Origin of the sequence: Pseudomonas sp. LA5 (assembly GCF_028640825.1) — a bacterium.
In the GTDB taxonomy this organism is placed as follows: domain Bacteria; phylum Pseudomonadota; class Gammaproteobacteria; order Pseudomonadales; family Pseudomonadaceae; genus Chryseomonas; species Chryseomonas aestiva.
Map to the genome: position 1 here is coordinate 71,700 of NZ_JAQYZY010000030.1, position 54,103 is coordinate 125,802.

55 protein-coding genes, 1 tRNA gene and 1 pseudogene (2 of these 57 only partly in view) are annotated in these 54,103 nt (G+C 65.3%); 26 read left to right on the forward strand and 31 right to left on the reverse strand.

Annotation, left to right across the window (positions count from 1 at the left end):
• On the forward strand, positions 1-290 hold the final stretch of the coding sequence (locus PVZ72_RS08775) for a LysR family transcriptional regulator (RefSeq protein WP_273861714.1). Its footprint begins 604 nt before the window's first position; only the last 290 of its 894 coding nucleotides appear in the window; its start codon lies beyond the left edge, outside the window; it ends in the stop codon at positions 288-290.
• Positions 291-338: 48 nt separating this feature from the next.
• Here PVZ72_RS08775 and acnA read toward each other — a convergent pair whose 3' ends face one another.
• Positions 339-3,038: an aconitate hydratase AcnA gene (acnA, locus tag PVZ72_RS08780; RefSeq protein ID WP_273861715.1), complete on the reverse strand. Its 2,700-nt coding sequence runs from the start codon at positions 3,036-3,038 to the stop codon at positions 339-341.
• A 197-nt stretch (positions 3,039-3,235) separates the two neighbouring features.
• Between acnA and rlmM the strand changes: the two genes are divergently transcribed.
• Positions 3,236-4,297 carry a 23S rRNA (cytidine(2498)-2'-O)-methyltransferase RlmM gene (gene rlmM / locus PVZ72_RS08785; RefSeq protein ID WP_273861716.1) on the forward strand — a complete coding sequence of 354 codons (1,062 nt, stop codon included), beginning with the start codon at positions 3,236-3,238 and terminating at the stop codon, positions 4,295-4,297.
• 56 nt (positions 4,298-4,353) lie between these two features.
• Positions 4,354-4,593, forward strand: coding sequence for a sulfurtransferase TusA (tusA, locus tag PVZ72_RS08790; protein WP_273861717.1), 240 nt, complete (start codon positions 4,354-4,356; stop codon positions 4,591-4,593).
• A gap of 267 nt (positions 4,594-4,860) precedes the next feature.
• On the opposite strand, the gene PVZ72_RS08795 is transcribed toward tusA, so the two are convergent.
• From PVZ72_RS08795 to PVZ72_RS08805, 3 genes are all read right to left on the reverse strand, one after another.
• A complete protein-coding gene (locus PVZ72_RS08795; RefSeq protein WP_273861718.1) occupies positions 4,861-5,511 on the reverse strand; it encodes an SGNH/GDSL hydrolase family protein in 651 nt (216 codons plus the stop codon).
• Positions 5,512-5,596: 85 nt separating this feature from the next.
• Complete coding sequence (locus PVZ72_RS08800) at positions 5,597-7,750, reverse strand: mechanosensitive ion channel family protein (RefSeq protein WP_273861719.1); 2,154 nt, start codon at positions 7,748-7,750, stop codon at positions 5,597-5,599.
• Between the two features lie 70 nt (positions 7,751-7,820).
• Positions 7,821-9,197, reverse strand: coding sequence for an MATE family efflux transporter (locus PVZ72_RS08805; protein WP_273861720.1), 1,377 nt, complete (start codon positions 9,195-9,197; stop codon positions 7,821-7,823).
• A 130-nt stretch (positions 9,198-9,327) separates the two neighbouring features.
• On the opposite strand from PVZ72_RS08805, the gene pdxB reads away from it, so the two are divergent.
• On the forward strand, positions 9,328-10,491 hold the full coding sequence (pdxB, locus tag PVZ72_RS08810) for a 4-phosphoerythronate dehydrogenase PdxB (RefSeq protein ID WP_187979134.1): 1,164 nt from the start codon (positions 9,328-9,330) through the stop codon (positions 10,489-10,491).
• 108 nt (positions 10,492-10,599) lie between these two features.
• Here the strand turns inward: pdxB and ppnP are convergent, their stop codons facing one another.
• Entirely contained in the window at positions 10,600-10,881 is a 282-nt protein-coding gene (ppnP, locus tag PVZ72_RS08815; RefSeq protein ID WP_027597776.1) for a pyrimidine/purine nucleoside phosphorylase, read from the reverse strand.
• An 81-nt stretch (positions 10,882-10,962) separates the two neighbouring features.
• On the reverse strand, positions 10,963-11,514 hold the full coding sequence (locus tag PVZ72_RS08820; RefSeq protein ID WP_273861721.1) for an exonuclease domain-containing protein: 552 nt from the start codon (positions 11,512-11,514) through the stop codon (positions 10,963-10,965).
• Between the two features lie 186 nt (positions 11,515-11,700).
• Here PVZ72_RS08820 and PVZ72_RS08825 point away from each other — a divergent pair, with 186 nt between their 5' ends.
• A complete protein-coding gene (locus PVZ72_RS08825) occupies positions 11,701-11,955 on the forward strand; it encodes a YkgJ family cysteine cluster protein (protein ID WP_027597778.1) in 255 nt (84 codons plus the stop codon).
• 50 nt (positions 11,956-12,005) lie between these two features.
• Positions 12,006-12,605: an START domain-containing protein gene (locus PVZ72_RS08830; protein ID WP_007162268.1), complete on the forward strand. Its 600-nt coding sequence runs from the start codon at positions 12,006-12,008 to the stop codon at positions 12,603-12,605.
• 165 nt (positions 12,606-12,770) lie between these two features.
• Here the strand turns inward: PVZ72_RS08830 and msrQ are convergent, their stop codons facing one another.
• Both msrQ and msrP read right to left on the reverse strand, forming a co-directional pair.
• The gene (msrQ, locus tag PVZ72_RS08835; RefSeq protein WP_273861722.1) at positions 12,771-13,382 is read right to left on the reverse strand and encodes a protein-methionine-sulfoxide reductase heme-binding subunit MsrQ; all 612 of its coding nucleotides are present in this window, start codon (positions 13,380-13,382) and stop codon (positions 12,771-12,773) included.
• Positions 13,382-14,392, reverse strand: a complete 1,011-nt coding sequence (gene msrP / locus PVZ72_RS08840; protein ID WP_183630263.1) for a protein-methionine-sulfoxide reductase catalytic subunit MsrP — start codon at positions 14,390-14,392, stop codon at positions 13,382-13,384. Before msrP ends, msrQ begins: the two co-directional genes overlap by 1 nt.
• A gap of 213 nt (positions 14,393-14,605) precedes the next feature.
• Between msrP and PVZ72_RS08845 the strand changes: the two genes are divergently transcribed.
• From PVZ72_RS08845 to PVZ72_RS08860, 5 genes and pseudogenes are all read left to right on the forward strand, one after another.
• On the forward strand, positions 14,606-16,303 hold the full coding sequence (locus PVZ72_RS08845) for a dihydroxyacetone kinase family protein (RefSeq protein ID WP_273861723.1): 1,698 nt from the start codon (positions 14,606-14,608) through the stop codon (positions 16,301-16,303).
• A gap of 349 nt (positions 16,304-16,652) precedes the next feature.
• Positions 16,653-16,982, forward strand: a pseudogene (locus PVZ72_RS24185) (PAS domain-containing protein); the annotation flags it as partial.
• 93 nt (positions 16,983-17,075) lie between these two features.
• Positions 17,076-18,218 carry a methyl-accepting chemotaxis protein gene (locus tag PVZ72_RS08850; protein ID WP_405046469.1) on the forward strand — a complete coding sequence of 381 codons (1,143 nt, stop codon included), beginning with the start codon at positions 17,076-17,078 and terminating at the stop codon, positions 18,216-18,218.
• Positions 18,219-18,278: 60 nt separating this feature from the next.
• A complete protein-coding gene (locus PVZ72_RS08855) occupies positions 18,279-18,890 on the forward strand; it encodes a tRNA-uridine aminocarboxypropyltransferase (RefSeq protein ID WP_187979139.1) in 612 nt (203 codons plus the stop codon).
• Between the two features lie 57 nt (positions 18,891-18,947).
• Entirely contained in the window at positions 18,948-19,124 is a 177-nt protein-coding gene (locus PVZ72_RS08860; RefSeq protein ID WP_187979140.1) for a hypothetical protein, read from the forward strand.
• Between the two features lie 67 nt (positions 19,125-19,191).
• Here PVZ72_RS08860 and PVZ72_RS08865 read toward each other — a convergent pair whose 3' ends face one another.
• Positions 19,192-19,590 carry a YbaN family protein gene (locus tag PVZ72_RS08865; RefSeq protein ID WP_133859233.1) on the reverse strand — a complete coding sequence of 133 codons (399 nt, stop codon included), beginning with the start codon at positions 19,588-19,590 and terminating at the stop codon, positions 19,192-19,194.
• A gap of 3 nt (positions 19,591-19,593) precedes the next feature.
• The gene (locus tag PVZ72_RS08870; protein ID WP_133859232.1) at positions 19,594-20,178 is read right to left on the reverse strand and encodes a UPF0149 family protein; all 585 of its coding nucleotides are present in this window, start codon (positions 20,176-20,178) and stop codon (positions 19,594-19,596) included.
• Positions 20,179-20,340: 162 nt separating this feature from the next.
• Here PVZ72_RS08870 and recQ point away from each other — a divergent pair, with 162 nt between their 5' ends.
• The 3 genes from recQ to PVZ72_RS08885 all read left to right on the forward strand — a co-directional run bounded on the left by recQ (position 20,341) and on the right by PVZ72_RS08885 (position 25,420).
• Positions 20,341-22,479: a DNA helicase RecQ gene (gene recQ, locus PVZ72_RS08875; protein ID WP_273861725.1), complete on the forward strand. Its 2,139-nt coding sequence runs from the start codon at positions 20,341-20,343 to the stop codon at positions 22,477-22,479.
• A 73-nt stretch (positions 22,480-22,552) separates the two neighbouring features.
• Positions 22,553-22,990: a MarR family transcriptional regulator gene (locus tag PVZ72_RS08880; protein WP_007162293.1), complete on the forward strand. Its 438-nt coding sequence runs from the start codon at positions 22,553-22,555 to the stop codon at positions 22,988-22,990.
• A 240-nt stretch (positions 22,991-23,230) separates the two neighbouring features.
• Positions 23,231-25,420: a FimV/HubP family polar landmark protein gene (locus PVZ72_RS08885; protein WP_273861726.1), complete on the forward strand. Its 2,190-nt coding sequence runs from the start codon at positions 23,231-23,233 to the stop codon at positions 25,418-25,420.
• On the opposite strand, the gene PVZ72_RS08890 is transcribed toward PVZ72_RS08885, so the two are convergent.
• A complete protein-coding gene (locus PVZ72_RS08890; RefSeq protein WP_273861727.1) occupies positions 25,421-27,619 on the reverse strand; it encodes a patatin-like phospholipase family protein in 2,199 nt (732 codons plus the stop codon).
• Between the two features lie 71 nt (positions 27,620-27,690).
• Here PVZ72_RS08890 and PVZ72_RS08895 point away from each other — a divergent pair, with 71 nt between their 5' ends.
• Complete coding sequence (locus PVZ72_RS08895; RefSeq protein ID WP_133859228.1) at positions 27,691-28,011, forward strand: SelT/SelW/SelH family protein; 321 nt, start codon at positions 27,691-27,693, stop codon at positions 28,009-28,011.
• Positions 28,012-28,013: 2 nt separating this feature from the next.
• Here the strand turns inward: PVZ72_RS08895 and cspD are convergent, their stop codons facing one another.
• Positions 28,014-28,289, reverse strand: a complete 276-nt coding sequence (gene cspD / locus PVZ72_RS08900) for a cold shock domain-containing protein CspD (protein WP_133859227.1) — start codon at positions 28,287-28,289, stop codon at positions 28,014-28,016.
• Between the two features lie 221 nt (positions 28,290-28,510).
• Between cspD and clpS the strand changes: the two genes are divergently transcribed.
• Positions 28,511-28,867 (forward strand): ATP-dependent Clp protease adapter ClpS, encoded by a 357-nt coding sequence (gene clpS / locus PVZ72_RS08905; RefSeq protein ID WP_007162298.1) that lies wholly within the window; start codon positions 28,511-28,513, stop codon positions 28,865-28,867.
• Between the two features lie 48 nt (positions 28,868-28,915).
• Complete coding sequence (gene clpA, locus PVZ72_RS08910; RefSeq protein WP_273861728.1) at positions 28,916-31,186, forward strand: ATP-dependent Clp protease ATP-binding subunit ClpA; 2,271 nt, start codon at positions 28,916-28,918, stop codon at positions 31,184-31,186.
• A gap of 71 nt (positions 31,187-31,257) precedes the next feature.
• Here clpA and infA read toward each other — a convergent pair whose 3' ends face one another.
• The 3 genes from infA to aat all read right to left on the reverse strand — a co-directional run bounded on the left by infA (position 31,258) and on the right by aat (position 33,003).
• Complete coding sequence (gene infA, locus PVZ72_RS08915; protein WP_002553999.1) at positions 31,258-31,476, reverse strand: translation initiation factor IF-1; 219 nt, start codon at positions 31,474-31,476, stop codon at positions 31,258-31,260.
• Between the two features lie 94 nt (positions 31,477-31,570).
• Positions 31,571-32,278, reverse strand: a complete 708-nt coding sequence (locus PVZ72_RS08920) for an arginyltransferase (RefSeq protein WP_133859225.1) — start codon at positions 32,276-32,278, stop codon at positions 31,571-31,573.
• A 35-nt stretch (positions 32,279-32,313) separates the two neighbouring features.
• Positions 32,314-33,003 (reverse strand): leucyl/phenylalanyl-tRNA--protein transferase, encoded by a 690-nt coding sequence (gene aat, locus PVZ72_RS08925; RefSeq protein ID WP_273861729.1) that lies wholly within the window; start codon positions 33,001-33,003, stop codon positions 32,314-32,316.
• Between the two features lie 256 nt (positions 33,004-33,259).
• On the opposite strand from aat, the gene PVZ72_RS08930 reads away from it, so the two are divergent.
• Genes PVZ72_RS08930 through cysG form a run of 5 tightly spaced genes read left to right on the forward strand, consistent with a single transcriptional unit; the run spans position 33,260 to position 40,438 of the window.
• Complete coding sequence (locus PVZ72_RS08930; protein ID WP_273861730.1) at positions 33,260-35,743, forward strand: DNA translocase FtsK; 2,484 nt, start codon at positions 33,260-33,262, stop codon at positions 35,741-35,743.
• 17 nt (positions 35,744-35,760) lie between these two features.
• Positions 35,761-36,381 carry an outer membrane lipoprotein chaperone LolA gene (lolA, locus tag PVZ72_RS08935; RefSeq protein ID WP_187979145.1) on the forward strand — a complete coding sequence of 207 codons (621 nt, stop codon included), beginning with the start codon at positions 35,761-35,763 and terminating at the stop codon, positions 36,379-36,381.
• 9 nt (positions 36,382-36,390) lie between these two features.
• Entirely contained in the window at positions 36,391-37,719 is a 1,329-nt protein-coding gene (locus tag PVZ72_RS08940) for a replication-associated recombination protein A (RefSeq protein ID WP_187979146.1), read from the forward strand.
• A 47-nt stretch (positions 37,720-37,766) separates the two neighbouring features.
• Positions 37,767-39,044: a serine--tRNA ligase gene (serS, locus tag PVZ72_RS08945; RefSeq protein ID WP_187979147.1), complete on the forward strand. Its 1,278-nt coding sequence runs from the start codon at positions 37,767-37,769 to the stop codon at positions 39,042-39,044.
• Positions 39,044-40,438 carry a siroheme synthase CysG gene (gene cysG, locus PVZ72_RS08950; RefSeq protein WP_273861731.1) on the forward strand — a complete coding sequence of 465 codons (1,395 nt, stop codon included), beginning with the start codon at positions 39,044-39,046 and terminating at the stop codon, positions 40,436-40,438. Before serS ends, cysG begins: the two co-directional genes overlap by 1 nt.
• A gap of 2 nt (positions 40,439-40,440) precedes the next feature.
• On the opposite strand, the gene PVZ72_RS08955 is transcribed toward cysG, so the two are convergent.
• The 7 genes from PVZ72_RS08955 to PVZ72_RS08985 all read right to left on the reverse strand — a co-directional run bounded on the left by PVZ72_RS08955 (position 40,441) and on the right by PVZ72_RS08985 (position 44,572).
• Positions 40,441-41,442 carry a glutathione S-transferase family protein gene (locus tag PVZ72_RS08955; protein WP_273861732.1) on the reverse strand — a complete coding sequence of 334 codons (1,002 nt, stop codon included), beginning with the start codon at positions 41,440-41,442 and terminating at the stop codon, positions 40,441-40,443.
• A 65-nt stretch (positions 41,443-41,507) separates the two neighbouring features.
• Complete coding sequence (locus PVZ72_RS08960; RefSeq protein ID WP_273861733.1) at positions 41,508-42,491, reverse strand: glycosyl transferase family protein; 984 nt, start codon at positions 42,489-42,491, stop codon at positions 41,508-41,510.
• Complete coding sequence (locus PVZ72_RS08965; RefSeq protein WP_133859216.1) at positions 42,488-42,802, reverse strand: TusE/DsrC/DsvC family sulfur relay protein; 315 nt, start codon at positions 42,800-42,802, stop codon at positions 42,488-42,490. Before PVZ72_RS08965 ends, PVZ72_RS08960 begins: the two co-directional genes overlap by 4 nt.
• Before the next feature lie 2 nt (positions 42,803-42,804).
• On the reverse strand, positions 42,805-43,104 hold the full coding sequence (gene tusB / locus PVZ72_RS08970; RefSeq protein ID WP_273861734.1) for a sulfurtransferase complex subunit TusB: 300 nt from the start codon (positions 43,102-43,104) through the stop codon (positions 42,805-42,807).
• Positions 43,101-43,457 carry a sulfurtransferase complex subunit TusC gene (gene tusC, locus PVZ72_RS08975; RefSeq protein WP_187979152.1) on the reverse strand — a complete coding sequence of 119 codons (357 nt, stop codon included), beginning with the start codon at positions 43,455-43,457 and terminating at the stop codon, positions 43,101-43,103. Before tusC ends, tusB begins: the two co-directional genes overlap by 4 nt.
• A 1-nt stretch (position 43,458) precedes the next feature.
• The gene (tusD, locus tag PVZ72_RS08980) at positions 43,459-43,854 is read right to left on the reverse strand and encodes a sulfurtransferase complex subunit TusD (protein ID WP_187979153.1); all 396 of its coding nucleotides are present in this window, start codon (positions 43,852-43,854) and stop codon (positions 43,459-43,461) included.
• A gap of 49 nt (positions 43,855-43,903) precedes the next feature.
• On the reverse strand, positions 43,904-44,572 hold the full coding sequence (locus PVZ72_RS08985; RefSeq protein ID WP_133859212.1) for a Bax inhibitor-1/YccA family protein: 669 nt from the start codon (positions 44,570-44,572) through the stop codon (positions 43,904-43,906).
• Between the two features lie 127 nt (positions 44,573-44,699).
• Between PVZ72_RS08985 and PVZ72_RS08990 the strand changes: the two genes are divergently transcribed.
• Positions 44,700-44,787, forward strand: a tRNA-Ser gene (locus PVZ72_RS08990).
• Between the two features lie 121 nt (positions 44,788-44,908).
• On the opposite strand, the gene PVZ72_RS08995 is transcribed toward PVZ72_RS08990, so the two are convergent.
• A complete protein-coding gene (locus PVZ72_RS08995; protein WP_273861735.1) occupies positions 44,909-45,976 on the reverse strand; it encodes a tyrosine-type recombinase/integrase in 1,068 nt (355 codons plus the stop codon).
• A 1-nt stretch (position 45,977) separates the two neighbouring features.
• Positions 45,978-46,214 (reverse strand): DUF4224 domain-containing protein, encoded by a 237-nt coding sequence (locus tag PVZ72_RS09000; protein ID WP_108582051.1) that lies wholly within the window; start codon positions 46,212-46,214, stop codon positions 45,978-45,980.
• 99 nt (positions 46,215-46,313) lie between these two features.
• On the opposite strand from PVZ72_RS09000, the gene PVZ72_RS09005 reads away from it, so the two are divergent.
• Positions 46,314-46,490 (forward strand): hypothetical protein, encoded by a 177-nt coding sequence (locus PVZ72_RS09005; RefSeq protein WP_273861736.1) that lies wholly within the window; start codon positions 46,314-46,316, stop codon positions 46,488-46,490.
• Here the strand turns inward: PVZ72_RS09005 and PVZ72_RS09010 are convergent.
• Together PVZ72_RS09010 and PVZ72_RS09015 are read right to left on the reverse strand one after the other, a co-directional pair.
• On the reverse strand, positions 46,487-46,765 hold the full coding sequence (locus tag PVZ72_RS09010) for a hypothetical protein (protein WP_273861737.1): 279 nt from the start codon (positions 46,763-46,765) through the stop codon (positions 46,487-46,489). The two genes, PVZ72_RS09005 and PVZ72_RS09010, sit on opposite strands and share 4 nt — an antisense overlap.
• A gap of 647 nt (positions 46,766-47,412) precedes the next feature.
• Positions 47,413-48,459: a DNA cytosine methyltransferase gene (locus PVZ72_RS09015; protein ID WP_273861738.1), complete on the reverse strand. Its 1,047-nt coding sequence runs from the start codon at positions 48,457-48,459 to the stop codon at positions 47,413-47,415.
• 81 nt (positions 48,460-48,540) lie between these two features.
• On the opposite strand from PVZ72_RS09015, the gene PVZ72_RS09020 reads away from it, so the two are divergent.
• Positions 48,541-48,738: a hypothetical protein gene (locus tag PVZ72_RS09020; protein WP_273861739.1), complete on the forward strand. Its 198-nt coding sequence runs from the start codon at positions 48,541-48,543 to the stop codon at positions 48,736-48,738.
• Positions 48,739-48,763: 25 nt separating this feature from the next.
• On the opposite strand, the gene PVZ72_RS09025 is transcribed toward PVZ72_RS09020, so the two are convergent.
• From PVZ72_RS09025 to PVZ72_RS09035, 3 genes are read right to left on the reverse strand one after another with little or no spacing between them, the layout of a single operon-like run.
• Positions 48,764-49,489 carry a hypothetical protein gene (locus PVZ72_RS09025; RefSeq protein WP_273861740.1) on the reverse strand — a complete coding sequence of 242 codons (726 nt, stop codon included), beginning with the start codon at positions 49,487-49,489 and terminating at the stop codon, positions 48,764-48,766.
• The gene (locus PVZ72_RS09030; protein WP_273861741.1) at positions 49,486-49,731 is read right to left on the reverse strand and encodes a hypothetical protein; all 246 of its coding nucleotides are present in this window, start codon (positions 49,729-49,731) and stop codon (positions 49,486-49,488) included. The genes PVZ72_RS09025 and PVZ72_RS09030 overlap by 4 nt, the downstream gene beginning before the upstream one ends.
• 8 nt (positions 49,732-49,739) lie before the next feature.
• Entirely contained in the window at positions 49,740-50,495 is a 756-nt protein-coding gene (locus tag PVZ72_RS09035; protein WP_273861742.1) for a hypothetical protein, read from the reverse strand.
• An 84-nt stretch (positions 50,496-50,579) separates the two neighbouring features.
• Between PVZ72_RS09035 and PVZ72_RS09040 the strand changes: the two genes are divergently transcribed.
• Positions 50,580-51,626 carry a hypothetical protein gene (locus PVZ72_RS09040; RefSeq protein ID WP_273861743.1) on the forward strand — a complete coding sequence of 349 codons (1,047 nt, stop codon included), beginning with the start codon at positions 50,580-50,582 and terminating at the stop codon, positions 51,624-51,626.
• A gap of 30 nt (positions 51,627-51,656) precedes the next feature.
• Here PVZ72_RS09040 and PVZ72_RS09045 read toward each other — a convergent pair whose 3' ends face one another.
• Positions 51,657-53,399, reverse strand: coding sequence for an AAA family ATPase (locus PVZ72_RS09045; protein WP_273861744.1), 1,743 nt, complete (start codon positions 53,397-53,399; stop codon positions 51,657-51,659).
• A gap of 5 nt (positions 53,400-53,404) precedes the next feature.
• Positions 53,405-54,103, reverse strand: partial view of a DNA translocase FtsK gene (locus tag PVZ72_RS09050; protein WP_273861745.1) — the 3' portion only. The gene runs 126 nt beyond the window's last position; the window shows 699 of its 825 coding nt (coding positions 127-825); the start codon falls outside the window, past its right edge; its stop codon occupies positions 53,405-53,407.

A 54,103-nucleotide genomic window follows, 5' to 3' on the forward strand; every position in this document is an offset into this window, starting at 1 on the left:
CCAGCCTGCAACGGACCCTGGCCGAGCAGGGCCAGGCGCTGCGCATCAACCTGGAGACCTATGGCACCGAACTCCAGCTCGGCCTGGTGGCGGACGGTCAGGGCCTCGGCCTGGTCCCGGCACCGCTGCTGGCCTGCAGCGCCCACCGCGAACGCCTGGCGGTGATCCCGCTGAAGGACTTCAAGCCGGAAATCCAGCTGTGGCTGATCCACCCGCGCTTTCTCGGACCCTTGCAGGAGGTGGTCAAGGGGTTTGGGCGGGAGGCGAGTCAGCTGTTGGCAGCCTCCTGACAGCAGAACGCCCGGCAGCCAGGCTGCCGGGCGTCCGTTGACGCTGGCTTAGGCCGCAGGCTTCGCCAGGAACTCCCGCAACACGTAGTGCAGGATGCCGCCGGCCTTGAAGTAGCTCACCTCGTTGAGCGTGTCGATGCGGCAGAGCACCTCGACGCTCTCCAGGCTGCCATCCTCGCGGGTGACTTCCAGGGTTAGCGGCATGTGCGGCCGCAACTCGACACCGTCGATGCCCAGCACGGCGATCTTTTCCTGGCCGGTCAGTCCCAGGGACTTGCGGTCCACGCCGTCCTTGAACTGCAGCGGCAGCACGCCCATGCCCACCAGGTTGGACCTGTGGATGCGCTCGAAGCTCTCGGCGACCACGGCCTTCACGCCCAGCAGATTGGTGCCCTTGGCCGCCCAGTCACGGGAGGAACCGGTGCCGTATTCCTTGCCGGCGATGATGACCAGCGGGGTGTTTTCCAGTTCGTACTTCATGGCGGCGTCATAGATCGACAGCTTTTCGCCCGTGGGGACGTGGAAGGTATTGCCGCCTTCCTCGCCACCGAGCATCTCGTTCCTGATGCGGATATTGGCGAAGGTGCCTCTCATCATGACTTCGTGGTTGCCACGGCGCGAGCCGTAGGAGTTGAAGTCGGCATAGTCGACGCCATGCTCGGCCAGGTAGCGGCCAGCGGGGCTGTCCTTCTTGATGTTGCCGGCAGGGGAGATGTGGTCGGTGGTGACCGAATCACCCAGCAGCGCCAGGATGCGGGCATCGTGGATGTCGGCGATGCGCGGCGGATCGCCGGCTATGGTCTCGAAGAAGGGCGGATTCTGGATGTAGGTGGAGTCGGCATCCCAGACATAGGTCTCGGCGTCTGGCACCTGGATCGCCTGCCACTTCTCGTCACCGTCGAATACGGCGCCGTATTGCTTGTGGAACATGGCGGTGTCGAGCTTCTGCACGGCGTCGGCCACCTCCTGCTGGGTGGGCCAGACGTCTTTCAGATAGACCGGCTGACCGTTATTGCCGGTGCCCAGTGGCTCCTGGGTCAGATCGACCTTGACGCTGCCGGCCAGCGCATAGGCCACCACCAGCGGCGGCGAGGCCAGCCAGTTGGTCTTGACCAGCGGATGCACCCGGCCTTCGAAGTTACGGTTGCCGGAGAGTACCGAGGCTACGGTGAGGTCGGCGTCCTGGATGGCCTTTTCGATGGGATCGAGCAACGGACCGGAGTTGCCGATGCAGGTGGTGCAGCCATAGCCGACCAGGTCGAAACCGAGGTCGTTGAGATAGGGGGTAAGGCCGGCGGCGTTGTAGTAGTCGGTCACCACCTTGGAGCCGGGGGCGAGGGACGACTTGACCCAGGGCTTGCGCATCAGCCCTTTTTCCGCAGCCTTCTTCGCCAGCAGACCAGCGGCCATCATCACGCTGGGGTTGGAGGTGTTGGTACAGGAGGTGATGGCGGCGATCACCACGGCACCGTCCTCCAGCTGGAAGGTCTGGCCGTCGAGCTGGACTTCCACGCCACTGCCAGCCTTGGGGGCCTCGGCTTTTTTCGGCGCCAGGGAAGTGAAATCGCCAAAGGTCTTGGCGACCTCGCCGAGCAGCACACGATCCTGCGGTCGCTTGGGTCCGGCCAGGCTGGACTGGACTTCGCCCATGTCCAGCTCCAGCACGTCGGTGAACACCGGCTCGTCGCCGGGATTGCGCCACAGGCCCTGGGCCTGGGTGTAGGCTTCCACCAGTTGCACGGTCTCCTCGGGGCGACCGGACAGGCGCAGGTAATCCAGGGTGATCTGGTCCACCGGGAAGAAACCGCAGGTGGCGCCGTACTCCGGCGCCATGTTGCCGATGGTGGCGCGGTCGGCCAGGGGCAGGGTGGCCAGGCCATCGCCGAAGAATTCGACGAACTTGCCCACCACGCCCTTCTTGCGCAGCATCTGGGTCACGGTCAGCACCAGATCGGTGGCGGTGATGCCCTCGCGCAGCTTGCCGGTGAGCTTGAAGCCCACTACCTCGGGGATCAGCATGGACACCGGCTGGCCGAGCATGGCTGCCTCGGCCTCGATGCCGCCCACGCCCCAGCCCAGCACGCCCAGGCCATTGATCATGGTGGTGTGGGAGTCGGTGCCGACCAGGGTGTCGGGGAAGGCATAGGTGCGGCCGTCCTCGTCCTTGGTCCAGACGGTGCGGCCCAGGTACTCCAGGTTGACCTGGTGGCAGATACCGGTGCCCGGCGGGACCACGCGGAAGTTGTCGAAGGCATTCTGGCCCCAGCGCAGGAAGGCATAGCGCTCGCCATTACGCTCCATCTCGATCTCGACGTTCTCGTGGTAGGCGTTTTCGCTGGCGTAGCGATCCACCATTACGGAGTGGTCGATCACCAGGTCGACGGGAGAAAGCGGATTGATCCGCTGCGGATCGCCACCGGCCTTGGCCACGGCTTCGCGCATGGCGGCCAGGTCGACCACTGCCGGTACGCCGGTGAAGTCCTGCATCAGCACCCGCGCCGGCCGGTACTGGATCTCGCGATTGGCGGAGCGGGTCTTGGTCCAGTCGGCCAGGGCCTGGAGGTCCTCGCCGGTAACGGTCTGGTTGTCTTCCCAGCGCAGCAGGTTCTCCAGCAGCACCTTGAGGGATTTGGGCAGCTTGTCGAGATTGCCCAGGGTCTGGGCGGCGTCGGGCAGGCTGTAATAGTGGTAGGTGCGCTCACCGACCTGCAGGGTCTTGAGGCTTTTGAGGCTGTCCAGGGCTGGCATCAGGGGTCTCCTTATCGACGCTTCGACGGTTGCCCGCTGGCCGTACGAGCCTCGAAACGTGAAGGAGACCCGTACCAGCGCTGGGCGGACTGATTTTTCTAGGTGTAGTACTGGACCGATAGGCGCCGCCGGCGTTCCCCAGCGGGCGCGCTGGGGTATAGTGCGCGCCCTGCGTGACCCCTTGAGGAAGCCCCGTCGTGAATACCCTGTTGCTGCTGTGCCGTACCGGATTCGAAGGCGAGGTCTGCGCCGAGCTCGGCGAGCGGGCGGCGCTGCTCGGCGTGGCCGGTTATGCCAAGGGCAAGCCGGGTGCGGCCTATGCCGAATTCGTCTGTGGCGACGCCGAGGGTGCCGCCCGGTTGATGCAGAACATCACCTTCGCCGAGCTGATCTTTCCCCGTCAGTGGTCCCGTGGCGCCTTTCTCAGCCTGCCCGAGCAGGACCGCATCGGCCCGCTGCTGGAGCTGCTGGCGGGCTATCCCGTCTGCGGCAGTCTGGCCCTGGAGATGCCCGACACCAACGATGGCAAGGCGCTCTCCACCTTCTGCAAGAAATTCGAGCGCCCCCTGACCCTGGCGCTGCGCAAGGCCGGCCGCCTGGTGGATGATGCCCGGGCGCCGCGGCTGCAGCTGACCTTTCTCAGCGGGCGCGAGGTTTTCGTCGGTCTGGTCGAACCGGGCAACGCCGCGCTCTGGCCCATGGGCATTCCGCGGCTGAGGTTTCCCCGCGAGGCCCCCAGTCGCTCGACCCTCAAGCTGGAAGAGGCCTGGCACCACTTCATCCCGCGTCCCGAATGGGAAACCCGCCTGTCCTCCGAGATGCGCGCCGTCGATCTGGGCGCCGCCCCGGGTGGCTGGACCTGGCAACTGGTGGCCCGCGAGATGCTGGTGACGGCGGTCGACAACGGTCCCATGAACGAGGCGCTGATGGATACCGGCCTCGTCGAGCACCTGCAGGTCGACGGCTATGCCTTCGTCCCCAAGCGCCCGGTGGACTGGATGGTCTGCGACATCGTCGAGAAGCCCGCGCGCACCGCGGCGCTGATCGAGCGCTGGATCGGCGAGGGCCACTGCCGCGAGGCGGTGGTCAATCTCAAGCTGCCGATGAAGCAGCGCTATCGCGAAGTGGCCGGCATCCTCGAACGCCTGCACGCCCATTTCGCCGATCGCGGTCAGCGGGTCGCCATCGACTGCAAGCAGCTCTACCACGACCGCGAGGAAGTGACCTGTCATCTGCGCCGCCTGGATCGGAAACCCTAGGCCGCCATCAGGCTCTGAATGCAGATCGCTGTAACCGTTCTATCCCTGGAGACCCCATGACCCTCGAAGCCGATGCCACCCTCGACGCCAGCGGGCTGAACTGCCCGGAGCCGGTGATGATGCTGCACAACAAGGTGCGCGACATCGCCCCCGGCGCCCTGCTCAAGGTCATCGCCACCGATCCCTCCACCCAGCGCGACATCCCCAAGTTCTGCGTCTTCCTCGGCCACGAACTGGTGGAAAAGAGCGAAGGGGAAGGGCGTTATCTGTACTGGATTCGCAAGAAGGGGGAGTGAGGGTACTCCGCCTGGGCCGAGAGGGTGCCATCGTCGAAGCCCAATGGTGCGATGCGGAGTGCGGTCTGTTGGGCTTCGCTTGCGCTCAGCCCAACCTACGATGCCCCACCGCGCGGGCCCGGCTCTCGTAGGTTGGGTTGAGACGGCTCCATCGTCGAAGCCCAACGGACCGATGCCAAGGGAGCCGTAGCGTGGAAAACCGCGCAGCGTTTTCCACTGCGTGGTCTCGCGTCCGCGGACAAGGCTGCGCCGTTGTCCACGCTACGCTCAGGCGCTTGCGGCTGCTCTGACCACCCCTACCAGATGCTCCCCCAGCCGCCGATGCTGGTCCGCCTCGAAATGCACGCCGTCCACCGGACTCACCTGGATGATCTCGCCCGCATCGACGAAGGCCGCGCCCTGGGCCTCGGCCACCTGGCGATAGCGCGCGGCCAATTGGCGGGACTTGGCCGCGCCGCCGGCGAAGATCTCGCCGAGAAAGCCCACTTCCTCGATGGGCGCCGGCGCCATGACAATCAGCCTGGGTGTGGCGCCGCCCGGGCCGGCATTGCAGCGCCTGATCTCTTCCAGCAGCACCTGCAACGCACTGGCGATGTCCGCGGGCGTCACCGACAGCCGCGCCTTGAGATCGTTGGTGCCGAGCATCAGCAGCAGGACGTCCACCGGCAGCTGACTCTCCAGGCAGGGTCGGAGATAGGTGAAGCCGTTCTTGTGGTGGCCGTCGATGGGATCGTCATGCACCGTGGTCCGTGCTGGCAGGCCTTCCTCGATCACCCGCCAATCGGCGCCCAGCCCGTGGGCCAGTACGCCGGGCCAGCGTTCGTCCCAGCCGAAGCGTTCGAGCACGCCGGGCTGGGTCAGGGGGCGGGTGCCATGAGTGTTGGAGTCGCCATAGCAGAGCAGGGTACGCAGGGGCATGTCGGGGACCTCGCCAGGACAGAGTAACGTCCACCCTAGAGGCTTTTCCGCAGCGCCGCGAGAACCGACGGTCGTGGCAGCGACTTCAGCCTTCGCTCGGCGCTTCGTTCCCCCGGGCCGCCTGATCCAGCGGCGAGCCGCCTACCTCGTAGCGCACGTTCATGCGCGGCGAGGCCAACTCGATGCCGGCGTCGTCCAGGTAGCGCTTGAGCCTGAGGTTGAAGGCCCGCGAGACCTCCCACTGCTTGATCGGCGCGGTCTTGAAGCGGAATCTCAGGATCGCCATGCCGGAATCGAAGCTCTCCACCCCCTGCAGCTCCAGCGGCGACCAGATGTCTCGGCCGATGAAGGGATCCTGGCGCAGTGTGCGACCCACTTCCTGGACCATCTCGATGGCCTTGTCCACCGACAGCGCCTGGGGAATCGGCAGGCGGAAGATGGCGTAGCCGAATTGCCGCGAGTAGTTCTGGATGCTCTTGATCTCGCTGAAGGGGATGGTGTGGACGATGCCATCGATATCCCTGAGTCGCACGGTGCGGATGGTCAGGCCCTCGACGGTGCCCAGGTGATTGCCGACGTCGACGTAGTCGCCGATGGCCAGGGAGTCCTCGATGATGATGAACAGCCCGGTGATGAGGTCGGCCACCAGGCTCTGGGCGCCGAAGCCCACCGCCAGGCCGATGACGCCGGCACCGGCCAGCAGCGGGGTGACGTTCACGCCCATGTTGGCCAGGGCGACGATCAGGGCGATGACGAAGATGGTCAGGAACAGCACGTTGCGGATCAGCGGCAACATGGTCTGGGCGCGGGCATTGTTCGGGCTGACGCGATGCAGATTGAGGCCGCGGTGGATGGCGGTGTCGGCCAGGATCCACACCAGCCAGGCCAGCAACAGGGTGCCACCCAGGCCAAAGAACTTGCTGGCGACCGCATGGCCGTCGCCCTGGCTGAATCTCAGCAGCGAGAGATTCCAGGCGCGCAGGGCCAGCTCGATCCCCACCAGCCAGATGACGATGCCCAGCACCAGCACGAAGAAGGCCCGCAGCCGTTCGGCATAGGCCTCCTGGATGCGGCCGTGCGGTCGCCGGCGCAGCAGCCGCGCCCGCACCAGGGCGTTGAGGCCCAGGGCGGCGCCCATGGTCACGGCGAACAGCAGCGCCCGGCGCAGGGCGTCGCTGGTATCGCCGGCGGAGACGAAGGTGGCCACCACCGAGACCGCCACCAGGATCAGCAGCGGCAGGTGCCAGAGGCGGGCGATCAGATGGCGCACGCCCTGCAGACCGTGCAGCGCCTGACGCTTGGCCAGCGGCTGATTGCGGATCAGGTGGGCGATGGGCCGGCGGAATCTCAGGGCGAACTGGGCGGTGAGCAGCGCCGCGCAGATGTTGGCGCCGATGGCGATGACCGCCGCCAGGTGTGGCCCCAGGGTCTCGGCCAGGTGCGGATCGCTGGCGGCGCCACCCAGGGCGGCCAGGCTGCCGATGATCCATAGCGGGCGAAAGGCGCGGCGGCGCAGGATCAACAGCGCCCGGCTGCGATGGGCGCCGCTGGGCAGGGAGCAGATCACCACCACCGTTGCCGCGAACAGCGGGCCGATGACGGCGGCATAGGCCAGGGTGACGGCCACCGTCTTGCCCAGGGAGTCCGGCATCCACAGGGATACCAGCAGGGTGATGACGAACGCCAGCAGCCAGGGTGCCAGCTTGCGCAGGGCGAAACGCACCAGGTCCAGGGTCCGCGGTCTGAGCGGAAGCTCCTCGGAGAGCCTGAACCTGATGCGCAGCCGATGACTGATGCTTTTCAGGCCCAGGGCGCAACCGGCCCAGAAGGCCAGGGTGATGACGAAACCCGAAAGCAGGTTGAGGCGCTGCTCGGGCGCCGGCGCCAGGGCGGCCAGCTCGGCGCCCGCCTGGTCCAGCTGGTACTGCCAGCGCTCGCGCAGGTTGTCACGCTGCAGCTGTTGCTCGACCACCGTCATGGTGTCGGTGATCAACCCGATCACGCCCTGGGAGGCGCTGGGTTCGGCCTTGGCCTGGGCCGCCTGCAGCTTCTTGAGATCCGCCAGCAGACGATTGCGCTGCTGCTCGCTTTCCAGGGTCTTGATCACTTGGTCTAGGGACGGGCCGAATTGCGGATCGACCTGATCCTTCTGGGCGCCCGGCAGCCCGGGGAGGGCAGCCTGGACCGGGCCGATGAGCAGGAAGCAGAGGCAAAACAGCTGTAGCAGGCGAAAGATCATCGAAGCCGCACGCTCGCGAAAGGGGGAAACGCCCGTCCTGAACGGCCTGGGGCCGTCCGACGAGAGGGGGTCAGTGTAGCAAGGGCTTGGCGCTGTGGATGCGTCGCCGGGCACTGCGCGCCAGCCGCACCGACAGCAGGATGGCCGCGCAGGTCAGTCCCAGTACCAGACCCTGCCAGAGGCCGGCCGGACCCCGCGGTGCCCCGAACCAGTCGCTCAGCCCCAGCGCCCAGCCCACCGGCAGGCCCACGCCCCAGTAGGCCAGCAGGGTGATGACCATGGTCGCGCGGGTGTCCTGGTAACCACGCAGGGCGCCCGCGGCGGTCACCTGGATGGCATCGGAGAACTGGAAGATGCCGGCAAACACCAGCAGCGAGGCCGCCAGCTGGATCACCGCCTGGTCCTGGGAATAGAGGCCGGCGATAGCCGTGCGCGCGGTCAGCATCAGGGTGCAGGAAACGCAGGCGCAGAGCAGCCCGGCGGCCATGCCGACCCCGGCGGAAAAGCGCGCCTCGCGCGGCTCGCCGCGCCCCAGCGCCTGGCCAACCCGCACTGTCACCGCCATGCCCAGGGCCAGGGGCACCATGAACACCAGACCGGAGAAGTTGAGCGCCACCTGGTGCCCGGCGACCACGGTCGGACCCAGCTCGCCGATCAGCAGGGCCACCACGGAAAAGATGCTGGATTCGGCGAACACCGCGATGCCGATGGGCACGCCGATGGCCAGCAGGGCGCGCAGCGTTGGTCCGTGCGGTCGCTCGAAGCGGGCGAAAATGGCGCAGGCGCGATATCGCTCGGTGCGGATGATCGCCAGCATGGCCAGCAGCATCGCCCACATCACCGTGCCCGAGGCGAAGCCGCACCCGGCGCCGCCCAGGGCTGGCAGGCCCAGGTGCCCATGGATGAAGATCCAGTTCAGCGGCACGTTCAGTGCCAGCCCGGCAAGGCCCACCAGCATCGCCGGCCGGGTACGCCCGAGGCCGTCGCTGAAGCAGCGCAGCACATAGTAGAAGGCCGTGGCGGGCAGGCCCAGGGCGATGCCCTTGAGATAGAGCAGGGTCGGGCCGATCAGCTGGGCGTCGACATGCATCGCCACCAGCAGCGGTCGGGCATTGAGCAGCAGCAGGCTGGCGATGAGGCCACACCCCAGGGCCAGCCAGAGCGCCTGGCGCACCAGCGGACCGATCTCCTGGCTGCGCCCGCCGCCGTGGCGCTCGGCCACCTTGGGCGTGGTCGCCAGCAGGATGCCGGTCATCAGCAGGAACACCGGAATCCACACGGAGTTGCCCAGGGCGACGGCGGCGAGGTCCAGCGGGCCGACACGGCCGGCCATGACGGCGTCGACGAAGCCCATGGCCGAATGGGAGAGCTGGGCGATGACGATGGGCGCGGCCAGGGAGAGCAGGGCGCCGAATTCACGTCTGATGCGGGGCAGGGAGGCGGTCACTTGATCGTTCGGTCAGCTTCGGGGCCGATAGTCTAGTCCTCATGGCCCGGGTGGCAACCCTCGCGGCGACCGTTGCCGGCTGCCGCTGGCCTGCTAAAGTGCCGGTCCCCGCCCTTGCGAGTGCCCAGGCATGCACATTCTCGCCGACGAAAACATACCGCTGCTGGACGCCTTCTTCGGCCCCCACGCCACCCTCGAACGCCTTCCCGGTCGCGCCTTCGACCGCGCCGCCGTGAGTCGCGCCGATGCGCTGCTGGTGCGCTCCATCACCCGCGTCGACGAGACGCTGCTGGCCGGATCTCGGGTCGGCTTCGTCGGCACCTGCACCATAGGTACCGATCATCTGGACCTCGGCTATCTGGATCAGGCGGGTATCCGCTGGAGCAATGCGCCTGGCTGCAATGCCCGCGGCGTGGTGGACTGGGTGCTCGGCGCCTTGCTGGCGCTGGCCGATGGCGCTGGCGCCGACCTGGCCCGGCGCACCTATGGCATCGTCGGCGCCGGCCAGGTCGGGGGCCGCCTGGCCGAGGCGCTGCGCGGACTGGGCTGGACGGTGCTGGTCTGCGATCCACCACGTCAGGCGACCGAGCAGGGCGACTTCCACAGCCTGGACGAGTTACTGGAGCGCTGCGACGTGCTCTGTCTGCACACCCCGCTGATCCGTGACGGCGAGCAGCGCACCCTGCACCTGTTCGAGGCGACGCGCCTGGCGAGGTTGCGTCCGGGCAGCTGGCTGCTCAATGCCTGCCGGGGCGAGGTAGTCGACAACGCCGCGCTGTGTGCCCATCTGGCTGGTGGCGCCGAGCTGGCGGTGGCCCTGGATGTCTGGGAAGGCGAGCCGGGTATCGATCCTGAATTGGCCCGTCTCTGTCAGCTGGTGACGCCCCATATCGCCGGGCACAGCCTGGAAGGCAAGTGGCGCGGCACGGCGCAGATCTACGCGGCCTTCTGCGCCTGGACCGGGGAAACACCGCGGCTGGGTCTGAGCGACCTGTTGCCGCCGCAGCAGCTGGAGCGCCTGGTGTTTGGTGCGGATACGCCCGAGGCGACGGCCTTCAGGCGCGTCTGTCGTGCGGTCTATGACCCGCGCGACGACGATGCGGCGCTACGCGCGACCCTCGCCTTGCCGGCCCAGGCGCGGGCTCAGGCGTTCGACGCCCTGCGCAAGGGCTATCCCGTGCGTCGGGAGATTCCGGGGCTGGTGCTCGAAGGGACGGGCGTGGCTCGGCTGGCGAGGGCCCTGGGCTGCGACTGGCGACATGGCGACGACTCCGAAAGCGGCGGTGTCGCTTAGGACCGAGGCGAAGCGGAAGCGTTCAGGCGGGACAACGGACTCCCGCCACCCGGCCCGCGCGGCCGAATGACGGAGCCCAAGACGAGGGAGCCGTACGGCTCCCCGAGCTTAGTGGTATTCGCAGAGATAGGCGGTGTCTTCCGCGACCTTGAGCTGGAACTTCGCATTGGCCGGCACGGTGAACTGGCTGCCCGCGGCGAAGGTTTCCCAGGTCTCGCTGCCCGGCAGCTTGACGGTCAGGGCGCCGGCCACCACGTGCATGACTTCCAGCTGGCTGGTGCCGAATTCGTATTCGCCGGGGGCCATGACGCCCAGGGTGGCAGGCTTGGACTTGAGGCTGAAGGCGATGGATTTGACGGTGCCGTCGAAGTATTCGTTGACCTTGAACATCGGATTTCCTTGTGCGAGAGCGGTTGGGACCGTCGCGAGTATGCCCAAGGCCGAGGCCCACTGTCACCGCTTCAGACGAGGCTAGCGCGCGAGGGCCGGCAGGCTGGCGGGTATCAGCTTGGCGGTGTTGCGCGCGTCGGTCTCGGCGCGGTGCAGTACCCCGGTAAAGGCCAGTCCCGCCGATTCCAGGGCGGCGGTGAGGCCCAGCGGACGCGCCAGACCACGGGCCTTGGCGAAGGCCTGCTTGAGATTGCGATGCGGGACCCGGGCGAGGTGGGTGTGCAGATCGTATTCGCGCCAGGCCCGCTCCAGCAGACGGCGGTCGAAATCGCCCCAGCTGCACCAGCCGGCGAGGGTGGTCTCATAGGCGCCCAGCCAGGCCTCGAAGGTCGGCCAGGTGCTTTCCAGAGGCTCTGCGCCATCGACATCGGCCTGGCTGATATGGGTGAGGTCGCGGCAGAAGGGCGTCAGCAGCGGCAGCCGCCGGGGCTGGACGAAACTCTGATAGCGATCGAGCTCCTGGCCCGCCGCATCCACCATCACCGCGCCGATCTCGATGATCTCCATCAACTCCAGTGGCCAGCCGCCTTCGTCGGTGGTCGCTTCCAGGTCCAGCACCAGCCAATGCTTCATCGTCACGCCCTCGGGCCAGCCGCCTCGCTCATCGCAGATAAGACGGTGGAAAGGCCGCGGGGTTGCGTGGCGAGGTGCGAATGAATGTTACATTCATGACTCGATGGCAGCATCTGGTCACGATTCGCTTGTGAGGCCCCGGCCTTGCTCTTAAGCTTGAAGCCTCTTTATCTGCGAGTTTCACCCATGGAGTGCCGTCCGGGTTGTGGCGCCTGTTGCATCGCGCCCTCGATCTCCTCACCGCTGCCACGCATGCCCCAGGGCAAGCCCTCCGGGGTGCGCTGCGCCCATCTGGACAGCACCAACCGCTGCGACCTGTTCGGCTCGCCGCTGCGCCCGGCGGTGTGCGGCGGCTTCCAGGCCGAGCTGGCGTTCTGCGGCACCAGCAGTGCCGAGGCCATGGCCATCCTGCTGCGCCTCGAAGGTGAAACCGCCGCCTGATCCGGTTTTGAATTGCGCTCTCCGACAACCACAACAACAAGGGACGTCCCATGCACAAGCCGCTTCGCTCCATCCTCGCCCTGACCCTGCTCGCAGCCACCGGCCTGGCCCAGGCCGAGGACTGGCAACTCGCCAAGCAGGAAGATGGCATCCAGGTCTATACCCGCGCCGTCGCCGGCTCCAAGTACAAGGCCTACCGCGGCGTGGTCCAGATCAAGGCCGATCCGGCCACCATCGCCAAGCTGCAGGACGACCCCGTGGGTTCCTGCAAATGGATCTTCCGCTGCCAGTCGCTGCAGGTGCTCAAGCGTCAGGACAACCAGGCCTGGACCTACATGCGCATCGACATGCCCTGGCCGGTGACCGCCCGTGACGTGGTGCTGCACATCACCGAGCAGAAGACTCCCGATGGCGGCTTCACCCGCACCCTCGAAGGCCAGCCGGACTATCGTCCCGCTGCCGACGGTTACGTACGGGTCGCGAGCTTCCAGGGCCAGTGGCGCGTGGTGCCGAAGAACGGCGGCTCGGAAGTGACCTACGAGGCCCAGAGCGAGCCGGGTGGCAGCGTGCCGTCCTGGCTGGCCAACAGCTTCGTGGTGGATGCCCCGCTCAACACCCTGAAGGGCTTGCGCCAGGCCGCGCAGCGCTGATGGACCGCCCTCGGGCAGCGGCCTGGCCCACTGGCGCCAGGCCCGTTCAATACCACCCCTTTGCCAAACCGTGGCGGTCCATCCGCATACCTCAACAGCTGTTTTTAATACCACCCCTTTAGATTCGAGGCATGGAGGGTCAACCCTCTGCCTGGGCGGTGGTAATCAGCGAGCAGGGACGGCCGCTGCCCGACTTCGCCTTTTACGGCGCCAGCCATCTACCAGGCGGAAGGCCAGCAGGGCGGCGCCGATAGCGGCGTAGAGCGCCCACTCTTCCAGGTCCGAGCGTACGATCCAGAGGTAGTGCAGCAGCCCAAGGCCCAGCACCAAGTAGGCCAGCCGGTGCAGCTCCTTCCAGCGCTTGCCCAGGCGGCGCATGGCGGGGCGGTTGGAAGTGACGGCCAGAGCCAGCAGGATCAGCAGCGCCGCGGCACCCACGATGATGTAGGGCCGGCGCTGCAACTCCACGCCCAGTTGCGACAGGTCGAAGCCCAGCACGAACGCCAGGTAGCCGAGGAAGTGCAGCAGGGCATAGGTGAAGGTCCAGAGGCCGAGCTGGCGGCGGATCACCGGCCAGAGCTTCCAGCGGGTGAGGCGCGACAGCGGCGTCAGACTCAGCGTCAGCAGCAGCAGCACCAGGGCGCCGGTCCCCAGCTTGTCCACCAGCGCCTTGCCCGGGTCCGGACCTAGGGCGAAGATCCAGGCCTGGTACAGCCACCACAGCGGCGGGCAGAGTGCGGCGACAAACACCGCGACCCGCCAGAGCAGCAATCCCATCAGTAGTTTCTCCGCAGATCCATGCCGCTGTAGAGCGAAGCCACTTCCTCGCCATAGCCGTTGAACATCAGCGTCGGCCGCACGTTGGGGCTGAACAGGCCGCTGGGCAGGCGCCGTTCGCGGGCCTGACTCCAGCGCGGGTGGTCCACTTCCGGATTGACGTTGGCATAGAAGCCGTACTCGTTGGGCGCCATGCCCTGCCAGGTGGTGCGTGGCTGCTCGGCCACCAGGCTGATGCGGACGATGGACTTGATGCCCTTGAAGCCGTACTTCCAGGGCACGATCAGCCGCAGCGGCGCGCCGTTCTGGTTGGGCAGCACGCGGCCGTACATGCCCACCGTCATCAGCGTCAGCGGATGCATGGCCTCATCCAGGCGCAGGCCTTCGACATAGGGCCAGTCCAGCAGGGCGAAGCTGGAATTCATGCCGGGCATGTGCTGCGGGTCCTTGAGCGTCTCGAACTTCACGTAGCGCGCCTTGCCGGTGGGTTCGACGCGCTTGAGCAGGCTGGCCAGCGGAAAGCCAAGCCAGGGGATGACCATGGACCAGGCCTCGACGCACCTCATGCGGTAGATGCGCTCTTCCAGGGTGTCGGGGCCGAAGAGGTCTTCCAGCCCGTAGGTGCCGGGCTTGCCCACCTCGCCATCGACTACCACGCTCCAGGGCTGGGTGGGCAACTGCGCGGCATGGGCGGCGGGATCGCTCTTGTCCGGCCCGAATTCATAGAAGTTGTTGTAGTGGGTAGCGTCCTTGAAGGGCGTGATGTCCTCGCCCTTGACCGTGGCCGCCTGCCAGCGGGTATCAGGCAGCTTGCGTTCGAACCAGTCCGGGCCCTTGGCGGCTTCGACGTCGCCATAGCTGGAAGCGGCCGCCAGCGCCCAGCCGGGCAGGGCGGCGCCGGCGAGCAGGGCGCCGCTGGCACCGAGCAGCTGGCGCCGGGACAGGTAGACGGCTTCGGGGGTGATCTCCGACCCCAGGCAGGCAGAGCGCGGAACGATCTTGATCGGCATGACGGACCTCGGTGGGGTGCGCTCGCAGGAGAGCGGCTGGCTAACAGCGTGAGACATCCCGGTCGTGAAAAGCTTCCGACGCCAACGATAGCCTGCCGTCCCGGTCCGGCGGAAGGCCGTTGCGCGCCTGTCAGCCGGCCGTTCAGGTCGCTGCCAGGCAGGCCCGGGACCCCGTGCCATACTGCGGCGACCTCTCGCCCTCAGGAGTCCCCGATGAAGAAGCTGATCAATAGCCCCACCGCTGTGGTTCGCGAACTGCTCGAAGGCCTCGTCAGCCTGGATCCCGGCCTGGCCCTGCTGGCCGAGGAGCAGGTCATCCTGCGCCAGCCCCTGGCCGCTACGGGAGATCGCCCGGTCGCGGTGATTTCCGGCGGCGGCAGCGGCCACGAACCGGCCCATGCCGGCTATGTGGGCGAGGGCATGCTGACCGCCGCGGTGGCGGGAGACGTCTTCACCTCGCCCAGCGTCGATGCCGTGCTGGCGGCCATCCGGGCGGCGGCGGGTCCCGCGGGCGCCCTGCTGGTGGTCAAGAACTACACCGGCGACCGTCTCAACTTCGGCCTGGCCGCCGAACTGGCGCGCAGCGAAGGCATTCCGGTCGAGACGGTGCTGGTGGCGGACGACGCCGCCTTGCGCCATACCGTGGCGCCGGAAAGGCGCCGCGGTATCGCGGGTACCGTGCTGATCCACAAGCTCGCGGGCGCAGCGGCCGCCGCCGGGCGCCCCCTGGCCGAGGTAGCTGCGCTGGCCCGCGCCGCGAGTGCCGAATTGCGCAGCATGGGTGTCGCCCTGGGTGCCTGCACGGTGCCGGCGGCGGGGCATCCGGGTTTCCAATTGGCGGACGACGAGGTGGAATGGGGCCTCGGCATCCACGGCGAGCAGGGCGTCGAGCGCGGTCCCCGACTGGGCGCCGACGGCACCGTGGCGCGGCTGCTGGATACCCTCATCGAAGACGGCGGCTATCCCGCTGGCACGCGCCTGGCGCTGCTGGTCAATGGCCTGGGCGCGACGCCGCCGCTGGAACTCGCCCTGGTGGCGCGGGCGGCGCTGAGCCAGTTGCGCCAGCGGGGCCTGGTGGTGGAATGCGCCTGGACCGGTACCTTCCTCAGCGCCCTGGACATGCCCGGCTGTTCGCTGTCGCTGCTGCCGGTAGACGAGGCGCGCCTGGCGCTGCTCGATGCGCCGACCCGGGCGCGAGCCTGGCCGGGTGACGGCCGGGTCCCGGCGGCGCCCACCCTGTTGCCCGCACCCGCGGCAGCAGCCGAAACGACCCCTCGCACCCCAGGTCCCCTGGCAGAGCGGCTGCAGGCGACGGCAGATGCCGTCGTCGCCAGCCTGCTGGCCAACGAAGCCCGCCTCACCGAACTGGACAGCCGCGCCGGGGACGGCGACCTGGGCACCAGCCTGGCCCGTGGCGCTGAAGCCATGCGCGCCTTGCCCGCCAGCGTCTGGTACACCCCGGCCAGCGCCCTGGCAGCCACCGGCCAGGCACTGCGCCGGGCCATCGGTGGCAGCTCCGGACCCTTCTACGCCTGCGCCCTGATCCGCGCCGCTCAACTGCTGGACTGGGTGGAACGACCCACGCTGGCGCAATGGGCCCAGGCCCTGGATGGTGGCGTCCAGGCCCTGGCCGAACTGGGTGGCGCCCAGCCGGGCCAGCGCACCATGCTCGATGCCTTGCGCCCGGCAGCGGATGCCCTGCTGGCCGCTGCCCAGGCGGGCGCCAGCCCGGCACAGGCCTTTGCCGCGGCGCTCGCCGCCGCCCGCCAGGGCGCCGAGGCCACCGCGGAGATGCTGCCGGCCCAGGGCCGCGCCAGCTACCTGGGCGAACGCGTCCGCGGCATTCCCGATGGCGGCGCCGTGGCGGTGGTCTGCTGGCTGGAGGCCCTGGAGCCCGTGATCACCGGCTAGGCCAGTGATCGCCCTGGCGAGGACCGCGGCGATCGGCGCAGCCAGGGCGCCCAGGAAGGTCGACACGCATCCCGGATCCACCTGGGCGCTCGGCCAGCCGCGCTATCCGGTCAGGCCCTGGAGCTCCTCGTGAAAAGCCAAGTGCCTCGCCTGGCGCCAGGTCAGCCAGGCCCCTGAGCGAACCGCTTATCAAAACATTTCAGCGCATCCTTAAAGCCCAGATGCAACATGCCGATAGTTAGTATGACGATAACCAAATGGTTACCGTTGGCGCCTGTGCCGGCAGTTGGCCACCATTGAACTGGTTGATGTCGCACGGAGTAGATAACCCGCTAGATAAGGCACCCGCATGCGCACGAATTTGCCGGTCACCCAGCAAGGCCGTACCTTCAAGCAAGAGGAACGACTCATCTCCACCACTGATCTGCAGGGGAACATCACCTACTGCAACGAGGCCTTCATCGCCATCAGTGGCTATACAAGGGAGGAGCTGATCGGCAATCCGCACAATCTGGTGCGTCATCCCGACATGCCGCCACCGGTGTTCGGCCACATGTGGGCGACCCTCAAGGAGGGCAAGCCGTGGATGGGCATCGTCAAGAATCGCTGCAAGAACGGCGATTTCTACTGGGTGAGCGCCTATGTCACCCCGATCCTCGAACAGGGCCGGGTGATCGGTTACGAATCCGTGCGTTCGCTGCCCAGCACCAGCGAAGTCCGTCGCGCCGGCGAGCTCTATGCCCGCATCAATGCCGGCAAGGCCCCCGTGCCCATGACGCGCCGCCTGGGCAGCGCCATCGCCGCCTGCTGGTCGACGGTGGCGGCCACCGGGGTGATCCTGAGCGGCCACTTCCTGCTCGACGACACGACTCAGGCGGTCCTCATCGTCGCGGCGCTCCTGGGTATCAGCGGTCATCAGCTCTATCGCCAGCGCGCCAGCATCGAGCGCATCCTCGCCGATCATCCGAAGATGTTTTCCAGTGCCGTCGTGGCCCCGACCTACAGCGACCAGTGTGGTGCCCCGGCACGCCTGGATCTGGCGCTGCACAGCGAAGCCGCGCGCCTGCAGACGGCCCTGACCCGGCTGGCCGACGTGGGCGACAGCGTGCGCGTCAAGGCGCGCGAATCCTCCCAACTGGCCCAGTCCGAGGCCGAACTGCTGGATCAGCAGCGCCACGAGACCGACCAGTCCGCCGCGGCCATCACCCAGATGACCTCCACCATCCACGAGGTCTCGCAGAACGTCCAGGAGACCGCTCAGGCGGCGGCCAACGCCGAGAGCCTGGTGCACTCCGGGCGTGACAAGGCCGAAGAGAGCCTGACGTCCATGCGCGAACTCGGCGCGGCGGTCAGCGACATCGGCCAGGCCGTAGGCGAGCTGGCCAGTTCGACCCAGAGCATCGGCAGCGTCGCCGATGTCATCACCGCCATCGCCGAACAGACCAACCTGCTGGCGCTCAACGCCGCCATCGAGGCCGCCCGTGCCGGTGAGGCCGGTCGCGGCTTCGCCGTGGTGGCCGACGAGGTCCGCTCGCTGGCCTCGCGTACCCGTGAATCCACCGAGCAGATCCATCAGATCATCGCCAACCTGCAGGCCAATGCCGACCGCGCCGTGGCCACCGCCAGTCGCGGCGAAGAGACCTCGCGCCAGAGCGAACGCCATTCGGCGGCGGTACGCGAGTCTTTGGAAGGCATCAGCGAATCGGTCAGCCTCATCACCGCCATGAGCCAGCAGATGGCCACCGCGGTGGAAGAGCAGAGCCACGTCTCCGAAGACATCAACCGGCAGATCAGCCGCATCGCCGATCTTTCCGATCACAGCTCGGCCCAGGCCCGTCGCGGCTCGGAGCTGAGTCGTGAACTGGAAGGGATGGCCGACTACCTGCACGACCTCACCGCCCGCTTCAATCGCTGAGTCGGGGAGGGCGGCGGTGATCCGGTATGATCGCCGCCCCGATTCGCTCCGGAAGTCCCGATGTCCCGTCCCGCTTGCGCGCGCTGTCAGCGTCCCCTGTCACTCTGCCTGTGCGCGCTGATCCCGTCGCTGACCAGCCGCACGCGGGTGCTGTTGCTGCAGCATCCCAGCGAGCGGCGCCATCCGCTCAATACGGCGCGCCTGGCCGCCCTGGGGCTCGGCAATGCGCAGCTGGAGATTGGCGAGACCTTTCCCGACCTGCCGCTCTGGCTCGCCGATCATGACGCCTGGCTGCTGTTTCCCGGCCCCGAGGCGATCACGGTCGATCTCTTGCCGCCTGCTGCCGTGACCAAGGCACCACGGCTGCTGGTGATTCCCGACGGCACCTGGCGCAAGGCGCGCTTGCTGCTGCACGTCAATCCACTGCTGGCGGCCCTGCCCAGGCTCACCCTGCCGCCTGGCGCGCCCTCGCGCTACCGGGTGCGCAAGGCCCCGGCGCCGGATGCGCTGTCGACCGTGGAGGCCGTGGTCGCGGCGTTGAATGCGCTGGAGGCGCCGCGCCGCTTCGATGCCCTGCTGGCGCCGTTCGAGGCGCTGATCGACGGCCAGATCGCCGCCATGGGCCCGGAAACCTTTGCACGCAATCATGGCGGAGCAGAGCCGCGCGACTGAGGGAATTACCCGGGTGCCGGACCACTCTACCTAGAGAGTCAGCAGAGGAGTCACCCCATGTCCCGCTTTCCGATCCGCCAGCTCGACGCTTTCTCCCGCTTTGTCGCCCTTGCCATGCCCCGTGCCGGCGGCGAGCCCGATCAACCTGATCCGGCGCCCATCCAGCCCAGCGAGCCGGGCGAGCCCACCGTTCCCGATCAGGCACCGCCCACCCCCATGGCCAGGGCCGCCTGACGCCGCCAGCGTGACCCACGAAAAAGGGCGATCATCGCTGATCGCCCTTTTTCATGCCTGACGGTGGCTAGCGCCGGGTCTTCTGCCGGAGCAGGTAGACCGTTACCGCCGCGCAACTGGTGAAAGCCGCCACCCGGGCCCAGACGTAGGGCACCAGCCAGCAGGAAAACCCGACGCTGATCCACATGGCGACAATGGCGTAAACCTTGCCCTTGAGCGGGATGCCGTCGCCTTCCAGATAGGGTTTGACCCAGGGCCCCAGCCACCTGTGGTTAATCAGCCACAAGTAGAACCGCTCCGAACTGCGCATGAAGCAGGCTGCGGCCAGCAGCAGGAAGGGCGTAGTGGGCAGCAGCGGCAGAAAGGCACCGATGATGCCCAGGGCCACGCTCAGCCAGCCGATGCCCAGCAGCAGGTAGCGGACCCAGCCCTTGCGCTGGCGGGGTCTCGGAGTGGCCTCATCCATTGCTCAGTGGCGCGGCTTCAGCAGCGCCGGCTTTTCATCGGGGGAATGGCAGAGCAGGAACAGCTGGGTCAGCAATTCCGGAATCTGCACCATCATGTCGGCAACCAGGCGGCGGTCCTGGGCGATCTCGGCGAATTCCGGCTGCTCATCGAACAGACCCGAACCCACCATGATCGGCAGCAGCAGCTCGCTGACTTCGTCTTCGGCGTCCTCGAACCACACGGCTTCGCGCAGGAACACCCCTTCCATGAAACCGATGCACCAGCCGCGCAACTCGGAATCGTCCGGCTCCGGACCGAGCTCCAGGTCGCACGGCAGGTCCAGCTCTTCGTCGCTGCCCAGCACGCGCAGGATATGCGCCTTCAGCTGCACCAGGGAGCGCTCGATCTCTTCCTGCTGGGCGGCATCGCGATACTGCGGTGGCTCGGCGAAGAGCGCATCGATCCACTCGCGTTCGGGAACCTCTTCCGGGCAGATGGACAGGGCGGTCAGGTAGCCATGGGCGGCTACGTAGTCGAGCGCTTCTTCGTGCAGATCGTCTGCATCGAGAAAATCGCGCAGACGGGTCAATTGTTCGGCGAAGGACATCGGCTACTTACCTCGGAAAGGATTCGAAAGGGCAGAACGGCCGGAATTGTAGACGAGCGCCCGGGTCACGTCGAACTCGACGGCCTGGGGCCGGCCGACGGAAAAGCACCGCCGCAGTGACCCCGGCATCCGTATAATGGCCTTTCCATTCGAGGAGGCTTCATGTCAGAACCCGCGCTGCGCATCCTTAAAGACGTCTTTGGCTACGACGCGTTCCGTGGCAACCAGGCCCGGATCATCGAGCGTGTGGCCAGCGGTGGCGATGCGCTGGTGCTGATGCCCACGGGCGGCGGCAAGTCCCTGTGCTACCAGGTGCCGGCGCTCCTGCGGCCCGGCGTGGCCGTGGTGGTCTCGCCGCTTATCGCGCTGATGGACGACCAGGTCGCCACCCTGCTGGAACTGGGTGTGTCGGCGACCGCGCTCAACTCCACCATGACCGGCGAACAGCAGCGAGCCGTCGCCGCGCAGCTGGAGCGCGGCGAGATCAAGCTGCTCTATCTCGCGCCCGAGCGCCTGGTCCAGCCGCGCATGCTGGACTTCCTCAAGCGCCTGCCGATCGCCCTGTTCGCCATCGACGAAGCCCACTGCGTATCCCAGTGGGGGCATGACTTCCGTCCGGAATACATGCAGCTCGGACAACTGGCCGAACACTTCCCCGGCGTGCCGCGCCTGGCGCTCACCGCCACCGCGGATTCCCGCACCCGCGAAGAGATGGCCAGCCGCCTGCATCTGGAAGAGGCCGAGCGTTTTCTCTCCAGCTTCGATCGCCCCAACATCTTCTACCGCATCGTGCCCAAGGAAGCGCCGCGCAAGCAGCTGCTGGCCTTTCTCGCCGAGCGTCGCGGCGATGCCGGCATCGTCTACTGCATGTCGCGCAAGAAGGTCGAGGAGGTGGCCGAGCAGCTCAGCAACCAGGGCTTCCCCGCCTTGCCCTATCACGCCGGCCTGCCCAACGACGTGCGCGCCGCCAACCAGAAGCGGTTCCTCAACGAGGAAGGGCTGATCATGGTCGCCACCATCGCCTTCGGCATGGGCATCGACAAGCCCAACGTGCGCTTCGTCGCCCACCTCGATCTGCCCAAGAGTCTGGAAGCCTACTACCAGGAAACCGGCCGGGCCGGTCGCGATGGCCTGCCCGCTGACGCCTGGATGGCCTACGGCCTGCAGGATGTGCTGCTGCTGCGGCAGATGATGCAGAACTCCGAGGGCGACGAGCGCCACAAGCGCATCGAGCGGCACAAGCTCGAAGCCATGCTGGCGCTGTGCGAGGAAACCCGTTGCCGGCGCCAGGTGCTGCTGGCCTATTTCGACGAGCACCTGCCCCAGCCCTGTGGCCATTGCGACAACTGCATCGACACCGTCGAGACCTGGGATGCCACCGAGCCGGCGCGCCAGGCGCTGTCGGCCATCTACCGCAGCGGTCAGCGCTATGGGGTAGGGCACCTGGTCGACATCCTGCTCGGTCGCGAGACCGAAAAGATCACCAGCCTCGGCCACCAGCGGCTGGCCGTGTTCGGCCTGGGCAAGGCCCGTGGCGAAGACGAGTGGCGCACCCTGTTCCGCCAGCTGGTGGCCCGCGGCCTGGCCGAGGTGGATGTCGACGGCTATGGCGGCCTGCGCCTGACCGAGAGTTGCCGGCCGCTGCTGCGCGGCGAGGTGCGCATCGAATTGCGCCGTGACCCCAAGCCCCAGCGTGGGCGGAGCAGCAGTGGCAGCGGCTCGGCCAGTGCCGCCAGCCAGCTGGTGCGCGCCGACGAGCGCGAACTATGGGAGGTCCTGCGCACCCTGAGACGCAAGCTGGCCGAAGAGCATTCGGTGCCGCCCTATGTGATCTTCCCCGACGCCACCCTGCTGGAGATGCTGCGCAGCCAGCCGCGCTCGCTGGACGAGATGAGCCGCGTCAGCGGCGTGGGCGCGCGCAAGCTGGAGCGTTATGGCCAGGCTTTCCTCGACGTCCTCAATGACGGCGACGCCGCGCCGCCTCCGGTCGCTGACGTGCGCCACGAGGTGCTGACGCTGGTACGCGCCGGCATGACGCCCGAGCAGGCTGCGCGGCAGCTCAATTGCTCGGAAAAGAATGTCTATGCACTATTGGCCGAAGCCATTGCCGGGCAGCAGATCGCCCTGGAACAGGCCCTCGACCTGCCAGAGGATCTGCTGGCGGAAATCCAGGATGCCTTCCTCGAAGACGAGGGCGAGTTGCCGCCGGTCGCCCATGTCGCCGCGCGCTTCGAGGGGCGGGTGGCGAGTGGCGCGCTGTACTGTGTGCGGGCAGCCTTGCAGGCGGAATTGGCGGACTAGCGAGGCGCGGCGGTTGCCCCGCCCTGCCTGTAACCAGAATAATGAGAAAATCCAAGTACAAGGTTTAGCCTGAATGACCCCTACCGATCCACACCTGTTTGGCCGCCAGATCTTCCACGTCTCCCGTGCCTGGCGCGCCGAGCTAGACCGGCGCCTGAGCCACCTGGGGCTGTCTCAGGCGCGCTGGCAGGTGTTGCTGAACCTGGCCCGGATGAAGGGTGTCCAGCCTACCCAGCGTGAGCTTGCGCAGAGCATCAGCATCGAGGGGCCGACCCTGGCACGGCTGCTGGACGGCCTGGAAAAGCAGGGTCTGGTCAAGCGTCTGGCGGTCACCGAGGACCGTCGCGCCAAGCGCATCATGCTGACCCAGGAAGCCGGTCCGCTGATCGAGAAGATCGAGACCATCGCCGAAGCCCTGCGCAAGGAACTGCTCAGCGGCCTCGATGATGAAGAGATCGCCATCTGCCAGCAGGTGCATCAGCGCGTCCTGGCCAATCTCGAGCGCGGCTGACCGCCGTCTGGCGGCTGGCGTCGCCCGGGTGCCTCTGCCCAGCCACGGGGTCGGATCTGGCCGGAGCGTCTGGCATCGCTACTGGCGCCAGACGCCACCCCCCGGCCGCTTTATTGCGTGCGGGGCCATTGGTTTGCCGTCTGTCGGTATCGATGCTACGTTCCAGCGTAGCGGAGGCGATTTTTGTGAGCCACCGCGCTAAAACACCGGTTTCCTCGAATACCTGACGCAGCGGTATCCATGGTCGCGAAACGCCGTCCCCTTGCCTTTGTTCTTCTGTCGGCCGCCGCGCTGACCCCTCTTCCTCAAGCGGCGTTCGCGCTCGGCCTGGGGGGCATCACCCTGCAGTCTTCGCTCAACGAACCTCTGCGTGCGCGGATCGAGCTGGTCAATATCGGCGATGCCGGTGCCGAGGACTTCCGCATCCATCTGGCGGCGAACGAGGCCTTCGCCCAGGCCGGCGTGGATCGCACCCAGTTCCTCGACGATCTGAAGTTCACCCCACACCTGCGCACGGCGGCGGGCAGCTATGTCGAGGTGACCTCGCGCCGCTCCCTGGTCGAGCCCTATCTGGGTTTCATCGTTCAACTGGAACAGCCGGGCGGCAAACAGCTGCGCGAGTTCACCCTGCTGGTGGATCCGCCGCGCAGTGGTGGCGCACCCACCAGCGTTGCCAGTACCGTCCCGGCGGCGCCCGCTCGCGCCGCCGCCCCGGCCGCCGATCCGGTGGTCCGCCAAACCGTATCTGCACCGCGCCAGGGGCTGACGCCTTCGCCAGACCTGGCCGCCGGGGAGGGCGTCTATCAGACGCGTCCCAGGGACACCCTCTGGAGCATCGCCAAGCGCCTGGGGCCAATGGCCAATCGATCGGCCGAGCAGCTCATGGCCGATCTGTTCGCCCTCAATCCGGCGTCCTTCGCCAACAATGATCCCGGACGGCTCAAGGCTGGCCAGCGCCTGCGCCTGCCCGTGGGTGTCAGCGAACCTGCGCCGCGACAGCCGGTAGCGGCCAAGACCACGCCGCCCGCGCCCAGCCCGGTACCCGCCGCACCGGTCGCCACGGCGCCCGTCCTGGCACCGGCACCTGCTGCGCCAGCGCCTGCCGCAGCACCTGTCGCTGCGCCGGCACCGGCACCGGAATCAGTGGCGCCGCCAGTAGTGGCGCCGCAGCCGGCTGGAAGCTCTGCGGAAGCCACCAAGCCCCTGCTGGTGACGCAGGATCTCGGGCGTCAGGTCGGCGATCTGGAAGGTCAGCTGACTCAGCTGCAGGAGCGTTACGACGCACTGCTGGCCCAGAAAGAGGTGATGATCGAGCAGCTCCAGCAGGACCGTGAAGGTCTGCAGCAGCAATTGAAGCAGGCGCGTTCGGTGGCCCTGTCCACGCCGACGCCCGCCCCCGCGCCGCCGTCACCGGAAAGCCCTGCCGCTCAGGCGGCGCCCGTCGCCTCCAGTCCTGCCGCGGGCAGTACCGACGAAGGTCTGTTGTCACTGCGCTCGCTGTTGTTAGCGGGTGGCGCGGCCCTGCTGGCTTTGGCCGGTGTGCTCTGGTGGCGCCGGCGGAAGGCGGAAGACGTCGTCTTCGACGACGCGGATGACGTCGAACGTGTCGAAATGGTCGAGCCCTTGCCCGAGCCTGTGCTGGCCGCTACCCAGCCGGTGGTTGCCAAGTCCAGGGCCAAGCCCGCAGCTGTCGCCGCCAGCCCGGCGCCGGTCGACGATCATGCCGGTCGTGCGGAGATCTACATCGCCTATGGCCGCTACGGCCAGGCGCGGGAAGTGCTGGAAAGCGGCCTGGCCGAAGATGATCGGCGGCAGGATCTGCGGCTGCTGCTGCTCCGGGTGCTGGCCACCCTGGGCGAGGCTCCGGCATTCAGGGAGCACGAGCAGCGTTTTCTGGCGCTGGGAGGCGTGGCGGCGAGTCTGGCGGTGCTGCACGCCCAGTTTCCCGGGATGTCCGCCGATCCGGTGGAGCCCCTGCTGGAGGACGATCTGGATCTCGACCTGCCGGCCTTCGATGCGCCGGCCAGTGAATGGTCGGCGGAATTGCAGTTTGCCGAGCCGGCGGTACCTGCGCCGGTGACCGAAGAGCACTACGATCTGGATCTGGCGGATCTGAGTCTCGATGAGGCCATCGCCCTGACCGAAGAGCTGGACGCCGATTCCGGGTGGAAGCAGGTCGATGCCCTGGAAGTCTCCCTGGAAGACGACTTCCCTGAAGGCCTGGGCGAGTTGCCGGCGGTCATGGAGCTGGACCTGAGTCTCGACGAGCACTTCATGGCCGATGCCATTGCCCGGCGGTTTGCCGAGGCCGAGGCCTGTCTCGATCAGGGCGACGTCCAGCACGCCACCTCGCTGCTGCAGGAAATCGTCAGCGAAGGCAGCGACAGCCAGCGCGAGCGGGCCGAGATCCTGCTCTCGCGCATCGCCTGATCAGAAGCTATTGCCCAGGTTGATGTAGAAGGCATGTTCGCCCTGGTCGCTCAGGCCATAGGTGAACCTGAGTGGTCCCAGCGGCGTGTCCAGTCCGAGGAACAGGCTGGCCGCGCTGATGTTGCCGCTGTCGTAGTCGTCATCCCGATTCCAGATGCGTCCCTGTTCCAGGCTGCCGCCCAGATAGACCGGGGTGTCCAGCGGGAACAGCGAGCGCTGCGTAAGCTGGTGGTAGTAGATCAGCCGCGCCAGGCCGTAGTTCTGGCCGGACAGGGCATCCTGCCGATAGCCCGAGAGCTGCCAGGCACCTCCCAGCAGGAAGCTGCTGGTTACCACGTTGGTGTCGCTGTCCGTCGACAGGGTGCGCCCCAGGCCGCCCCCCAGCACGAAGGTGTTGTAGCCATAGCTGAGCGCCTTGTTCAGGTGCAGGTCCAGCTGCCGGTAGCGCGAATCCGAGCCCAGGCTCGGATCGAACTGCTTGAGCGTCAATGCCAGGTCCTGGCCCTCCCGCGGGAAGTTCACGTCGTCCAGGTCGTCCAACGAATAGCGCAACTCGTAGAAGCCTTCGGTGAAGGATTCCTCCGGCGTGTCGCGCGGTCCGACATGCACCTTGGTACTGCCCCAGTCATGGCCGATACCCAGGCGCACCTCGGCCTTGTTGCCGATCTGCCGACCCACGTTGAGGCCGAAGCCATAGCGCTCGCGGCGGTATTCGGCGATGGGGTCGTTCCGCTCCAGTTGCTCGATGTTGCGGGCCTCGCCGCCGACGTAGGGTGCGATGAAGTAGCGTGAGCCCACATCCAGGGGTTGGTAGAACTCGCTGTAGAGCTCCTGGTGATCACCGATCTGCATTCGGGTCAGCCATTCGCCGCCCAGGCGGTTGAGCCCATTGATGCGATAGCTGGCGCCGAAGTTGAAAGCGCTGTCGCCCCGCAGGTCGTCAGACAGATTCAGGCCCAGCCGCAGGAAGTCCGTACCGCTGCGCTTGCCGCGGGCATAGATCACCAGCACGTTGTCGCCAGGGCCGTCCCGGCGGATGCGGTATTCCACCTGGTCGAAATAATCCAGCCCGTAGAGGGTGCTCATGTCGTCCTGCAGCCGCTCGACATTGAGGGGTTCGCCCAGGCGCTGGCGGATGTAGTGACGAATGACCTCGTCTTCGACCTTGGAGTCGTTCTCGATGCGGATGGCGTCGATGACCGGAGTGCGGCTGCTGGGCGCGCGAGCCGCTGCCACGGCCGTGGAACGCTCGCTTTTCGCGTCCTTGCGCAACACCGCCAGTTCGCTCGCCATGGCCATGGTCGCCCGATAGCCGGCATCGATCAGCGCCCTGACCTCGCTGAAGTCGGCGCTGGTGTAGCTGGCCAATGGCGGCTGGATCAGCAGGTCCTGCTTGCCCAGAGTCGCCAGCTGCGCCTGGGAATTGTTGCGCGTCATCAGGGTGGTGGACTGATTGAGCACGTCCAGCACCGTGGTCAGGTCCCGGCGCTTGAGCAGGGGAGTGCCGATGTCGACCACCACTACCCGCTGCGCGCCCATGTCCCGCGCCACGTCGATGGGGATGTTGTCGACCATGCCGCCATCCACCAGCAGCCGACCGTCGATTTCCACCGGCGCGAATACCGCCGGAATCGACATGCTGGCGCGGATCGCTCGGGGCAGATGACCATGATCGAAGACCACCTTCTCGCCGGTGGTGATGTCCGTGGCCACGGCGCGGAAGGGGATGGCCAATTGGTTGAAGTCCCGGGTATCGCTGGTATGCACGAACAGCTTTTCCAGCATCATCCCCAGGTTCTGGCCCTGGATCACCCCGATGGGCAGGCCCAGGGTGCCGTCGTCACGAAAGCTGAGCTTCTGCTTGACCAGGAAGTCCCGGTCATCCTGCTTGCGCCGGAAGGGCACGTCCTTGCGTGGCGGCTGGTCGGACAGTACCTGGCCCCAGTCCATGTCCAGCGCGATGCGTTCCAGTTCCTCGGCGCTGTAGCCGGCGGCATAGAGGCCGCCGATTACCGCACCCATGCTGGTGCCGGCAATGGCGTCGACCTGGATGCCCTGTTCTTCCAGCGCCTTCAGCACGCCGATATGCGCCAGTCCCCGGGCGGCACCGCCAGACAGCACCAGGCCGACCTTCGGCGGCGGAGCACTCCAGGCCAGGGCGGACAGGAGAAGGCAGGCTACCAGCAGCAACAGGCGCATAGGACGGACCACGTGGCGGATGGAATCGGGGGCTGCGTATTATAGGGAGCCCAGGCCTTGCGAGGTGTACCGTGGCGGACGCCAGACCTATCATCACCATCCACTACTGCACCCAGTGCCAATGGCTGCTGCGCTCGGGCTGGTTGGCCCAGGAGCTGCTCAGCACCTTCGGTACCGATCTGGGTGGAGTGACGTTGCTACCGGGAACCGGTGGCGTGTTCGAGGTCGCCTGTGGCGGAGAGGTGCTCTGGGAGCGGAAGAGGGATGGCGGCTTTCCCGATGCCAGAGCGCTGAAGAATCGGGTCAGGAACCTGCTGTTTCCGGAGCGCGACCTGGGGCACAGCGAAGGTCAGCGGCGCGAAGGGGGAGATGGCGCCCCCGAAGGGGCGTGAGATCAGGCTTCCGTACTGACCGTATCCCGCACATCGAGGGTATTGGTGGCCGGCGCTGCGGCGGGTGCGCTCACTTCGGCCGCGCGAATCTCGACCGCGTGCAGGCCCTTGGGGCCCTGCACGATATTGAAGTTGACCGCCTGGCCCGCCTTCAGCGTGCGGTAACCGTCCATCTGGATGGCCGAGTAATGAGCGAATAGGTCTTCATCACTGTTATCTGCAACGATGAAGCCATATCCTTTGGCGTTATTGAACCATTTGACCTTGCCACTGAGCATACCGGCTCCCTCTGCAAAGGACTCCAAGCCTGGAGTATCATTCGACTACAGTTCCAGTGAATCCACACAGACGCCACTACAACGGAACCCTTGGTACCTCGTCGGTACAGGATGTTTGTAACACCCTTTCAGCCTTAGTCAAGGCAAGGCACTAGGCGGCTGAGACGTGGATCAAGCTCTTTTTTTCCTGCTATTCATCCCGTAATTCGGAATCGATCAGAATGCGTGTAATCGACCCCATCCGACTGGCGGCGGACGACAACGAACATCAGGACGGCGACAACGGCGGCCTGGCGGTGCAGGAGGCAAAACCTGCACTAAAACGGCCAGCCAGATATCGAGTTCTGATGTATAACGATGACTACACCCCGATGGAGTTCGTCGTCGAGGTGCTGGAGCGCTACTTCAGCATGAACCGCGAAGCGGCTACCCAGGTGATGCTTACTGTGCATACTCAGGGAAAGGCAGTCTGCGGAACATTTACTCGCGATGTCGCTGAAACCAAGGCCATGCAAGTCAATCAATATGCCAGGGAGTGCAACCACCCGCTGCTGTGTGAAATCGAAATCGAAAGTTAGATCTGTGCTGCTTGGGCTACTGTGCTGCTTGGGCTATGAGGTGAAGCTATGTTGAATCGTGAGCTCGAAGTCACCCTGAATCTCGCCTTCAAGGAGGCGAGGACGAAGCGTCATGAATTCATGACCGTTGAGCACCTCCTGCTGGCGCTGCTGGATAATGAAGCGGCGGCCACCGTGTTGAGAGCCTGCGGCGCCAACATCGATCGTCTGCGACGCGATCTGTTGGAATTCATAGATTCCACCACACCCCTGATCCCACAGCAGGACGACGAGCGCGAAACCCAGCCGACGCTGGGTTTTCAGCGTGTCCTTCAGCGTGCGGTCTTCCACGTGCAGAGCTCGGGCAAGCGCGAAGTGACCGGGGCCAACGTCCTGGTCGCCATCTTCAGCGAGCAGGAAAGCCAGGCGGTGTTCCTGCTCAAGCAGCAGAGCGTGGCGCGGATCGACGTGGTCAATTTCATCGCACATGGCATCTCCAAGGTGCCAGGGGCAGCACCCGAAGCCGAGCAGGATCAGGACGCTGCCGAGGAGGAGGGTGCCGAACCCAGCTCCTCCAACAATCCGCTGGAAGCCTATGCCAGCAACCTCAACGAGCAGGCTCGCCAGGGCCGTATCGATCCGCTGGTGGGTCGTGAGTCGGAAGTCGAGCGCGTAGCCCAGATCCTTGCCCGGCGCCGCAAGAACAACCCGCTGCTGGTGGGCGAGGCTGGCGTCGGCAAGACCGCCATCGCCGAAGGTCTGGCCAAGCGCATCGTCGACGGTCAGGTCCCTGATCTGCTGGCCGACAGCGTGGTTTATTCGCTCGATCTCGGCGCGCTACTGGCCGGGACCAAGTATCGCGGCGATTTCGAAAAGAGATTCAAGGCTCTGCTGGCGGAGCTGAAGAAGCGGCCCCATGCCGTGCTCTTCATCGACGAGATCCATACCATCATCGGTGCCGGCGCGGCCTCGGGTGGGGTGATGGATGCCTCCAACCTGCTCAAGCCGCTGCTGTCCTCCGGTGAGATTCGCTGCATCGGCTCCACCACCTTCCAGGAATTCCGCGGCATCTTCGAAAAGGATCGGGCACTGGCTCGGCGCTTCCAGAAGGTCGATGTCGTCGAGCCTTCGGTAGATGATACCTACGGCATCCTGCGCGGCCTCAAGGGGCGCTTCGAGCAGCATCACCACATCGAGTACACCGACGAGGCGCTGCGTGCAGCAGCCGAGCTCGCTGCGCGCTACATCAACGACCGGCACATGCCCGACAAGGCCATCGACGTCATCGACGAAGCCGGTGCCTACCAGCGCCTGCAGCCCGAAGACCGTCGTGCCGAGCGGATCGACGTGCAGCAGGTCGAGGACATCGTCGCCAAGATTGCGCGGATTCCCCCGAAGACCGTCAACAGTTCCGACAAGGAGCTGCTGCGCAACCTGGAGCGCGACCTCAAGCTGACCGTCTTTGGTCAGGACCTGGCCATCGAATCCCTGTCCACCGCCATCAAGCTGTCCCGTGCGGGGCTGAAATCACCGGACAAGCCGGTTGGTTCCTTCCTCTTCGCCGGCCCTACCGGCGTGGGCAAGACCGAGGTTGCCCGGCAGCTGGCCAAGGCCATGGGTGTCGAGCTGGTGCGCTTCGACATGTCCGAGTACATGGAGCGGCATACCGTGTCGCGCCTGATCGGTGCGCCTCCCGGCTATGTCGGTTTCGACCAGGGTGGTCTGCTGACCGAAGCCATCACCAAGACGCCGCACTGCGTGCTGCTGCTTGACGAGATCGAGAAGGCCCACCCCGAGGTCTTCAACCTGCTGCTGCAGGTCATGGACCACGGCACCCTGACGGATAACAATGGTCGCAAGGCCGACTTCCGCAACGTGATCCTGATCCTGACCACCAACGCCGGTGCCGAGACCGCTTCCCGTGCCTCCATCGGTTTCACGCTGCAGGATCACACCACGGATGCCATGGAAGTCATCAAGAAGAGCTTCACGCCCGAGTTCCGCAACCGTCTGGATACCATCATCCAGTTCGGCCGCCTGAGCGCGGAAGTCATCAAGAGCATCGTCGACAAGTTCCTCACCGAACTCCAGGCGCAGCTCGAGGACAAGCGTGTCCAGCTCGAAGTCACAGATGCCGCCCGCAGTTGGCTGGCGGAGCGTGGCTACGATGTGCAGATGGGTGCTCGTCCCATGGCGCGCCTTATCCAGGACAAGATCAAGCGGCCGCTGGCCGAGCAGATCCTGTTCGGGGACCTGGCCGACCACGGCGGTATCGTCCACATCGACGCGGTGAACGACGAGCTGGAATTCGAGTTCGAGACCACCGCCGAACCTGCCTGAGGGCAGGTCGCGATTTACAATCGCTCATGAAAAAGCCCGGCATAGCCGGGCTTTTTCATGAAAGGATTCGCTTAACGCGCGCGGTAAGTGATCCGGCCCTTGCTCAGATCGTAAGGCGTCAGCTCCACGCGAACCTTGTCGCCGGTCAGGATGCGGATGTAGTTCTTACGCATCTTTCCGGAGATGTGCGCGGTGACGACGTGCCCATTTTCCAACTCCACGCGAAACATGGTGTTGGGAAGGGTGTCGACGACAGTACCTTCCATTTCGAAGCTGTCTTCTTTCGACATATATAGAAAAGCCCTCGGTGACAAGATAGGCCCAGAGCAGTCCGGGCGAAAAAGGCCCATATTCTGACAGAAATTCAGAAAAAGCGCTATTTCGTCAGGCCAGGGCAACCCAGCGCTGATTGACGAAGAGCTCAATGGGGCGATACTCGGTCTTATAGGACATCTTGCGACACCCTTTGATCCAGTAGCCGAGATAAACCGCATCGAGACCGAGGCGGCGGGTTTCGGCGACCTGCCAGAGGATGCCGAATACACCCAGGCTGCGCTTCTCTTCGCTAGGGTCGTAGAAGGTGTAGACCGCCGACATGCCGTTGGGCAGCACATCGGTCACCGCGATGCCGATCAGGCGGTCTTCCACCCGCATCTCGTAGAAGAAGGCGTAGGGCAGGTGGCTGACCAGGAAGGTGGAGAACTGGCCGCGGCTCGGCGGGAACATGTCGCCGTCGGCGTGGCGTTCGCTGATATAGCGGGCGTAGAGCTGATAGCGCTCTTCGGTAAAACCCGGGTCGCAGCGCGTGACCCTGATGTCGAGATTGCGCTTGAGTACGCGCGTCTGCTTGCGGCTGGGGCGAAAGCGAGCGACGGGGATGCGGGCGGGAACGCAGGCTTTGCAGAGCTGGCAGTGGGGGCGGTAGAGGTGATCGCCGCTGCGGCGGAAGCCCAGTTCGGACAACTCGGCGTAGATCTGACCGTTCATGGGCTGCGAGGGGTCGAGAAACAGCGTGGTCGCCTGCTCGTTGGACAGGTAACTGCAAGCGTGAGGCTGGGTTGCGTAAAACTTGAGTCTCGCCAGCTCGGTCATGTCGAATCTCTACATAAGCCTGGCTTGAGTGTAAGTCACCCGTGGAAGGTAGGCCAGGCGGCCATGCTGGCCTGATCCAGGTATTTGGCCAGGTATTCGGCAAAGCGTTCCCGGGAGAGACTGCTCGCGCCGAGACTCTCCAGGTGCGCGGTTTGCATCTGGCAGTCGATCATCACGAAGCCCCAGGCGGCCAGGTCCCGTACCAGGGTCACGAAGCCGATCTTGGAAGCGTTGTCAGCGTGGCTGAACATGGACTCGCCAAAGAACAGCTTGCCCATGGCGATGCCGTAGAGACCGCCGACAAGCTGGTCGCCGTCCCAGACTTCCACGGAATGAGCCCAGCCCTGGGCGTGCAGTTCCTGGTAGGCCTGGCGCATCTCCACGGTGATCCAGGTGCCGTCGGCATCGCGTCGCGGACCGGCGCAGGCCTGGATCACCCTGGCGAAGGCCTGATCGTAGGTGACGCGCAGCGGCGTCTTGCGCAGCGTCTTCGCCAGGCTGCGGGAGACGTGCAGGTCCGGCGGGAACAGCACCGTGCGGGGATCCGGCGACCACCAGAGCAAGGGCTGGCCGGCCTGGTACCAGGGAAAGCAGCCGTGACGATAGGCGCCGATCAGGCGTGCCGCGCTCAGGTCGCCGCCGATGGCCAGGAGGCCGTTGGGTTCGCGCAGCGCCTGCTGCAGGGGCGGGAAGTCAGGGCTTTCGCGGGTCAGCCATTTCACCATGGTAGGGGAGGGCGCCTTCTGATGGGTGGAGCCGAAGGGGTGCGGCTTGTGCGTAACAAGCTCAAGAAATCGTCATAACTCTTTGTCAGGACAACGAAAGAATGCTCCAATGTTGTGCCTGAAGGCGGTTCCGGTAAGGCCGTCCGCTATCGTGCCATGTTTCGCCGCGGGACTGTAGAAGCAGGGCCCGGGCGATCTAGAATGGCGCACTGTTTTTGATTCACGGTCACACGTTCCGTGTGCGGGAAAAGCGCGCTTGAAGCAATCCAGTTCTGTCAGCCACGTCAACCAATGGCGTGAGCATCTGCATTATCGTCTCAAGGAGGTGGTGCTCATCGCACTGGCCGCCTTGTGCCTGTATCTGCTCATGGCTCTGCTGAGCTACGACCCCTCCGATCCGGGCTGGACCCACACCAGCCGCATCGATCAGGTCCATAACACCGCGGGCCGCGCCGGCGCCTGGCTGGCCGACGTGCTGTTCATGGCGCTCGGCTATTTCGCCTTCGTGTTCCCCGTCCTGCTCGCCGTCAAGACCTGGCAGATCTTCCGCAAGCGGCACCTGCCCTGGGAGTGGAGCGGCTGGCTGTTTTCCTGGCGGCTGACCGGTCTCGTCCTGCTGGTGATCTCGGGTTCGGTACTGGCCTATATCCATTTCCATGCGGTCTCGGCGCTGCCGGCGTCCGCTGGCGGCGCGCTGGGCGAGAGCCTGGGGCAGCTGTCGGTCGCCGCCCTCAATGTCCAGGGCAGCACGCTGCTGTTCCTCGCGCTCTTCCTGCTGGGATTGACGGTCTTCACCGATCTGTCCTGGTTCAAGGTGATGGATTTCACCGGCAAGGTCGTACTCGACTTGCTGGACCTGGTGCAGGGTGGCTTCAGCCGCCTGGCCGGCGGTCGCCGTCAGGCTCCGGAACTGGACGTCTTCGACGAGCCGGTGTCGCCGCCGGTTGCGCGCAAGAGCAAGGCCCGCGAGGTACCGATTCCCGTCGCCGATGAAGACCTCGACGATCTGCTCGATGTCGCGCCGCCGCCACGGGTGGAGCGTGCTGCGCCGCGCATCGAGATGCCCGCGCCCAGTCGCTTTGTCGCCGAAGCACCCGAGTCCGCGCCTGTGGCTGCCGCGCCTGTCCCAGCGCCGGCCAGTGTCGCCATGCCCACGCCGCCGCCGCGCAAGGCGGCGCCTGTACCGGCTGCGGCGTCCTATTCGCCCGCGGCTGCCGTGGTCCGGGTCGATGCGGATCTGGAAGGTACGCTACCGCCGCTGTCGATCCTGGATCGCGCCGAGAAGAAGCAGCAGAGCTATTCGCCGGAATTCCTCGAGAACATGTCGCGCCTGCTCGAGGTCAAGCTCAAGGAGTTCGGCGTCGAGGTGATCGTGGAGAGCGTGCATCCCGGTCCGGTGATCACCCGCTTCGAGATTCAGCCGGCGGCCGGCGTCAAGGTCAGCCGCATTTCCAACCTGGCCAAGGACCTGGCGCGTTCGCTCGCCGTGTTCAGTGTCCGGGTGGTGGAAGTCATTCCTGGCAAGACCACCGTGGGTATCGAGATTCCCAACGAGGATCGCCAGATGGTGCGCTTCTCCGAGGTCCTCGAATCGCCCGAGTACGCGGCGGCCAAGTCGCCCGTCACCCTGGCCCTGGGTCATGACATTGGTGGCAAGCCGGTTATCACCGACCTGGCGAAGATGCCGCACCTGCTGGTGGCCGGTACCACGGGTTCCGGTAAGTCGGTGGGCGTGAACGCCATGCTCCTGTCGATCCTGTTCAAGTCGAGCCCGGAAGACGCTCGCCTGATCATGATCGATCCCAAGATGCTGGAGCTCTCGATCTACGAGGGCATTCCACACCTGCTGTGTCCGGTGGTCACCGACATGAAGGAGGCCGCCAACGCCCTGCGCTGGAGCGTGGCGGAGATGGAGCGGCGCTACAAGCTGATGGCGGCCATGGGCGTACGTAACCTGGCCGGCTTCAACCGCAAGGTGAAGGACGCCGAGGACGCGGGTACGCCGCTGACCGATCCGCTCTATCGTCGGGAGAGCATGGACGACGAGGCACCGCTGCTGAAGACGCTGCCGACCATCGTGGTGGTGGTGGACGAATTCGCCGACATGATGATGATCGTCGGCAAGAAGGTCGAAGAGCTGATCGCGCGGATCGCGCAGAAGGCGCGGGCGGCCGGCATCCACCTGATCCTGGCCACCCAGCGGCCCTCGGTGGACGTCATCACCGGTCTGATCAAGGCCAACATCCCGACGCGGATGGCCTTCCAGGTGTCGAGCAAGATCGACTCCCGGACCATTCTCGACCAGGGCGGCGCCGAACAGTTGCTCGGGCACGGTGACATGCTCTATCTGCCGCCGGGTACCGGCCTGCCGATCCGCGTCCATGGCGCCTTCGTGTCCGACGACGAGGTCCATCGCGTCGTCGAGGCCTGGAAGGAGCGCGGCGCCCCCGACTACATCGAAGACATCCTCAGCGGTCCGGACGAGGGCGGTGGTGCGGGCTTCGACGGCGGCAGCGGCGAGGGTGGCGACAGCGACGAGGACGATCCGCTCTATGACGAGGCCGTGCGCTTCGTCACCGAGAGTCGTCGGGCCTCGATCTCCGCGGTCCAGCGCAAGCTCAAGATCGGTTACAACCGGGCGGCACGGATGATCGAAACCATGGAAATGGCCGGTGTCGTATCGCCCATGAACACCAACGGCTCGCGCGAGGTCACAGCGCCTGCCCCGGTGAGAGACTGACATCCATGAGGACCTCGATGCACAAGCTGCGTTGCTTCGCCCTGGCCGCCCTGGCCGTAAGCTTTTCCGCCCATGCCGACCAGGCGTCGGTGGGTCGCCTGTCGCAACTGCTGGACAAGGCCCAGACCCTGACCGCGCGCTTTTCGCAGCTGACCCTGGATGGTTCGGGTACTCGCCTGCAGGAAACCGCCGGCAACATGAGCCTCAAGCGTCCCGGGTTGTTCCGCTGGCATTCCGATGCGCCCCAGGAGCAGCTGCTGGTGTCCGACGGCAAGCAGGTCTGGCTGTACGATCCGGACCTGGAACAGGTCACCATCCGCAAGCTGGACCTGCGCCTGACCCAGACGCCGGCGTTGCTCTTGTCGGGTGACATTTCCAAGATCGAAAGCAGCTTCGACGTCACCAGCAAGGATGCCGGCAACGTCGTCGACTTCGTGCTCAAGCCCAAGACCAAGGACACCCTGTTCGACAGCCTGCGGCTGTCGTTCCGCAACGGCGTGATCAACGACATGCAGTTGATCGACGGTGCCGGTCAGAGAACCAACATCCTTTTCTTCAACGTCAAGCTCAACGAGCCGGTGGCCGCGTCCCAGTTCACCTTCCAGGTGCCCAAGGGAGCCGACGTCATCCAGGAGTGATCGCACCCCATGGATCTCTTCAGCAGCGCACCCGTCGGGCAGCCCTTGGCTGCCCGCATGCGTCCCGCGAGCCTGGATGAATACGCGGGTCAGCAACACCTGCTGGCGCGGGGCAAACCCCTGCGCGAGGCGCTGGAGCAGGGCGCGCTGCATTCGATGATCTTCTGGGGGCCGCCAGGGGTGGGCAAGACCACCCTGGCGCGGCTGCTGGCCCAGGTTTCCGATGCCCATTTCGAAACGCTCTCGGCGGTGCTTTCCGGGGTCAAGGAGATCCGCCATGCGGTGGAGGTGGCCAAGCAGCAGGCCGCGCAGTATCGCCGCCGCACCATCCTCTTCGTCGACGAGGTGCATCGCTTCAACAAGTCGCAGCAGGATGCCTTCCTGCCCTATGTCGAAGACGGCACCCTGATCTTCATCGGGGCGACCACCGAGAATCCCTCCTTCGAGCTCAACAACGCGCTGCTCTCGCGGGCGCGGGTCTATGTGCTCAAGAGTCTGGACGACGAGGACCTCGGCGGCCTGGCACGCCGGGCTCTGACCAGTGCCAAGGGGCTGGGTGAGCGACGGCTGAGTCTGCCGGACGACGCCCTGGCGCTGCTGCTGGCCGCCGCCGACGGCGATGGCCGGCGGCTGCTCAATCTGCTGGAGAATGCCGCGGACCTGGCCGAGGACGGTGGCGTCCTGGACGCCGAACTGTTCCAGAGTCTGCTGGGCGATCAGCGCCGCCGCTTCGACAAGGGCGGCGAAGCCTTCTACGACCAGATCTCCGCGTTGCACAAGTCGGTGCGCGGCTCCAATCCCGATGGCGCCCTCTACTGGTTCGCCCGGATGATCGACGGCGGCTGCGATGCGCTGTACATCGCCCGGCGCGTGGTGCGGATGGCCAGCGAAGACATCGGCAACGCCGATCCGCGCGCCCTGAGCCTGTGCCTGGACGCCTGGGATGTCCAGGAGCGCCTGGGCAGTCCGGAAGGCGAGCTGGCCATCGCCCAGGCGATCGTCTATCTGGCCTGCGCGCCCAAGAGCAACGCCGTCTATATGGGCTACAAGGCCGCCCTGGCCGACGTGCGCCAGAACGGCTCGCGCGAGGTGCCACTGCACCTGCGCAATGCGCCGACCAAGCTGATGAAGAACCTCGGCTATGGCGACGAATACCGCTATGCCCACGATGAGCCCGAAGCCTATGCCGCGGGTGAGGACTACTTTCCCGAAGAACTCGAGCCGCGCCGCTACTATGAGCCGGTTCCCCGTGGGCTGGAGCTGAAGATCCGCGATAAACTGCAGCATCTGGCGGACCTTGACCGGTCCAGCCCGCGCCAGCGCCGACCGCGTTCCTGACGCCCCGCCCGCGCGGCTGCCCCCATTCCTAAGCAAGAGACACGGACATGCTTGATTCGAAACTGGTTCGCACCCAAACCGAGGAGGTGGCCGCACGTCTGGCGACCCGTGGCTACGTTCTCGACGTCAGCCTGGTGGAGTCGCTGGAAGCCCGCCGCAAGGCCGTGCAGACCCGCACCGAGACCCTGCAGGCCGAGCGTAATGCCCGCTCCAAGGGGATCGGCCAGGCCAAGGCGCGTGGCGAGGACATCGCGCCGCTGCTGGCCGAGGTCGATCGCATGGGCAGTGAACTGGAAGAAGCCAAGCGCGAGCTGGATCTGGTCCAGGGCGAACTGGATGCCTTGTTGCTGGGCCTGCCCAACCTGCCCGATGCCTCGGTGCCGGTCGGCAAGGACGAAGACGACAATGTCGAGGTCCGTCGCTGGGGCGCCCCGCGCGACTTCGATTTCGAGATCAAGGACCACGTTGCCCTGGGCGAGACCCACGGCTGGCTGGATTTCGAGACCGCTGCACGGTTCTCCGGCGCCCGCTTCGCCGTGATGCGCGGCCCCATTGCCCGCCTGCACCGAGCCCTGGCGCAGTTCATGCTCAACCTGCACACCGGTGAGCATGGCTACGAAGAGACCTATACCCCCTACCTGGTGCAGGCCGAGACCCTGCAGGGCACCGGTCAGCTGCCCAAGTTCGAGGAAGACCTGTTCAAGATCGGCCGCGAAGGCGAGAGCGATCTCTACCTGATCCCCACCGCCGAGGTGACCCTGACCAATCTGGTCGCCGGCCAGATCCTCGATGCCAAGCGCTTGCCGCTGAAGTTCACCGCCCATACCCCGTGCTTCCGCAGCGAAGCCGGGGCCTCGGGTCGCGACACCCGCGGCATGATTCGTCAGCACCAGTTCGACAAGGTGGAGATGGTCCATATCGTCGAGCCGAGCACCTCCTTCCAGGCCCTGGAAGAGCTGACCGGCCACGCCGAGACCGTGCTGCAACGGCTGGAGCTGCCCTACCGGGTGCTGTCGCTGTGCACCGGCGATATGGGGTTCGGCGCCACCAAGACCTACGACCTGGAAGTCTGGGTGCCGAGCCAGGGCAAGTATCGCGAGATCTCGTCCTGCTCCAACTGCGGTGACTTCCAGGCGCGCCGCATGCAGGCCCGCTACCGCAACGCCGAGGGCAAGCCCGAGCTGGTGCACACCCTCAACGGCTCCGGCCTGGCCGTGGGTCGTACGCTGGTCGCCGTGCTGGAGAACTATCAGCAGGCCGACGGCAGCATCCGCGTCCCCGAGGTGCTCAAGCCCTACATGGGTGGCCTCGAGGTCATCGGCTGATGGATTACCTGCCGCTCTTCCACAAGCTCGATGGTCGTCCGGTACTGGTGATCGGCGGGGGCGATATCGCCTTGCGCAAGAGCGTGCTGCTGGCCGAAGCCGGCGCACGCATCACCCTGGTGGCGCCGGAAATCGAGCCGGAGGTACGTGCCTTCGTCGAGGCGCGGGGCGGCAGTTGCCGGGTCGAGCGCTATGCGGCTGGCCATCTCGCCGGGCATTGCCTGGTGATTGCGGCCACCGACGATGACGAGATCAACGAGACCGTGTCCCACGACGCCCAGGCCCTGGGCCTGCCGGTCAACGTGGTGGATGCGCCCAAGCTGTGCACCGTGATCTTCCCGGCCATCGTCGATCGCTCGCCCCTGGTGATCGCCATTTCCAGCGGCGGTGACGCTCCGGTGCTGGCGCGCCTGGTGCGCGCCAAGCTGGAGAGCTGGATTCCAGCGACCTATGGCCAGCTGGCACAACTGGCCCAGCGCTTTCGCGCCCGGGTGAAGACCCGCTTCGCCGATCTGCAGGCGCGGCGGATCTTCTGGGAAGAGGTGTTCCAGGGCGAGGTCGCGGAAAAGGTTTTTTCCGGCCAGCCTCAGGCTGCCGAGCAACTGCTGGAAGCCAAGCTGAGCAGCGAAACGGCTACCTTTCGCGGCGAAGTCTATCTGGTCGGCGCCGGTCCCGGTGATCCGGACCTGCTGACCTTCCGCGCCCTGCGGCTGATGCAGCAGGCTGACGTGGTGCTCTACGATCGCCTGGTGGCGCCGACCATCCTCGACATGTGCCGCCGCGATGCCGATCGCATCTATGTCGGCAAGCGGCGCGCCGAGCATGCGGTGCCCCAGGACGATCTCAATCGCCTGCTGGTCAAGCTGGCCCGGGAGGGCAAGCGGGTGCTACGGCTGAAGGGAGGTGATCCCTTCATCTTCGGCCGCGGTGGCGAAGAAATCGAAGAACTGGCAGCCGAAGGCATTCCCTTCCAGGTGGTGCCGGGCATCACCGCGGCCAGTGGTTGTGCCGCCTATGCCGGCATTCCCCTGACCCACAGAGACCATGCCCAGTCGGTGCGCTTCGTTACCGGCCATCTCAAGGACGGCTCGGCCGATCTGCCCTGGACCGATCTCGTGGCGCCAGGGCAAACCCTGGTGTTCTACATGGGCCTGGTGGGGCTGCCGACCATCTGCGCGCAACTCACTGCCCATGGCAAGGATCCGGCAACGCCGGCGGCGCTGGTGCAACAGGGCACCACGCTCAATCAGCGGGTGTTCACCGGTACCCTGCAGGATCTGCCGCAACTGGTGGCCGAGCACGAGGTCCACGCGCCGACCCTGGTGATCGTCGGCGAGGTGGTCGCGCTACGCGAGAAGCTGGCCTGGTTCGAAGGCGACCAGGCGGCGGTCTGATCTCAGGCTGCGCCCTGGATGCCGGCACTGCTCAGGGCCTCGCGGCCATGGGGAAGGTCCAGCTCCAGGGCCGGCCCCTTGGGCACGATAGCGGTCGGGTTGATCTGCACATGACTGCCGTAGTAGTGGTGCTTGATGTGCTGGAAGTCCACGGTCTCGGCGATCCCCGGCCACTGATACAACTCTCGCAGCCATCCCTGTAGCGCCGGATAATCCCGAATGCGCCGCAGGTTGCACTTGAAGTGGCCGTGATAGACGGCGTCGAAGCGGATCAGGGTGGTGAACAGGCGCCAATCGGCTTCGGTCAGCCATTCGCCGGTGAGATAGCGCTGGGTCTGCAGCAGCTTTTCCAGGTCGTCCAGGGTGGCGAAGACCTCGTCGAAGGCCTCTTCGTAGGCCTCCTGGGTGGTGGCGAAACCGGCCCGGTAGACACCATTGTTGACCGTCGAATAAATACGGTCGTTGAGGGCATCGATGCGACTGCGCAGGGCCTGTGGGTACAGATCCAGGCGATTGCCGGTCAGGTCATCGAAGGCGCCATTGAACATGCGGATGATCTCGGCGGATTCGTTGCTGACGATGCGCTCTTCCTTACGATCCCAGAGCACCGGGACGGTAACCCGCCCGGTGTAGTCGGCCTGGTCGCGCTGATAGAGCTGGTAGAGGCGGTCGAGGTGATAGAGATCGTCACCACTGGCGCCACTGGCCAGGTCGAAGGTCCAGCCTTCCTCACGCATCAGCCAGCTGACCACCGAGACGCCGATCAGATCTCTGAGGCCCTTGAGCTGGCGATAGATCAGGGTGCGGTGCGCCCAGGGGCAGGCCAGGGACACATAGAGGTGGTAGCGACCGGCTTCCGGGGCATGGCGTGCGGCGCCTTGCGGAATGGCTTGCTCGGGGCAGGCGATCCAGTCGCGACGCTGGGCTTCTTCCCGTTTGAAATGGCCATCCTTGCCATTGTCATACCACTGGTCCTGCCACTGTCCATCGACCAACAAGCCCATATCGTCATCCTCCGCTGCGTTGCGGTTAGGAACCCGGGGAGCCGCTCCGGGTTCCTGAGGCGACGTCAGAGCGTGCGGTCGCGCGCTTCCCAGCGCCGCTCGGCTTCACGCTGGGCACTCGCCTGATCCTGACCCAGGGCGCGCAGGGCCACGGCCAGGGTGGCGATGACCGCCAGGCGCCCATATGGATCTTCCGCTTCGCCTCTCCAGGTGGCGGTCAGCAGCGCTGGATCGAGGCGCTCCGGCTTGACCTGGCGGCGCTCGGTCAGCGCCGGCCAGCTTTCGTCCCAGGCTTCGCCAGCACGGGTGCCATAGAGATGGGCGATGACATCGGGATTGCGCTCGACTTCACCGCCTTCGCCCTTGATGACGACGCTGTCGTCAGCCAGCAGGCGACTGGCCTCGCGATGCACCTCCTGGTAACCCGGGTGGAAGATGCTCTGCAGGATGCAGCGCGCCTGGCTGGGGTTGAGCAGCCGTACCAGGGAATGGATCGGCGAGCGCAGGCCGAGCTCGGCCTTGAGATCGATCATCCGCTGCAGGGCCGGCATCCAGGCGGCCAGCGGCAGGAAGGCCGGCTGATCGCGATCGAGCAGGGTGCCGACGCCCTGCCAGTCAGTGGCGGTCGGCATCCCCAGGTCGGCCAGGCACTGTTCGGTATAGAGTCGGCCCGCGGTGTGGGTACCGCCGCCATGCATGACCACCCGCACGCCGCTACCGGCCAGGCATTTCACCGCCAGCAGGTACCAGGGCAGATGACGCTTCTTGCCGGCGTAGGAGGGCCAGTCGAGGTCGACCGTGAAGCCTGGCGGCTGCAGCCGCGCGCGGACGGCGCGGGTGAAGCCCGCCAGCTCCTCGGCACTCTCTTCCTTGTGCCTGAGCAGCATGAGAAAGGCACCGAGCTGGGCATCGGTCACCCGGTCGTCGAGGATCAGGCCCATGGCAATTTCCGCCTCGGCCTCGGTCAGGCTGCGGGCGCCGCGCTTGCCCTTGCCCAAGGCCCGGACATAGACGGCGAAGGGATGTTCTTCGGGCGTGGTGAAGGTCATAGACAGTTATCCGGTTTCGGCAGGCCGGCCAGTTTGGCGCCGAGCTTGGCCGGCGCGCCCTTGAACAGCAGGTTGAGCTGCAGACTGGTGCCCAGTTCCGGACCCAGCGTCTGGGCAATGTACTTGATCAGCGGCCGATTGGCCGGCGAAAGCTGGAAGTGGGCGTAGAAGTCACGCAGCGCCTGCAGCACCTGCCAGTGGCGCTCGGTCAACTCGATGCCCTCCTTGAGTGCCAGTTGCTGGGCCACTTCCGGACTCCATTGCGAGAGGTCGCGCAGATAGCCTTCGGGGTCGAGGTCGAGAGGAGGCATGCTCAGGTCCAGCTGATGACCTTGGCGCAGCTCACGCTCAGGTCGACGAAAGTGGGGTAGTCGATCAGGGTCACGGCTCGTTCGGGGTGCAGGCGACGGGCCTGGACATCCTCCGCCAGGGCATAGAGGGCTGCCTCGGCCGGAAGTCGGGCCAGGCACTCGGCTGCAACGCTGCCAGGGCGCAGGGCCTCGACCGCGGCGCCGGTGAGCAGAACGGCGTCCTCGCTACCGACCCAGCTCAGGCCGTCCAGGGCGCCGGCGTCCAGCAGCGGCGAGCGGGAAAACAGGTGCAGGGTAGTCAAATGGAAATCACCTGGTCGTATTCATGAATCAGCGCTGCCAGGGCGTCGGGCTCCAGGGGCGTCACCCAGGCGGGCAACTGCGCGGGCGTGATGCCCAGGCGCTGCAGGGCGGTGGCTTCGGCGTAGATGGCCTCGACACCGAACAGCGGCAGCGCGGAGAGATTGGCACTCAGGTCCTTTTGCTCCAGGGCAGCGCTGTCGGCCGCCAGCAACTGGGTCACGCCAGGACCGGCGAACAGTAGCGCCAGGGGCAGTTCGAAGGCACCGCCGGCCAGTACGATATCCAGGGCCTCGCGCGGACCGGGGCCGCTCAGTGCCGGCTGGCGGGAGATGACGAGGGTGCTCTTGGCCATGCTAGTCGCCTCCAAAGCAGAGCAGGCGATCGGCGTCCTGCACCGCTTCATGCAGCTGGCCCAGACCGGACAGCTGCCAGGGGGCACGCACGTTCACCGCGCCCTCACGTTCGTAGCGTCGTGCCTCGTTCTCGTCCAGCAGCCCACGCTTGAGAGCGGCGGCGATGCAGACCACCGCATCGATCTGGTGGCGTTCGATCAGCTCGCGCCAGCGCGCGGGCAGATCGGATTCGTCCTGGCCGCTGACCAGGGCATGGGAGGCGTTATGGACGCCGTCGCGATAGAGAAACAGGCGCGACAGCTCGTGACCCTCGGCCAGCAGCGCCTCGCAGAAGCGCAGGGCCCGCCGCGCCGAGGGCGCCTGGGGTGGAGAAAGGACAACGATGGCAAATTTCATGGATGTAAAAAGGCCCGCCGAAGCGGGCCTCTCGGGCTACCGCTGGTGATCAATCGTTGCTGCTGGCAAATCCGAAGATCTGCAGCAAGCTGATGAACATATTGTAGATCGAGACGTACAGGGTAATGGTAGCCATGATGTAGTTGTCTTCGCCGCCATGCACGATGGCACTGGTCTGCAGCAGGATGGCCGCGGCGGCGAACAGCACGAAGCCCGCACTGATGGCCAGTTGCAGACCGCTGATCTGGACGAAGAAGGACAGCACCACGGCGCCCAGCAGGATCCAGAAGCCCGCCATCAGGAAGCCGCTGAGGAAGCTCATGTCCTTGCGACTGATCAGGGCGTAGGCCGACAGACCGAAGAAGGCCAGGGCGGTCATGCCGGCGGCGGAGGCGATCACGCTGCCCCCGTTGGGCAAGCCCAGGTACATGTTCAGGATCGGGCCAAGGGTGTAGCCCATGAAGCCGGTCAGGGCGAAGGTGCTCACCAGACCCCAGCCGCTGTCGCGGGTCTTCACGGTCAGGAAGAACAGGCCATAGAAGCCGATCAGGACGACAAAGATGTTGGGGTAGGGCAGCCGCATCTGCTGCGAGACGAAGGCGACCAGGCCGCTGAACGCCAGGGTCATGGCCAGCAGGGCATAGGTGTTGCGCAATACACGGCTGACGTCCCGCGGTTGCGCGATGGCAGGGTTATAGGCGTATTGACGCTCGTTCATGGTGTACTCCAAAGCTAGATTAACGGTGTGATGTACCGTACGACCCCGAAGATAGCAAATGTTGCTTAAGGATCGCTTGCGACTGTTTGACAGTGTGTTGCCATCAGGTACTATGCGCCCCTCTTACGGAAGTGTGGCCGAGTGGTTTAAGGCAGCGGTCTTGAAAACCGCCGACTCGCAAGGGTCCCAGAGTTCGAATCTCTGCGCTTCCGCCACCTGCAACACCCTGAAAGCCCCGCGTGCCGGGGCTTTCGCGTTTCTGGGCGCACGACTTCAGCTAGCCTTTATATGAGGCCAGTTTCCGTAACTTTAAAGTGAGTTTCCGTAACTACCGGATCAGCGGGTAGGGTCAACCACTTCGCCGACGCGCCGGTAGACGGTCTCGGTTATGCGCTTGTCGGTATGGCCGAGGAGCTTCGAGGCCCGGCCCAAGTCCTCAATCTCGGACGCTGCTTTAGGTCGGATATCCCTGAACTGGAACTGGCGGATCGCGGCGGCCAACATCTCATCGAGGTTTTCTAGCGCTGCCGCTGAAGCATCAATCCGTGCCTCGTCGAAGCGAATCCGGAGCATGCTCGAAGTCAGTCGGCGGCCGTCTGGCGTGGTGACCAGGTACGGCCCGACCACTCGCCGTTCCTTCCGCTGCTCCAGCAGCTTCTCGACCAGCACGCCCAAGGCGGTCGGCACCTCGCCGGCCAGAAGCCTGATCCGCAGCTTCTTGGACGTCTTGCTTTGGGCAACCAGCAGGAACCCGTCCTGGATGTCGGCGGCACGAGCGACCAGCACGTCGCTGGGCCGCTGCGCCGTCAGGTAGGCCAGGTCCATGGCGTCGCGCAGCTCGATGCAGGCGTGGGTGTAGACCGCATTCCATACCTCATCCCGGGCATAGAAGTCCCGCGGCGTTTCCTTGTTCTTTCGTACGCCCTTGGCCGGGTTCTCCATGTTGGTGATCCCCCACTCCCTGGCGATGTTGTAGACGTGGGATAGCAGGGCAATCTCCCGATTCGCCCGAACCTTCGCTGTCCGCTTGTCCCGGTACTGGGCGATGACCTGCGGCGTCACCGCCTCGACTGGCGCATCGGAGAACGCTGCGCGCAGCTGCTTCAGCGATAGCAGGTTGTCCCTCTGTGTCCGGGCTGCCTTAGACGGGACAATCTCCCGCTCGTACCGATCAAACACATCTCCCAGGCGCTTCATGGACTTCGGCATCGTTGTCCGTTCGAGCCGCGCCCATTCCGCTTTCGCCTCGTCGAGGTCCCTGCCCAGCGGAATCTCCTTCTGTCCCCCTCCCGGCAGAGTCTGGTTGTAGTAGTAGGCAACCCAGACCCTTCCAGACTTCAGCTTCCTGGTCCGCCTGATCATCCTTGGCGGCAAATCCCTATTCCCTGGTTCCTTCGGGCGCATCTCAACTCACTCTCGATAGGTCCAGCGCCCAGGCGTCGGACGCGGCGTTGGTGGCATTCGGTTTCACTCCGGCCAGCTTCAGCCGGGCATAGACGCGCCCTACCACCGGGCGGCCGGCGGCGTTACGTTCGTAGCGCCACCCATGCGCGTCCAGCCAGGCGCATTGGGCAGCTTTCGACTTGCGGCCGATCATAGTGGCCAGCTCCTGGCCGTCGAGGAACTCAGATACTTCGGGCATAGGGAGTCCTTCGCCGGCCGGCGGCCAGCGGTGCGGGGATGGGAAAAGATGGCTACGCCAAGGGCGGCGTATGATCAGGGAAACGATGGAGCGCTCGACATGAAGAAGGTATTTAGCAACCCACTGTTCCTTGCAGGACTGCCGCTTCTGGTATGCGGCATCGCCTTTGGTGAAAGCGATTCATCGGGCTATTTCGCTGTCGCTGCAGGGTTCTTTATTCCCGGGCTGGCGCTGATTGCATGCGGCATCGCTGCAGCTCGGAAGCAAAAGGGCTAATTGAGGTATGTCACCTTGTAGTAGCTGACGACCTGTGGCGTGCAGCCCACAGCGCGAGCGACTTGGACGCCCGTCAAGTTCTGCTCCAGCAGCGTGAGCACTAGGCGCTTGGTCTGGCTCACCCACGCCGAGGGCTTTATCAGGTCCTCGCCGCGCTTCTTGGCTCGGTAGTACCGATCGCGCACCGCCTCGTAGGCGATGCGGTAGCGGTCGGACACCTCGCGCAGCGTGAGCCGCTCGCCGCGCACTAAGGTTTTAATGGGTTGCCGAGCCATGTCAGGGTCCTCGTGTAGGATCGGGTGATGGAGTATTGCAGCGCAGGCACGCGGCACAGCAGCAAGGCTGTGGTGCTGAGAAATTGGATTAGAATCATCGTTTTTCGTTGGGCATTACGTTGGAATGGTCCGAGGCTGTATGGGCGTAACTACCCAACGTCCTCCAATGCAGGAAGCTAAGCTAATGGGTACGCACGTCTTTGACACAGCTAGGCAATTGTTAACTGGAATCTATGGATCGCTCGTCGAGCTCGAGAGTGGGAATGGCATCAGGTGCCCCAGAGCGGCTAGCGGCAAAATAACTTTGTACAGATCAAGCGCTGGTCTAGCCGAGGGCAATCGAGGTGAGATCGCATTTGACGTCGATTCTCACGCTAGAAGAGCCGGCAAGGATGTCACTGAAACCAGAAGATTCTTCGAAGAGTTGAAGGCTGTGAACGGACGCGCGACGGAGCGCAATGCGCGGTATAACTGGCCTCGGGTGGGCTTCTCGAACGAAGAAGAAGTCCATTTCATTGTTCTACGGCTAAAGCAATTTTTTGGTTTGTAAGGGCGGTGTTTCAAAGCGAGCTGCCCGAGGCGCGGAAAGAGGCTGTGTAAACTATCTTCGTGCTTGCCTATCGTAAGAAAGGCATTTGAAGGATGGATTAGGGCGGGTAGCCCATTGCAGACTCTATGAACGCTATGGCCGCTTCCGCGTTGATCGCATTGCCGTAGGCGCGCAGGCGTCCCACTCGGGCGGCAGCCCCATCAGCCAGCGGGAATGTGCCGGGTTCAACTGGCCGGAACTTGCCATCCCGGCATCCGAGCCAGTCAGCATTTCGCCAGAAGCCGTTAGCCGGACCGGGTAGGGGGTACGAGTCATCCCCGCGCATCTGGGCAAATCCCGATCCGCGTGCCGGCTGCTGTTGTCCATACTGCCCGCGCTGTTCTTTTGATCTCGTACAACTGGAGTCGGCCAGCCCGCCAACACTGCTTGCCGCCCCAGCTGATCCGCTCTCATGCCGAACACCGTGTTCAGCCCTGGGACTCTGGGTTTTATTTCCCCTGTGTCCCGCCAGTCTCGCATTGTCGGGGTGGTCCATCCCGCCAGTAACGCCGCCTGGCAAAGATCCTGTGGTGATCCCTTTCGCGCTATTTCTCGCAGTGCGCCTTCCAGCGCTCTGACGTTCTTTTCCCCGTCCGCTGATCTGGGCGTTGGCCACCCAGTAGAGCCGGTCACGGATGTTCGGAGCACCGACGCCCGCAGCCGGGAACGGGATGGCCCCGAAGGAGTACGCCATGGCTTCCAAGTCAGCCTGTACAAGGTCGATCCAAGGATCTGCGTCTTTGCTTGCAACCTGCTCTCCAAATACGACTGGAGGTTGGCGCTCGCGGATGAGCCAATGGAAGTCAGGCCAAAGGTGCCGCTCGTCATCAAAGCCAGCTCCCGTGCCTGCCTGGGAGAAAGGTTGGCAAGGACAGGAACCGGTCCAAACAGGTCGATCATCTGGCCAGCCGGCGCGGCGAAGGGCGTAGGACCACACCCCGATGCCGGCGAAGAAATGGCATTGGGTGTAGGGCATGAGGTCGTCTGGTCGAACATCGCGGATGTCCCTCTCGTCGACGTCGCCAGGCGCGATGTGCCCGGCGGAAATTAGGGTGCGCAGCCACGCGGCCGCATACGGGTCGATCTCGTTGTAGTAGGCGGCCATGGTGTGCTCTGTAGGTCGGGCGAAGCGGGGAGGTTGTCCCAGTGCTATACCTTCAGCTCAACCCGCAAAGGAGCGAGCAAGATGAGCACTGATAGCCGGATAGCAGCCTTGGAACATCTCGCTGCCGAACTCTTGAAGGAGGCCAAAAGACAGGGCCTGGACGTCGATAAAATCTTCGAGAAAGCCACCTCCTCACTCCTTGGCAGCGACGGCCCTGGAGGTCCAGGACAGAAGTCCGAGGCGGTTGACTCGCTGAAGGAGATCCAGCGGCAGGTGTAGAGCTAGCCTGATGGCGCGTTGTGGATCAGATGGCCATTTCCAGCTGATCTTCCGGCCGCCAGATAGCTGCACTGTTGTGCGCTTCGATGCGGTCGGCGATGACCGATGCTCGCTGGCTGGCGGTGGGCGGTGCGTACATGCCGAAGCGGGAGATGCTGCCGCCGTTCACCGCGGCATTCGTGCTGTCGGCACTGGCGAAGGGAAGGCGGGAGAAAATGGCTGGGTCCAGCATGCGGAGGCCGTGCAGCCGGCAGCGAGGCCGGCCATGGTCGTCGCAGATCGTGGCCATCGCGGCGCCGATCCGCTTCCACCAGGCATCTGTGCCCGGGCTCGCCCACTGGCCGGAACTGCCGAAGGCCACGGTGCGCCAGGCGCGGGACAGTGCGTCCAGGCGCTCTAGCGATTCGTGCAGGTGCCAGACCGGCACGCCGGCCAGGTGCGGCGGCCAATTCGCGATCAGCTGATCGTTCTCGGCCTCGCTGCCTTCGATCACGTCCGGGATCAGCGCCCAGTCGAACCCGGGGTGACGGTGCCACTGCTCGACCCAGGCGACGTAGCCGTCGACGTCGAGCTGGCCGCCCTGGCGCCAGACCGTGAAAGCACCGTTGTCGAAGACGAACGACTGGCAGGCCTCGGCGACGATGCCAATGTCATCTTGGCGGGGGAAGGGCACCAAGGCATGCCGACCGGCGAGAAACCGCGCCGCATCCTGCCGGCTCCCCCCGATCGGTGTGCCGTGGTAATGGATCATGGCCCACCCCGGATGGTGGTCAGGTCGACGCCTTGGTGTGTGGCCTGGATAGTCTGCAGGCCGCCGAACTGCCGGTGCAGGTCGTCCGCTATCTCTTCTTGAAAGCCAGTCTTGATCAGTGCCGTGGCGGTATTGATGTGCTCGACGTAGATCGTCCTCTCGGTCTCGATCTTCAGGTCATAGATGATGGCTTCGCCGTCATTCGGGCAGACGGCTACGAACGTCTTGCGGTAGATGTTCATGGGGCTCCTCAAGCCTGAGCGGCTTTCTCTAGCATCTCCACGATCTTGGCGTAGGCCTCGGGGTGCTGAAGGTCGAAGGTGGGGAGGTGCGGGCCGGGCAGCCACTGTCCGCGGATCTCGCCGCGCACCAGCCAGGGCCGGCCGCCGCTGATCCAGACGCTGGTGCTGATGCCGTGCTCGGCGATCTGTTTCGCGGTGATGAAGCCCTGGTGCCGGAGGGTGAACAGCACCTTCAGGGCGCGCTCCTTCCAGGGCGTGAGGCGCAGCGGCGCGGGCACGCCGGCGGGGACATCCGGCACCACGCAAGGCACCTCGCACCGCTCCGCCGGGTTCCAGTCGAAGGGCGCCACCCTGTACAGGTAGTTGCCCGTCCACTCGTCGAGGTTGAAGGTCCAGCTATCTTCCGTCTGGCCTCGGCGCCAGCGGATGCTCAGCCGGGGCGCCAGCACCGACACGCCCAGGGCCTCCAGCATCCGGCCGATACCCTGGTTCGCTTCAGTGATCGACCCCACGATGACCATGCGGTAATCGGGGCCGGGCGAGCCGTAGCGGTAGGCCCAGGGGTCCGGGAGGATCTGGTCCGCTACCTTGGCGTTCAGCTTGACCTTGGCCTCCACGCCGATCTGCCAGCCATCCTCATGGACGACCAGCACGTCGAAGCCACCAGTCTCGGGGTAGCAGACCCACCCGGCCTGCTGGTTGAACTCGTCGATGAAGACGGCGCAGAGGTCGCGCTCTGAGCCTATGAAGGCACGCTTGTTCATGGGTAGTCCCCTCGCTGCGCAGAGGCAAAAGCCAAGCGATCACCTACACTCCGAGTTGTAAAAAGTCTGGGAGTGGAGGTTGTTATGGCTAAGAATCAGTTAAGTGAGCTGTATATATTTAGAATGGTAAGTGGCGCATTAGGTTGGGCGGAGTTCAAGGATGACTCTCTTGTCGTACGGAAAAAGGACTGGGGGGTTATTCATTCCGCGACTAGCTATCATGAGGTCACTGACCCACAAGGCGAGGCTAAGCTGGTTGATGCGCGCCAGATGTTGAAATTTGCAGTTCGCGAGATATCGGATCCAGCAGTTACGTCGCCTAACGATCTAAAGCCTGTTTTGCTGCAGAAGGGTGAATATTTCCCGCGGGTTTGGAGAGGCTACGTCGGCGGCAGGCCTTTCGTGGACACATTAGACTTGATGGATCCATTTAATGTATACGGAGACGAATTTACAGGCGCAGTCGTAGCGGCTGAGAGCCTATTAATGGAGATCAAGGAGCTATTTCGAAGTGTTGAGCCAGACGAGGTCAACGACAAGGCGTATGGGCATCGTATGCGAGAGCTTCTGATCCTTCTATGTACCGAGGTAGAAGCTAATTTAGTCAGTGTGCTGAAGGCTAACTTTCCCGCAAAAGTCGCTAAGGTGCGAGATTCCGGTAAGTATCTGAATATCAGTGATTATCAAAAATTAAAAGACGTAATGTATTTAGATAAGTATCTTGTTAGGTTGGCCGACTATAAGGGTCGTCAATATTCTCCATTTCGAAATTGGACGAGTCGCGGAAAGTCCAGCGAGACTCTGCCTTGGTATGCGGCATATAATTCAGTGAAGCACGATAGAGAAACTAATTTCCGTCTCGCCTGTATGGAGAATGTTCTCAATGCCGCTGCAGCATTGCACATTCTTCAGCTTGCCCAGTGGGGAAGCGGGTTGTTTGGTCTGCTTCAGGGAGCACGAAAGTCTGTCTTTGTAACGGTTGAGCAGCCGGAAATCCAGCTGGGCGAGATTTATGTGCCGGTAGCGAGTGATACGGACCATCGCCGCATTCCTATTGGTGAAAACGTTTTCGATAGTCCGCTTCCCTACGAAACATTCATCGCTCGCCAGTCCATCACGGGTACCAAGTAAAGGCCGGCGAATTGCCGGCCGGGTGGACGTCTAGGCCGCCACCTCTGCTGCTGCATCTGCAATGACGCCCCCCTGGATCCATACCTGCTGGATCCCCGCCGGCACCTTGGTCATGGGCTCCTTCATCGTCCCGGCCATGACCGCGCTATCGAGGTCGCCGGAGCGGGTCAGGCTGAGCAGCAGCTTCAGCGCCTGGGGGCGGGCGCTGGGCTGCAGCACGTCGAAGCGATCCAGCAGGACCAGGCGGATGCCGGACAGCCGCGCGATAGCGAGGGCCAGCAGGGTGTCGGCGCGCCACTTCTCCGATTCCGAGAGCAGCACGTAGAGCCGACCGCCGTAGGTGATCTCGATCTCGGGAGTGATCACCACCGGTTGCCAGGTGGCCACCGCGGCCTGGGCCTCCAGCAGCTCATTGAACGGGTCCAGCGCGCCGGCGAGGATCTCGGCCGGGATGCCGGTGGGCGCCAGGGCACCGGCGATCAGCGACCAGGCCACGACATCGGCATGGTGCTGGGCGGCGTTGGCGATCGCAGCGTCGCGACCGGCGATGGCGCCGTGGGCCTCCACCAGGGCCTGGTGTTTGGCCCTGGCCTTGTCGCGGCCCTGGCGGAGTTCGCTGATGGCTTGCTCGGCGTTCTGCATCGCCTCGGAATCAGGCGCCGCGGCGGCTTGCTGTTCCAGGCTGGCCAGCTGCTCGGCCGCCGCGCGGCACTGGTCGACGTCGCGCTGGCTGTTCGCCACGGCGCGCTGGGCGCTCTGCAGGTAGCCCTGGTATTCGGTCAGGCGGCGGGCGGCCTCGGGGTCGGCGACCTTCTCCGGTGCCACATAGGCCACCAGCAGGCCGCGCTCCATCAGCACCTGGCCCTGGCAGTGCGGGCAGGCCAGCGGATCGTGTGCCGGCTCGCCGTCGGCGGCGCGCTGAGCCTCGGCTACCTTCGGCTCCCACTCAGCAACTCGGGCCTGGTCGGCGCCGAGCTTCTCCTGGCGGCGCTGGAGTAGGTCAGCGGTTTCGCGCAGCTGGGCCATCTGCGCCTGGCGCTGGGCGGCGGCCTGGGCGTTGGCCTTGTGGCCGCCCAGGGTTTGCTGCGCCTCGGCCAGATCGCTGTCGAGATCGGCCAGGGCCTTGGCGGCCTCGGCGATCTGCTCCTGGGTGACGGTGGTGGGCGGCAGCTCCGGCTTCCAGGTCTCGGCCTTCTGGCTGCCGTAGTTCTCGCCGGTGATGGCCTTCCAGGCGCCGCGCGACTCCGCGGCATATTCCTTGGCCTGGGCCTCGGCGGCAGGGAAGCCACCGCGCAGCAGCGGCTTCACCTTCTCGAACTTCGCCAGGTCGGCGCCCTTGGCTTCAAGGCGGCGGGCCACCTCGGCAGCGCCGGCGCCCGCACCGGTCAGGTCGAACAGGACTTTCCGGCGCTCTTTACCATCCAGGGCCGCGAACCTCGCGGCCTCCAGCACTAGGGGTAGAAACGGCGCATCAGGAATTACCACCGATTTACCACCCGGCAGCATCATCCAGGCGTTCTGGCTTTCGCCGGCGGCGTCGACGTAGGCGACGTGGGCCTCGCCTTTCTTGGCATCGTCATTGACGAGCTGGCCCAGGTCCTTCTTCAGGGACACCCGGCGCGGCTGTCCGGTGAACGCCATGGAGATTGCGTCGAGCAGCGAGCTTTTACCGGCGCCGTTGTCACCGGACACCAGCAGCAGGGGATCAGATACGGCAAGGGCTGCATTTCGCAGCCCCTGGACGTTGGTAACGGTGATATTTGTGATGCGCATGCTGGTTACTCCATCGAGACGACTTCGTCGAGGTCCTTGGTGACGCGGTAGGTGTTGTGCAGCGGGTTCTCTGCCTCGCTATCCACGGCGATGACCTTGTCATCGAGCAGACGGACTGCCAGGGCACGAGCAGCATCGCTGCCGATGGCGAATCGGCTCTGGAGGTAGTCGATGGTGACCACCGGGGTGGCGCGGGCCAGGACGGCGCAGACGTCGGAGTAGGGCACGACGCCGTAGGCTGCGGGCTGAGTCGCTGCGCCGGACTCCTCCGGTTCGGCATCCTGCTGCTCTACCGTCTCGCCCGCTGCTGCGACGACATCCTCGGCACTGCCGCCCAGGCGTTCGGCCAGCTCTTCCGGGCTGGCCAACAGGTCCGCGACCTGCATCGGCATCTCGTGCTGGTCGCGCTCGGGTTGAATGGCGTCCAAGCCTTCGCGGTAATCGTCCGGCGCCAGCACCAGCAGGCAGAGCTTGCCAGCCGAATCGGTCAGCTCGTGCTTGTCCGGCGCGCCGGCATCAACCTTGGCCGTCACGGTCAGGAATTTGGCCTCAACCTTGATCGCGCGCACCTCAATCGGTACCGATGCGACACCCCGGGCGCTGATGATGCTGATGGCGCGGGTGACCGCCTCCTCGGTCTTCTTGGTGAGGCGGTCAATCACTTCCTGCTGCGCTTCCTCGTTCAGCTTGTGATAGGGCGCCTT

Bases quoted from the DNA above. Each gene is read 5' to 3' on its own strand.
- tusA (WP_273861717.1), top strand. From the start codon at position 4,354: ATGACCCTCGAAGCCGATGCCACCCTCGACGCCAGCGGGCTGAACTGC.
- cysG (WP_273861731.1), top strand. From the start codon at position 39,044: ATGGATTACCTGCCGCTCTTCCACAAGCTCGATGGTCGTCCGGTACTG.
- msrP (WP_183630263.1), bottom strand. From the start codon at position 14,392: ATGCCGATCAAGATCGTTCCGCGCTCTGCCTGCCTGGGGTCGGAGATC.
- PVZ72_RS08865 (WP_133859233.1), bottom strand. From the start codon at position 19,590: ATGGATGAGGCCACTCCGAGACCCCGCCAGCGCAAGGGCTGGGTCCGC.
- clpA (WP_273861728.1), top strand. From the start codon at position 28,916: ATGTTGAATCGTGAGCTCGAAGTCACCCTGAATCTCGCCTTCAAGGAG.
- recQ (WP_273861725.1), top strand. From the start codon at position 20,341: ATGTCAGAACCCGCGCTGCGCATCCTTAAAGACGTCTTTGGCTACGAC.
- PVZ72_RS08955 (WP_273861732.1), bottom strand. From the start codon at position 41,442: ATGGGCTTGTTGGTCGATGGACAGTGGCAGGACCAGTGGTATGACAAT.
- PVZ72_RS09025 (WP_273861740.1), bottom strand. From the start codon at position 49,489: ATGATCCATTACCACGGCACACCGATCGGGGGGAGCCGGCAGGATGCG.
- PVZ72_RS08860 (WP_187979140.1), top strand. From the start codon at position 18,948: ATGTCCCGCTTTCCGATCCGCCAGCTCGACGCTTTCTCCCGCTTTGTC.
- PVZ72_RS08830 (WP_007162268.1), top strand. From the start codon at position 12,006: ATGCACAAGCCGCTTCGCTCCATCCTCGCCCTGACCCTGCTCGCAGCC.
- PVZ72_RS09015 (WP_273861738.1), bottom strand. From the start codon at position 48,459: ATGGCCGCCTACTACAACGAGATCGACCCGTATGCGGCCGCGTGGCTG.
- PVZ72_RS08850 (WP_405046469.1), top strand. From the start codon at position 17,076: ATGACGCGCCGCCTGGGCAGCGCCATCGCCGCCTGCTGGTCGACGGTG.
- lolA (WP_187979145.1), top strand. From the start codon at position 35,761: ATGCACAAGCTGCGTTGCTTCGCCCTGGCCGCCCTGGCCGTAAGCTTT.
- PVZ72_RS08855 (WP_187979139.1), top strand. From the start codon at position 18,279: ATGTCCCGTCCCGCTTGCGCGCGCTGTCAGCGTCCCCTGTCACTCTGC.
- tusD (WP_187979153.1), bottom strand. From the start codon at position 43,854: ATGAAATTTGCCATCGTTGTCCTTTCTCCACCCCAGGCGCCCTCGGCG.
- PVZ72_RS08920 (WP_133859225.1), bottom strand. From the start codon at position 32,278: ATGACCGAGCTGGCGAGACTCAAGTTTTACGCAACCCAGCCTCACGCT.
- ppnP (WP_027597776.1), bottom strand. From the start codon at position 10,881: ATGTTCAAGGTCAACGAATACTTCGACGGCACCGTCAAATCCATCGCC.
- pdxB (WP_187979134.1), top strand. From the start codon at position 9,328: ATGCACATTCTCGCCGACGAAAACATACCGCTGCTGGACGCCTTCTTC.
- PVZ72_RS08885 (WP_273861726.1), top strand. From the start codon at position 23,231: ATGGTCGCGAAACGCCGTCCCCTTGCCTTTGTTCTTCTGTCGGCCGCC.
- PVZ72_RS09000 (WP_108582051.1), bottom strand. From the start codon at position 46,214: ATGCCCGAAGTATCTGAGTTCCTCGACGGCCAGGAGCTGGCCACTATG.
- PVZ72_RS08795 (WP_273861718.1), bottom strand. From the start codon at position 5,511: ATGCCCCTGCGTACCCTGCTCTGCTATGGCGACTCCAACACTCATGGC.
- infA (WP_002553999.1), bottom strand. From the start codon at position 31,476: ATGTCGAAAGAAGACAGCTTCGAAATGGAAGGTACTGTCGTCGACACC.
- PVZ72_RS08940 (WP_187979146.1), top strand. From the start codon at position 36,391: ATGGATCTCTTCAGCAGCGCACCCGTCGGGCAGCCCTTGGCTGCCCGC.
- PVZ72_RS09045 (WP_273861744.1), bottom strand. From the start codon at position 53,399: ATGCGCATCACAAATATCACCGTTACCAACGTCCAGGGGCTGCGAAAT.
- PVZ72_RS08965 (WP_133859216.1), bottom strand. From the start codon at position 42,802: ATGCCTCCTCTCGACCTCGACCCCGAAGGCTATCTGCGCGACCTCTCG.
- PVZ72_RS09035 (WP_273861742.1), bottom strand. From the start codon at position 50,495: ATGAACAAGCGTGCCTTCATAGGCTCAGAGCGCGACCTCTGCGCCGTC.
- clpS (WP_007162298.1), top strand. From the start codon at position 28,511: ATGCGTGTAATCGACCCCATCCGACTGGCGGCGGACGACAACGAACAT.
- PVZ72_RS08880 (WP_007162293.1), top strand. From the start codon at position 22,553: ATGACCCCTACCGATCCACACCTGTTTGGCCGCCAGATCTTCCACGTC.
- PVZ72_RS09005 (WP_273861736.1), top strand. From the start codon at position 46,314: ATGAAGAAGGTATTTAGCAACCCACTGTTCCTTGCAGGACTGCCGCTT.
- PVZ72_RS08995 (WP_273861735.1), bottom strand. From the start codon at position 45,976: ATGCGCCCGAAGGAACCAGGGAATAGGGATTTGCCGCCAAGGATGATC.
- PVZ72_RS09020 (WP_273861739.1), top strand. From the start codon at position 48,541: ATGAGCACTGATAGCCGGATAGCAGCCTTGGAACATCTCGCTGCCGAA.
- cspD (WP_133859227.1), bottom strand. From the start codon at position 28,289: ATGCTCAGTGGCAAGGTCAAATGGTTCAATAACGCCAAAGGATATGGC.
- PVZ72_RS09040 (WP_273861743.1), top strand. From the start codon at position 50,580: ATGGCTAAGAATCAGTTAAGTGAGCTGTATATATTTAGAATGGTAAGT.
- PVZ72_RS08845 (WP_273861723.1), top strand. From the start codon at position 14,606: ATGAAGAAGCTGATCAATAGCCCCACCGCTGTGGTTCGCGAACTGCTC.
- PVZ72_RS08820 (WP_273861721.1), bottom strand. From the start codon at position 11,514: ATGAAGCATTGGCTGGTGCTGGACCTGGAAGCGACCACCGACGAAGGC.
- PVZ72_RS08825 (WP_027597778.1), top strand. From the start codon at position 11,701: ATGGAGTGCCGTCCGGGTTGTGGCGCCTGTTGCATCGCGCCCTCGATC.
- tusC (WP_187979152.1), bottom strand. From the start codon at position 43,457: ATGGCCAAGAGCACCCTCGTCATCTCCCGCCAGCCGGCACTGAGCGGC.
- PVZ72_RS09010 (WP_273861737.1), bottom strand. From the start codon at position 46,765: ATGGCTCGGCAACCCATTAAAACCTTAGTGCGCGGCGAGCGGCTCACG.
- PVZ72_RS08985 (WP_133859212.1), bottom strand. From the start codon at position 44,572: ATGAACGAGCGTCAATACGCCTATAACCCTGCCATCGCGCAACCGCGG.
- PVZ72_RS08960 (WP_273861733.1), bottom strand. From the start codon at position 42,491: ATGACCTTCACCACGCCCGAAGAACATCCCTTCGCCGTCTATGTCCGG.
- PVZ72_RS08870 (WP_133859232.1), bottom strand. From the start codon at position 20,178: ATGTCCTTCGCCGAACAATTGACCCGTCTGCGCGATTTTCTCGATGCA.
- PVZ72_RS08890 (WP_273861727.1), bottom strand. From the start codon at position 27,619: ATGCGCCTGTTGCTGCTGGTAGCCTGCCTTCTCCTGTCCGCCCTGGCC.
- msrQ (WP_273861722.1), bottom strand. From the start codon at position 13,382: ATGGGATTGCTGCTCTGGCGGGTCGCGGTGTTTGTCGCCGCACTCTGC.
- PVZ72_RS09030 (WP_273861741.1), bottom strand. From the start codon at position 49,731: ATGAACATCTACCGCAAGACGTTCGTAGCCGTCTGCCCGAATGACGGC.
- serS (WP_187979147.1), top strand. From the start codon at position 37,767: ATGCTTGATTCGAAACTGGTTCGCACCCAAACCGAGGAGGTGGCCGCA.
- acnA (WP_273861715.1), bottom strand. From the start codon at position 3,038: ATGCCAGCCCTGGACAGCCTCAAAAGCCTCAAGACCCTGCAGGTCGGT.
- aat (WP_273861729.1), bottom strand. From the start codon at position 33,003: ATGGTGAAATGGCTGACCCGCGAAAGCCCTGACTTCCCGCCCCTGCAG.
- PVZ72_RS08800 (WP_273861719.1), bottom strand. From the start codon at position 7,750: ATGATCTTTCGCCTGCTACAGCTGTTTTGCCTCTGCTTCCTGCTCATC.